The sequence below is a fragment of the Neoroseomonas eburnea genome, assembly GCF_018129005.1.
Lineage (GTDB): Bacteria > Pseudomonadota > Alphaproteobacteria > Acetobacterales > Acetobacteraceae > Neoroseomonas > Neoroseomonas eburnea.
In genome coordinates, this window is sequence record NZ_JAAEDL010000020.1 from 56425 (window position 1) to 105579 (window position 49155).

General features: G+C 72.1%; 50 protein-coding genes (1 of these 50 only partly in view). 26 read left to right on the forward strand and 24 right to left on the reverse strand.

Annotated elements, in window-relative coordinates:
* Together GXW74_RS18820 and GXW74_RS18825 are read left to right on the forward strand one after the other, a co-directional pair.
* Positions 1–684, forward strand: the 3' portion of a protein-coding gene (locus GXW74_RS18820) for a Bug family tripartite tricarboxylate transporter substrate binding protein (protein ID WP_211848085.1). 294 nt of this gene lie to the left of the window's left edge; the window shows 684 of its 978 coding nt (coding positions 295–978); its start codon lies off the left edge, out of view; it ends in the stop codon at positions 682–684.
* Between the two features lie 75 nt (positions 685–759).
* Positions 760–1728: a Bug family tripartite tricarboxylate transporter substrate binding protein gene (locus GXW74_RS18825; protein WP_211848086.1), complete on the forward strand. Its 969-nt coding sequence runs from the start codon at positions 760–762 to the stop codon at positions 1726–1728.
* A 132-nt stretch (positions 1729–1860) separates the two neighbouring features.
* Here the strand turns inward: GXW74_RS18825 and GXW74_RS18830 are convergent, their stop codons facing one another.
* From GXW74_RS18830 to GXW74_RS18860, 7 genes are read right to left on the reverse strand one after another with little or no spacing between them, the layout of a single operon-like run.
* A complete protein-coding gene (locus tag GXW74_RS18830) occupies positions 1861–2682 on the reverse strand; it encodes a shikimate dehydrogenase family protein (protein WP_211848087.1) in 822 nt (273 codons plus the stop codon).
* A complete protein-coding gene (locus GXW74_RS18835; RefSeq protein WP_211848088.1) occupies positions 2682–4814 on the reverse strand; it encodes an alpha-ketoacid dehydrogenase subunit alpha/beta in 2133 nt (710 codons plus the stop codon). The genes GXW74_RS18830 and GXW74_RS18835 overlap by 1 nt, the downstream gene beginning before the upstream one ends.
* Before the next feature lies 1 nt (position 4815).
* A complete protein-coding gene (locus tag GXW74_RS18840; protein WP_211848089.1) occupies positions 4816–5571 on the reverse strand; it encodes an SDR family NAD(P)-dependent oxidoreductase in 756 nt (251 codons plus the stop codon).
* Positions 5564–6268: an ABC transporter ATP-binding protein gene (locus tag GXW74_RS18845; protein WP_211848090.1), complete on the reverse strand. Its 705-nt coding sequence runs from the start codon at positions 6266–6268 to the stop codon at positions 5564–5566. Before GXW74_RS18845 ends, GXW74_RS18840 begins: the two co-directional genes overlap by 8 nt.
* Positions 6255–8060 carry a branched-chain amino acid ABC transporter ATP-binding protein/permease gene (locus GXW74_RS18850; protein ID WP_211848091.1) on the reverse strand — a complete coding sequence of 602 codons (1806 nt, stop codon included), beginning with the start codon at positions 8058–8060 and terminating at the stop codon, positions 6255–6257. Before GXW74_RS18850 ends, GXW74_RS18845 begins: the two co-directional genes overlap by 14 nt.
* The gene (locus GXW74_RS18855; RefSeq protein WP_211848092.1) at positions 8060–8932 is read right to left on the reverse strand and encodes a branched-chain amino acid ABC transporter permease; all 873 of its coding nucleotides are present in this window, start codon (positions 8930–8932) and stop codon (positions 8060–8062) included. The genes GXW74_RS18850 and GXW74_RS18855 overlap by 1 nt, the downstream gene beginning before the upstream one ends.
* 34 nt (positions 8933–8966) lie before the next feature.
* Positions 8967–10193, reverse strand: coding sequence for an ABC transporter substrate-binding protein (locus GXW74_RS18860; protein WP_211848093.1), 1227 nt, complete (start codon positions 10191–10193; stop codon positions 8967–8969).
* Positions 10194–10327: 134 nt separating this feature from the next.
* Between GXW74_RS18860 and GXW74_RS18865 the strand changes: the two genes are divergently transcribed.
* The 7 genes from GXW74_RS18865 to GXW74_RS18895 all read left to right on the forward strand — a co-directional run bounded on the left by GXW74_RS18865 (position 10328) and on the right by GXW74_RS18895 (position 16235).
* Complete coding sequence (locus GXW74_RS18865) at positions 10328–11335, forward strand: NAD(P)H-quinone oxidoreductase (protein WP_211848094.1); 1008 nt, start codon at positions 10328–10330, stop codon at positions 11333–11335.
* A 2-nt stretch (positions 11336–11337) separates the two neighbouring features.
* Positions 11338–12081 (forward strand): SDR family oxidoreductase, encoded by a 744-nt coding sequence (locus GXW74_RS18870; protein WP_211848095.1) that lies wholly within the window; start codon positions 11338–11340, stop codon positions 12079–12081.
* 76 nt (positions 12082–12157) lie between these two features.
* Entirely contained in the window at positions 12158–12898 is a 741-nt protein-coding gene (locus tag GXW74_RS18875) for an SDR family NAD(P)-dependent oxidoreductase (RefSeq protein ID WP_211848096.1), read from the forward strand.
* A gap of 60 nt (positions 12899–12958) precedes the next feature.
* Positions 12959–13144: a hypothetical protein gene (locus tag GXW74_RS18880; RefSeq protein WP_211848097.1), complete on the forward strand. Its 186-nt coding sequence runs from the start codon at positions 12959–12961 to the stop codon at positions 13142–13144.
* Between the two features lie 19 nt (positions 13145–13163).
* Positions 13164–14504, forward strand: a complete 1341-nt coding sequence (locus tag GXW74_RS18885) for an NAD(P)H-dependent oxidoreductase (protein WP_211848098.1) — start codon at positions 13164–13166, stop codon at positions 14502–14504.
* Between the two features lie 106 nt (positions 14505–14610).
* Positions 14611–15468 carry a DMT family transporter gene (locus tag GXW74_RS18890; protein ID WP_211848099.1) on the forward strand — a complete coding sequence of 286 codons (858 nt, stop codon included), beginning with the start codon at positions 14611–14613 and terminating at the stop codon, positions 15466–15468.
* Positions 15465–16235, forward strand: coding sequence for an alpha/beta fold hydrolase (locus GXW74_RS18895; protein WP_211848100.1), 771 nt, complete (start codon positions 15465–15467; stop codon positions 16233–16235). Before GXW74_RS18890 ends, GXW74_RS18895 begins: the two co-directional genes overlap by 4 nt.
* 334 nt (positions 16236–16569) lie before the next feature.
* Here the strand turns inward: GXW74_RS18895 and GXW74_RS18900 are convergent, their stop codons facing one another.
* The 9 genes from GXW74_RS18900 to GXW74_RS18940 all read right to left on the reverse strand — a co-directional run bounded on the left by GXW74_RS18900 (position 16570) and on the right by GXW74_RS18940 (position 25877).
* On the reverse strand, positions 16570–17436 hold the full coding sequence (locus GXW74_RS18900; protein WP_211848101.1) for a metallophosphoesterase: 867 nt from the start codon (positions 17434–17436) through the stop codon (positions 16570–16572).
* A gap of 68 nt (positions 17437–17504) precedes the next feature.
* Positions 17505–18152, reverse strand: coding sequence for a DNA-3-methyladenine glycosylase family protein (locus tag GXW74_RS18905; protein ID WP_338148274.1), 648 nt, complete (start codon positions 18150–18152; stop codon positions 17505–17507).
* On the reverse strand, positions 18149–19426 hold the full coding sequence (locus GXW74_RS18910; RefSeq protein ID WP_211848102.1) for a TRAP transporter large permease: 1278 nt from the start codon (positions 19424–19426) through the stop codon (positions 18149–18151). Before GXW74_RS18910 ends, GXW74_RS18905 begins: the two co-directional genes overlap by 4 nt.
* Positions 19423–20019, reverse strand: a complete 597-nt coding sequence (locus tag GXW74_RS18915) for a TRAP transporter small permease (protein WP_246523653.1) — start codon at positions 20017–20019, stop codon at positions 19423–19425. The genes GXW74_RS18910 and GXW74_RS18915 overlap by 4 nt, the downstream gene beginning before the upstream one ends.
* Positions 20020–20295: 276 nt before the next feature.
* Positions 20296–21270: a TRAP transporter substrate-binding protein DctP gene (gene dctP / locus GXW74_RS18920; protein ID WP_211848103.1), complete on the reverse strand. Its 975-nt coding sequence runs from the start codon at positions 21268–21270 to the stop codon at positions 20296–20298.
* Positions 21271–21347: 77 nt separating this feature from the next.
* Complete coding sequence (locus GXW74_RS18925; RefSeq protein WP_211848104.1) at positions 21348–22001, reverse strand: YjbE family putative metal transport protein; 654 nt, start codon at positions 21999–22001, stop codon at positions 21348–21350.
* A gap of 118 nt (positions 22002–22119) precedes the next feature.
* Positions 22120–23097 carry a Bug family tripartite tricarboxylate transporter substrate binding protein gene (locus GXW74_RS18930; RefSeq protein ID WP_211848105.1) on the reverse strand — a complete coding sequence of 326 codons (978 nt, stop codon included), beginning with the start codon at positions 23095–23097 and terminating at the stop codon, positions 22120–22122.
* Positions 23098–23174: 77 nt separating this feature from the next.
* Entirely contained in the window at positions 23175–24584 is a 1410-nt protein-coding gene (locus GXW74_RS18935) for an L-lactate permease (RefSeq protein WP_211848106.1), read from the reverse strand.
* 309 nt (positions 24585–24893) lie between these two features.
* Positions 24894–25877: an MBL fold metallo-hydrolase gene (locus tag GXW74_RS18940; protein ID WP_211848107.1), complete on the reverse strand. Its 984-nt coding sequence runs from the start codon at positions 25875–25877 to the stop codon at positions 24894–24896.
* Between GXW74_RS18940 and GXW74_RS18945 the strand changes: the two genes are divergently transcribed.
* Entirely contained in the window at positions 25876–26298 is a 423-nt protein-coding gene (locus GXW74_RS18945) for a gamma-glutamylcyclotransferase family protein (protein WP_211848108.1), read from the forward strand. The two genes, GXW74_RS18940 and GXW74_RS18945, sit on opposite strands and share 2 nt — an antisense overlap.
* On the opposite strand, the gene GXW74_RS18950 is transcribed toward GXW74_RS18945, so the two are convergent.
* The gene (locus GXW74_RS18950) at positions 26286–27161 is read right to left on the reverse strand and encodes a DMT family transporter (RefSeq protein WP_246523654.1); all 876 of its coding nucleotides are present in this window, start codon (positions 27159–27161) and stop codon (positions 26286–26288) included. The two genes, GXW74_RS18945 and GXW74_RS18950, sit on opposite strands and share 13 nt — an antisense overlap.
* Positions 27162–27238: 77 nt before the next feature.
* Here GXW74_RS18950 and GXW74_RS18955 point away from each other — a divergent pair, with 77 nt between their 5' ends.
* Together GXW74_RS18955 and GXW74_RS18960 are read left to right on the forward strand one after the other, a co-directional pair.
* The gene (locus GXW74_RS18955) at positions 27239–28303 is read left to right on the forward strand and encodes a ketopantoate reductase family protein (RefSeq protein WP_211848109.1); all 1065 of its coding nucleotides are present in this window, start codon (positions 27239–27241) and stop codon (positions 28301–28303) included.
* Positions 28300–29061: an SDR family NAD(P)-dependent oxidoreductase gene (locus GXW74_RS18960; protein ID WP_211848110.1), complete on the forward strand. Its 762-nt coding sequence runs from the start codon at positions 28300–28302 to the stop codon at positions 29059–29061. Before GXW74_RS18955 ends, GXW74_RS18960 begins: the two co-directional genes overlap by 4 nt.
* A 154-nt stretch (positions 29062–29215) precedes the next feature.
* Here the strand turns inward: GXW74_RS18960 and GXW74_RS18965 are convergent, their stop codons facing one another.
* A complete protein-coding gene (locus GXW74_RS18965) occupies positions 29216–29521 on the reverse strand; it encodes a hypothetical protein (protein ID WP_211848111.1) in 306 nt (101 codons plus the stop codon).
* Between the two features lie 383 nt (positions 29522–29904).
* Positions 29905–31053, reverse strand: a complete 1149-nt coding sequence (locus GXW74_RS18970; RefSeq protein ID WP_211848112.1) for a M20/M25/M40 family metallo-hydrolase — start codon at positions 31051–31053, stop codon at positions 29905–29907.
* 200 nt (positions 31054–31253) lie between these two features.
* Here GXW74_RS18970 and GXW74_RS18975 point away from each other — a divergent pair, with 200 nt between their 5' ends.
* From GXW74_RS18975 to GXW74_RS18990, 4 genes are all read left to right on the forward strand, one after another.
* A complete protein-coding gene (locus tag GXW74_RS18975; RefSeq protein WP_211848113.1) occupies positions 31254–32081 on the forward strand; it encodes a TauD/TfdA family dioxygenase in 828 nt (275 codons plus the stop codon).
* Complete coding sequence (locus tag GXW74_RS18980; RefSeq protein WP_211848114.1) at positions 32081–32812, forward strand: aspartate/glutamate racemase family protein; 732 nt, start codon at positions 32081–32083, stop codon at positions 32810–32812. The genes GXW74_RS18975 and GXW74_RS18980 overlap by 1 nt, the downstream gene beginning before the upstream one ends.
* A gap of 48 nt (positions 32813–32860) precedes the next feature.
* The gene (locus tag GXW74_RS18985) at positions 32861–34315 is read left to right on the forward strand and encodes a M81 family metallopeptidase (protein WP_211848115.1); all 1455 of its coding nucleotides are present in this window, start codon (positions 32861–32863) and stop codon (positions 34313–34315) included.
* Between the two features lie 85 nt (positions 34316–34400).
* The gene (locus GXW74_RS18990; protein ID WP_211848116.1) at positions 34401–35375 is read left to right on the forward strand and encodes a Bug family tripartite tricarboxylate transporter substrate binding protein; all 975 of its coding nucleotides are present in this window, start codon (positions 34401–34403) and stop codon (positions 35373–35375) included.
* Between the two features lie 52 nt (positions 35376–35427).
* Here GXW74_RS18990 and GXW74_RS18995 read toward each other — a convergent pair whose 3' ends face one another.
* The gene (locus GXW74_RS18995; protein ID WP_211848117.1) at positions 35428–36087 is read right to left on the reverse strand and encodes a TetR/AcrR family transcriptional regulator; all 660 of its coding nucleotides are present in this window, start codon (positions 36085–36087) and stop codon (positions 35428–35430) included.
* A 119-nt stretch (positions 36088–36206) separates the two neighbouring features.
* Here GXW74_RS18995 and GXW74_RS19000 point away from each other — a divergent pair, with 119 nt between their 5' ends.
* Positions 36207–36527: a hypothetical protein gene (locus GXW74_RS19000; protein ID WP_211848118.1), complete on the forward strand. Its 321-nt coding sequence runs from the start codon at positions 36207–36209 to the stop codon at positions 36525–36527.
* A 247-nt stretch (positions 36528–36774) separates the two neighbouring features.
* Here GXW74_RS19000 and GXW74_RS19005 read toward each other — a convergent pair whose 3' ends face one another.
* On the reverse strand, positions 36775–37764 hold the full coding sequence (locus GXW74_RS19005) for a tripartite tricarboxylate transporter substrate binding protein (RefSeq protein ID WP_211848119.1): 990 nt from the start codon (positions 37762–37764) through the stop codon (positions 36775–36777).
* Positions 37765–38156: 392 nt separating this feature from the next.
* Between GXW74_RS19005 and GXW74_RS19010 the strand changes: the two genes are divergently transcribed.
* Complete coding sequence (locus GXW74_RS19010) at positions 38157–38411, forward strand: hypothetical protein (protein WP_211848120.1); 255 nt, start codon at positions 38157–38159, stop codon at positions 38409–38411.
* A gap of 281 nt (positions 38412–38692) precedes the next feature.
* A complete protein-coding gene (locus tag GXW74_RS19015) occupies positions 38693–39040 on the forward strand; it encodes a hypothetical protein (protein ID WP_211848121.1) in 348 nt (115 codons plus the stop codon).
* A gap of 15 nt (positions 39041–39055) precedes the next feature.
* Here the strand turns inward: GXW74_RS19015 and GXW74_RS19020 are convergent, their stop codons facing one another.
* From GXW74_RS19020 to GXW74_RS19030, 3 genes are all read right to left on the reverse strand, one after another.
* Positions 39056–40048 carry a Bug family tripartite tricarboxylate transporter substrate binding protein gene (locus GXW74_RS19020; RefSeq protein ID WP_211848122.1) on the reverse strand — a complete coding sequence of 331 codons (993 nt, stop codon included), beginning with the start codon at positions 40046–40048 and terminating at the stop codon, positions 39056–39058.
* 76 nt (positions 40049–40124) lie between these two features.
* Positions 40125–40439, reverse strand: coding sequence for a CBU_0592 family membrane protein (locus GXW74_RS19025; protein WP_211848123.1), 315 nt, complete (start codon positions 40437–40439; stop codon positions 40125–40127).
* 160 nt (positions 40440–40599) lie between these two features.
* On the reverse strand, positions 40600–41589 hold the full coding sequence (locus GXW74_RS19030; RefSeq protein WP_211848124.1) for a Bug family tripartite tricarboxylate transporter substrate binding protein: 990 nt from the start codon (positions 41587–41589) through the stop codon (positions 40600–40602).
* Positions 41590–41747: 158 nt separating this feature from the next.
* Between GXW74_RS19030 and GXW74_RS19035 the strand changes: the two genes are divergently transcribed.
* The 7 genes from GXW74_RS19035 to GXW74_RS19065 form a co-directional block, all read left to right on the forward strand.
* The gene (locus GXW74_RS19035; RefSeq protein WP_211848125.1) at positions 41748–43514 is read left to right on the forward strand and encodes a glucan ABC transporter ATP-binding protein/ permease; all 1767 of its coding nucleotides are present in this window, start codon (positions 41748–41750) and stop codon (positions 43512–43514) included.
* Positions 43515–43700: 186 nt separating this feature from the next.
* Positions 43701–44132 (forward strand): CBS domain-containing protein, encoded by a 432-nt coding sequence (locus tag GXW74_RS19040; protein WP_211848126.1) that lies wholly within the window; start codon positions 43701–43703, stop codon positions 44130–44132.
* 210 nt (positions 44133–44342) lie between these two features.
* On the forward strand, positions 44343–45095 hold the full coding sequence (locus tag GXW74_RS19045) for an SDR family NAD(P)-dependent oxidoreductase (protein WP_211848127.1): 753 nt from the start codon (positions 44343–44345) through the stop codon (positions 45093–45095).
* A 56-nt stretch (positions 45096–45151) separates the two neighbouring features.
* On the forward strand, positions 45152–45670 hold the full coding sequence (locus tag GXW74_RS19050) for a DUF1003 domain-containing protein (RefSeq protein ID WP_211848128.1): 519 nt from the start codon (positions 45152–45154) through the stop codon (positions 45668–45670).
* Positions 45667–45837 carry a hypothetical protein gene (locus tag GXW74_RS19055; RefSeq protein WP_211848129.1) on the forward strand — a complete coding sequence of 57 codons (171 nt, stop codon included), beginning with the start codon at positions 45667–45669 and terminating at the stop codon, positions 45835–45837. The genes GXW74_RS19050 and GXW74_RS19055 overlap by 4 nt, the downstream gene beginning before the upstream one ends.
* A gap of 57 nt (positions 45838–45894) precedes the next feature.
* Entirely contained in the window at positions 45895–47463 is a 1569-nt protein-coding gene (locus GXW74_RS19060) for a Na+/H+ antiporter (protein WP_211848130.1), read from the forward strand.
* 40 nt (positions 47464–47503) lie between these two features.
* Positions 47504–49155, forward strand: a 1652-nt coding sequence (locus GXW74_RS19065; RefSeq protein WP_211848131.1) for a DUF4011 domain-containing protein, incomplete at its 3' end; no start/stop codon positions are given.

Below are 49155 nucleotides of genomic sequence, written 5' to 3' on the forward strand. Positions count from 1 at the left end.
TATCTTCCGGGGCTGTTCGAGAACCTGCCCTTCGACCCGATGGCGGATTTCACGCCCGCCGCCTTCATCGGCCAGATCCCGATGATCCTGCTGGTGAACAAGGATTTCCCCGCGCGGACCCTGCCGGACCTGATCAGACTGCTGCGCGACAACCCGGGCAAGTATGACTACGCCTCCTCGGGCAATGGCGGCGCGGTGCATCTCGGCACCGAGCTGTTCCTGCACATGGCGGGCGGGCTGCGGGTGAACCACATCTCCTTCCGCGGTTCCTCGGCCGCGATGCCGGAGGTGCTGGCCGGGCGCATCCCGATGATCTTCGACGTCGCCGCCGGCGCGCTGCCCTACATCCAGCGCGGCGAGCTGCGTCCGCTCGCCATCAGCACCCGCACGCGCATGCCCTATGCGCCCGACATCCCGACCTTCATCGAGGGCGGCGTGCCGGAGTTCGAATGCTACACCTGGCACATGGCGATGGTGCCCGCGGGCACGCCCATGCCGGTGGTGCGGGCGATCAACGCCGGCTTCAACCGGGCCCTGGCGATCCCGGCGGTGCAGGCACGGCTGGCGCAGATGACGATGAACGTCACCACCGACAGCACCCCGGAGAGCGCGGCGCGCTTCCTGGCCAGCGAGACGGCAAAATGGACGCCCGTCATCCGCGGGGCGGGCATCCGGCCGAGCTGAACGGCCGCTCCCGGATGGAGCGGTTGACGCATGCCGAGGCTTGGTCCATGCGTCCGAACGTTCGGGAGAATGCACATGAACCGTCGTCACCTGCTGGGCCTCGGCGCTGCCGCGGCCCTCGCCCCCGTTGCCGCGCGCGCCCAGGGCTGGCCGAGCCAGCCGGTGCGCCTGGTGGTTCCCTTCGCGGCCGGCGGCCCGACCGACATTCCCGCCCGGCTCTTCGCTGACGAGCTGTCCAAGACCCTGCCCCAGCGCGTCATCGTCGAGAACCGCACCGGCGCCGGCGTCGTGGTCGGCACCGATGCCGTCGCCAAGGCGCCGAAGGACGGCCAGACCTTTCTCTACACCACGGTCGCCCATTCGGTGCTGCGCGCGCTCTTCCCGCGCCTGCCCTTCGATCCGGTGGCCGATTTCACCCCCGTCTCGCTGATCGGCGTGATCCCGATGGTGATCACGGTGAACAAGGACTTCCCGGCGCGCACCCTGCAGGAGCTGGTCGCCAAGCTGCGCGCCGAGCCCGGCAGGCACGACTACGCGAGCAGCGGCAATGGCGGCGCCCTGCACCTCGCGACCGAACTTCTGCTGCGCCGCGCCGGCGTCCGCGCCAACCACGTGCCCTATCGCGGCACGGCGGCCGCCATGCCGGACGTGCTGAACGGCACCATCCCCATCATCGTGGACGTCGCCACCACCACGCTGCCCTTCGTGCAGCGCGGCGAGACCCGCGCCCTGGCGGTGATGGACAGCCAGCGCCTGCCGCAGCTTCCCGACGTGCCGACCACGGCAGAGGCCGGCTTCCCCGGCCTCGAGGCCTATACCTGGCACATGGTTCTGGCGCCGTCCGGCACGCCCGCGCCGGTGGTGGATGCCGCCGCCCAGGCCTTCGGCAAGGTCGCCGCGGATGCCGGGGTGCAGCGCCGCCTGGCGGACCTGGCGATGCGGATCGAGCCCGACACCTCCCCCGCCCGCGCCGCCGCCTGGATGGAGGCGGAGCGGACCAAGTGGGAGAGCATCATCCGCGAGGCAGGCATCCGCACGGATTGAGCGTTCGCTCGATCCCTCATACCAGCGGCCGCTATTCGCGACCGCTGGCATCGGCCGTTTCGTGCCCTCAGGCGCCGGGCGCAAACCTCCGGTCTGCTTCGCTTCGCCGGACCACCGGCGGGCCGCATCGCGTCAGCGATCGCAAGGAACAGCGATCGCGCCCATGAAGCGCGCGAGCAGCGCGATCTGGGCGGTAAGCATCGGCTTGCCGCCATGGGTCGCGCAACCGCGCTTTGCGGCCTCGGCGAGGAACGGCGTCACTTCCGGCGCCATGATGACCTCCGCCGCCAGCATGGGCGGCGCGAGACGCGCCACCTCCAGCGGCAGCGCATCGCCCTCGTGCATGCCGAGCGATGTCGCATTCGCCACGATGTCGTGGCCTGACGGATCGGCGCCGCCGGCGCGCGTGTCGCAGGCGGGATAGGCGGCGCGGACCCGCGCGGCGAGTTCCTCGGCCTTCGCCGCCGTGCGGTTGTGGATGGTCAGCCGTCGCGCGCCATGCCGCGCAAGGGCGAAGGCGAGGCCCGCCGCCGCGCCGCCCGCGCCGGCCATGAACACCGCGCGGCCGGTGACCTCGTGCCCCGCGCCGCGCAGTCCGGCGACGAAGCCTTCCCCGTCGAACTGCCCGCCGGTCAGTCTTCCGTCCTCCTCACGGCGGATGACGTTCACCGCGCCGACCTGGCGCGCGTCTGCCGTCAGCTCGTCGCAGAGGGACGCGATCGCCTCCTTGTGCGGCACGGTCACGACGATGCCGCGCAGGTTCCGCAACCGCCGCAACCCGGCGACGACGGTCGCGAGGTCCTCCGGCAGCACCTGCAGCGGCACCAGCACGCCGTCATAGCCGAGTGCGTCGTAATGCGCGTTCATCGCCTGCGGCGCGCGCACATGCGCGACCGGATGGGCGAGGATGACGGTGATCGCGGTCTGCCCCGAGATCGATGCGCGCGTCTGCATCAGCGCCTCCCGCGTTCGCGCTCCATGGCCAGCAGTGCGGCCTCCACATCTACCTGCGTCGCACGCGCGGCGTGTTCGAGCACCTTGCTGATGGTCGGGCTCGCCTCGCCGCCCGTGACGCGCGCGACCGGCGCATCGAGCCAGTCGAACAGCCTGCGCTGCGCCGCGTCGGCGAACCAGCCGCCCCAGGACGGGCCCTGCGCGCCTTCCTCCACCACGATCAGCGCGCCGGTGCGCCTCACGCTCGCTTCCACCGCCGCCCAGTCGAGGCTGGCACGGTCCAGCGTGCGCAGGTCGATCACCTCCGCATCCACGCCGGTCGCTTCCGCCGCGGCGACGGATTGCGACACCATGTTGAGGTAGGTCGCAACGGTCACCGCCTTGCCGCGCCGCACCGTCTTCGCCGAACCGATCGGGATGGCGTAGTCCCAATCCTCCTCCGGCGCGTCGCCCTCGCTCTGGTAGAGTGCCACGTGTTCCAGCACGAGCACCGGGTCGTCGCAGGCCAGCGCCGCATTCATCAGGCCGACATAGTCGTAGGGCGTGGCGGGTGCCACGATCCGCCATCCCGGTGCGGTCGCGAAGATGCCGGCCGGGTCCATCGAATGCTGGCTGCCGTAGCCGGTGCCGATCGCGACCTTGGTGCGCAGCACCAGCGGCGCCTTCGCCGTGCCGCCGAACATGTGGCGCGCCTTGGCCGCCTGGTTGAACACCTGGTCCGCTGCGACCCAGAGGAAATCCGGGTACATGAACTCGACCACCGGCCGGAACCGCCCATCCATCGCCATGCCGCCGGCGAGGCCCATGAAGGCGGCCTCTGCGATCGGCGTGCCGAGGATGCGGCCCGGGAAGGCCTCCGCCAGCCCGCGCGTCGCGCCGTTGGTGCCGCCGCGCAGGCGGTGGATGTCCTCGCCCATGACGATGATGCGCGGGTCCGCCGCCATGCGCCGGTGCATCACCTCCGACACGCAGTCGATGAATTTCCGCTGGACCACGCGGCCGCGGAACGCCGTGCGCGTGCCGGCGAGCTCCGACAGGTCGCCGCGGATATGCATGTCCTTGCTCGCCGGGTCGGGCCACAGGGCGGGGCGGATGCGGCGGGCATTGCCGGCGGGCTCGGTGAACTCGGCGACGATCTCGGCCATCGCCGCTTCGATCTCCGCCCGCATCTGCGTGGTCTTTGCCTGAGGCAGGCGCTTCTCCAGCAGCGGGATCGGGTCGCGCGCGCGCCAGGCCGCTTCCTCCTCCTTCGTGCGATAGCCGAAGGCGGAACCGGGCAGCGGCCCGTTCTGGTGGAAGAAGCGGTAGCATTCCGCCTCGATCAGCGCCGGGCCGCGGCCTTCGCGGCAGAGCGCCACCGCCTGCTCCATCGCCAGCTTCACCGCCAGCGGGTCCATCCCGTCCACCTGCCAGGAGGGGATGCCGAAGCCCATGCCGCGTGCCACGAGCCGCGGTTCGCGGGTGCTTTCCGCAACCGTCGTCGACACCGCGTAGAGGTTGTTCTCGAGGAAGAACACCATCGGCAGCGACCAGGCCGCGGCGAGGTTCATCGTCTCCAGCGCCGCACCGATATTGGTCGCGCCGTCGCCGAGGAATGTCACCGCGACGTTGTCGGTGCCCGCGAACTTCATCGCTGCCGCCGCACCGGCCGCGAGCGGCACGCCGCCGCCGACGATCGCATTGGTGCCGAGGCACCCGGCCTCGGCCCAGCGCAGATGCATCGACCCGCCGCGCCCGCCCGACCAGCCGGGGGAAAGCCCCATGATCTCCGCCAGCGCCTGGCGCAGCACGCCGCGCGCCTCGGGCGTCACCGCATCGGTCGCGCCGACATGGCGCAGCGCCTTGGCGAGGAACTGGTGATGGCCGCGATGGCTGCCATTGATCTGGTCACCCGGCTTCAGCGCGAAGATCGCCCCCGTCGCGCCGCCCTCCTGGCCGATGGAGGAATGCGCCGGTCCGTGCACCAGCGCCTCCGACGCCAGCCGCAGCACCGCTTCCTCGAAGGAGCGGATGGCCTGCATGGACCACCACATGCTGCGTGCCGCGTCGGGCGTCAGCGCCTCCCAGTCGGCGGGCGTCGTCGCGAGCCGGAGGCAGGGCGCGGCGGGGTTGAGCGGGGTCGTCACCGGCATGTCACGGCGCTCCGTTCGCGGTCCATCCGGCGTCCACCGGCAGAATGGCGCCGGTGATCGCCCCGGCGGCGGGGGAGGCGAGGAAGCAGGCCATCGCCGCCACCTCCTCCGGCCGCACGAGCCGGCGCAGCGGCGCGCGCGCCGTCAGCGAGGCGGGATCGAGCCGGCCGCGCGCGACGAGGTCGCTGACCAGGGTCGTCTCCGTATAGCCGGGCGCCAGCGCATTCACCCGCACGCCGCGCGGCCCCCATTCGCAGGCGAGCGCGCGCGCGAGGTTCGCGACCGCCGCCTTGGTCGCGCAATAGGCCGCGCGCTCCGCCCCGCCGATGGTGCCGTAGAGGCTCGATGTGAACAGGATCAGCCCGGCCCCGTCGCGCACCATCCGCCGGCCGGCGGCCTGGGCCGTCAGGAAGGCGCCGGTCAGGTTCACATCGATCGTGCGCCGCCAGTCCGCGACGTCCAGATCCAGCGTCGGCGTGTTCATCGAGAAGCCGGCATTGGCGAGCGCGACGTCCACCCCGCCCCAGGCCGCATCCATCGCCGCGAAGGCGGCTTCGACCTCGCCGGCATCCGCGACGTTGCCGGCGATGCAGAGCCATTCCTTCGGCGGATCCGGCACCGCATCCCGGTCCAGGATGCACACCCGCGCGCCACGCGCGGCGAAGCCATCCGCGACCGTGCGCCCGATCCCCCGCGCGCCGCCGGTCACGAGCACCCGCGTGCCCGGCGGCGGCAGCGGGGAGGCCGGCTCAGACACCGAGATAGGCCCGCTTCACATGCGGGTCCTTGAGCAGGGCGGGTCCGGTGTCGCTCATCACCACCTGGCCGTTCTCCAGCACATAGCCGCGCGTCGCGATCTGCAGCGTGTGGACGATGTTCTGCTCGACGATCAGCACCGTCGTCCCGCTCGCGACCACGCGGTCCACGATCTCGAAGACCTGCTTGACGATCAGCGGCGCGAGGCCGAGCGACGGTTCGTCGAACATCAGCAGCCGCGGGTTGGCCATCATGCCGCGGGCGATGGCGACCATCTGCTGCTCGCCGCCCGACAGCGATCCGGCCATCTGCGACAGCCTCTCCCGCACGCGCGGGAACAGCGCCAGCACCTCCTCCATCCGCTCGTCGATGCGTGCGCGCGCCGCCGGCTTGTAGGCGCCGAGCATCAGGTTCTCGCGCACCGTCATGAAGGGGAAGAGCTGCCGCCCTTCCGGCACCATGGTGATGCCGAGGTCGACGATCGCCGGCGGGCTCAGCCCCGCCGTGTCCCTGCCGTCCACGGTGATGCGCCCGCCGGTCGGCCTGAGCAGCCCGCAGATGGCGCGCAGCGTCGTCGTCTTGCCCGCACCGTTGCCGCCGACGATGGTGACGACCTCGCCGGCATTCACTTCCAGCGAGACATCCTGCAGCACCGTCACCGGCCCGTAGCCGGCGCGGAGGCCCTCAAGCCGCAGCATGGGCGTACTCCTCGCCGAGATAGGCCTCGATCACCGCCGGGTTGCGCGCGATCTCGGAGGGTGGGCCCTCCGCGATCAGCTTCCCGGAATTGATCACCACGATGTGGTCCGACAGCGCCATCACCGCCGCCATGACGTGCTCGATGGCGATGACCGAGACGCCGGAATCGCGCACCCGCTTGATGAGTTCCACCGCCTGCTGCACGTCGGCCGGGTTGAGGCCGGCCATCACCTCGTCCAGCAGCAGCACGCGCGGCTTCATCGCGAGCGCGCGCGCCACCTCCAGGCGCTTGGCGCCGCCGACGGTCAGGCTGCGCGCCTCCGCGTCCAGCAGCCCGGTCAGCCCGACGGTTGCCGCCACTTCCTCGGCGATGCGCCGCGCTTCCACCGCGCTGCGCGTGCCGTGGAAGGCGCCGAGCATGATGTTCTCCCGCACGCTCAGCCCGGTGAAGGGCTGCACGATCTGGAAGGTACGCGCCACGCCCGCCGCCGCGAAGCCATGCGGCGAACCGGGCGAGACCCAGGATCCGTCGGGCAGCCGGACCTTCACGCCGCCGGCGCTCGGCGCCAGGAAGCCCGAGAGCAGGTTGAACAGCGTCGTCTTGCCCGCGCCGTTCGGCCCGATGACGCCGAGCACCTCGCCCTCGCGCAGCGTGACGGAGACGTCGTTGGTCGCCACGAGCCCGCCGAACCTCTTCGTCAGATTGCGTGCTTCGAGCAGCGGCTCGCCGACCGGCGGCCGTTCCTCCCCAGGTGCCGCGGCTTCGGGGGCTTCGATGCGCGCTGCGGTGTCCGCCTCCGCCGCACCGCCGAGCCGCCGCTTCAGCCAGGGCCCGATCGAGCCCACCAGCCCTTTCGGCATGGTCAGCACCACCGCCACCAGCACGAGGCCATAGACCAGGCCGTGCAGCCCGTTCGCCGCGGCGCCCAGCCAGCCGCGCGCGGCCTCGGCGATCGGCACCACCAGCAGCGTACCCCAGATCGGGCCCGTGACGGTGCCGAGGCCGCCGATCAGCGCGAACATCGCCACCTGGATCGCCGTCGGCAGGGAGAACATCGTCTCCGGGTCGATGAAGTTCAGGTAGATGCCGTGAAAGGTGCCGACCAGCGAGGTCAGGCCGGCGGAGATCGCGAAGGCCGCCAGCTTCACCGCGGTCGCGTTGACGCCGACGGCGCGCGCCGCGTCCTCCCTCTCCCGCACCGCCACCAGGTAGAAGCCGAGGCGCGAATTGCGCACGGCCCAGGATGCCGCGAGGCAGACCACCAGCAGGCCGAAGGCGATGATCAGGTAGTTCTCCTTGTCGCGGAACAGCATCCAGGCCCAGCCGATGCGCATCTCGGTGCCGACGAACATCGGCACCGGCAGCCCCGCGGAGCCGCCGGTGAAATCCTTGAAGTGGATCGCCAGCAGCCGGATCACCTCCAGGAAGGCGATGGTGGAGAGCGTGAAGAACGGCCCGCGCAGCCGGAGGCATGGCCAGGCGATGGCGACCGCGATGGCGACCGAGACCGCCGCCCCCGCGATGCCGCCGAGCCACGGGATCAGCCCGAAATGCTGGTTCAGCATCGCGCCGGCATAGCCGCCGATGCCGTAGAAGATCGTCTGGCCGAGCGAGAGCTGTCCCGCGAAGCCGCCGAGGATGTTCCACGCGCAGGCCATCGCCGCGAAGACGAAGATGGTGACGAAGATGTGCTGCCAGAAGCCCGAGCCTTCCGGGTCGATCGCCGGGATCAGCCAGAAGGGCAGGGCGAAAAGCGCGGCGAGGCCGCCGAAGGAAAGCGCCAGCCGCATCACTCGTTCCCCCGCACGCCGAAGAGCCCCGCGGGGCGGACGATCAGGATGCCCAGGAAGATGACGAAGTAGACGACCTCCTTGAGGTCCGGCGCGACGTAGTAGCCGGCCAGGCTCTCCACCAGCCCGATGATCAGCGCGCCGACCACCGCCCCTTCCAGGCTGCCCATGCCGCCGAGCACCACCACCACGAAGGCGGTCAGCACGAAGAAGGAGCCCACGGTCGGGAAGGCCGGATAGAGCGGCGCCAGCACCGCGGCCGCGAGCCCGACGCAGCCCGCGCCGATGCCGAAGGTGATGGCGTAGATGCGGTTGACGTCGATGCCCATCAGCGGCGCGGCGTAGCGGTTCTGCGCCACGGCGCGGATGGCGCGGCCGAGATGCGTCCGGTTCAGGAAGGCGATCAGCGCGCCGGTCGCGACGAAGGACACGGCGAAGGCCACGAGGTTGCCGCGCGACACGCTCGCCAGCCCGAACAGGTCCGTGGCCTGCCGCGCCCACGGCAGGTCCACGCTGCGCAGGTCGGCGGAGAAGATCATCAGCGCCGCGTTCGCCAGCGCCGTGCCGACGCCGACGGTGGCGAAGATCTGGATGTGCGGGTCGGCGTTCATCAGCGGCTGGATGATCGCCCGCTGCATCAGCGCGCCGAGGAAGAAGAACGCCACCGCCAGCGGCAGCGCCGCGACGTAGGGGTGCAGGCCGAATTGCGTCGCCATGATCCAGGTGGCGTAGAGCCCGACCATCAGCAGCTCCCCATGCGCGAAGTTCACCACGCGCACGATGCCGAAGATGAGGGTCAACCCGATGCTGATCAGCGCGAAGACGCCGCCGAGCAGCACACCATTGGCGATGAGCTGGAGGAGGATGTCCATGATGCGAAAAAGGGCGGCCGGAGCCGCCCCCTTCTCAGCCTGCCGCGCCCATCTGCGGGCGGAGCTGCGTCACCGCGGCCTGCGCCGGGTAGACGGTGACCTGCCGCCCGCCCTGCCACTGCAGCAGGAAGGGCCGCACGCGCGTGTTCTGGCCCTTCTCGTCGAAGCGCACGCCCCAGCCGGTCGGCGTCGTGCCTTCCGCCACGTCCGTCGCCAGCACCGCGGTGCGGATGCGGTCCTTGTCGGTGGACCCGGCCCGCTGGACGGCGTCCAGATAGACCCGCCCGCCGAAGTAGTTGGCGAGCGAATGCCCCGAGCGCGGGTCGGAGCCGTAGCGCCGCTTGTACAGCTCGACGAAGGCGGAGACGCCCGGCGCGTACTGCTCGTTCACCGCGAACTGGGTGAAGTCCACGTTCATCACGCCCTCGAAGGCGGGGCCGACGGCGCGCGCCGTGTCGGTCAGCGAATAGCCGGCGCCCGAACCGATCACCATGCGCGGCTTCCAGTTCGCCTCCTGCATGCCGCGGAAGAACAGCACGATGTCGTTCTGGTAGCCGGTGTGCAGCACGATGTCGGCGTTCACGCCGCGCAGCCGCTGGATGACGGAGGAGAGGTCCACTGACCGCGCCGAGTAGGCGAGCTTCTCCACCTGGGTCAGTCCGCGCTGGCGGATCTGCTGTTCCTGGAAGCCGCTCACCGTCTGCCCGTAGAGCGCATCCTCGTGCAGGATGGCGATCTTCAGGCTTTTGGGATCGACGCCATAGGCCGGCGCCAGCGCATCCGCCACCGCGCCGACCGTCGCCACGCCGAAATCGGACGACCGCGGGCAGGTGCGGAAGACGTAGCGGAAGCCGCGCTCGGTGATCGGGTCGGAGATCGCGCCCATCTCGAAATAGGGCACTCCCTGCAGCTCGGTCACCTGCGTCGCTGCGAAGCTCAGCGGGGAGGCATAGGTGCCGAACACCGCGGCCACGCGCTCCACGCTCATCAGGCGGCGGACCTCGCCGATCGCCTGGTTCTGGTCCACCGCGTCGCCCTTCGCCAGGCGGATCTGGCGGCCGAGCACGCCGCCGGCGCCGTTGCGCTCCTCCACCGCCACTTCCAGGCCGCGGAAGCTCTCGTCGCCGAGCAGCGCCAGGCCGCCGGAGAAGGGATAGAGCGCGCCGAACTTGATCTCGCCTCCCTGGGCGGAGGCGATTCGGGGGGCGGCAGCAGCGGCGGCGAACCCCGCCAGCAGCGGGCGGCGACGGGTGGTGACCATGACCTTCCTCCGGTATCTCGAATTGAAACGGATGTTCTCCGCCCGCGCGCGCCCTGGCAAGCCCGCCGCGCCCGCCTTGACGCGCGGGGGGCTGGCGGAGAATGGTCGCTCGTCACGCAAGGGGAAACGCAGCCATGGCCGGCCTGCCGCAGGAGATGACCTATATCGCGCACGGCGCGGGCGGCGGACCGGAGGTGCTGGTGCCCGCGCGCGGCCCGCTGCCGGCGCCGCAGCCGGATGAGGTGCTGATCCGCGTCATGGTCGCCGGCGTGAACCGGCCGGACGTGCAGCAGCGCAGCGGTTCCTACCCGCCGCCGCCGGGTGCGAGCCCGATCATCGGCCTCGAATGCGCGGGGGAGGTCGTCGCCACCGGCGCCGCCGTCACCCGCTACAGGTCCGGCGACAAGGTCTGCGCCCTGACCAATGGCGGCGCCTACGCCGAATACTGCACCGCACCAGAGGCGCAGACGCTGCCCTGGCCCGCGGGCTACGACGCGACGCGCGCCGCCGCCCTGCCCGAGACCTATTTCACCGTCTGGGCCAATCTCTTCGGCCATGGCCGCATGCAGGCGGGCGAGACGGTGCTGATCCATGGCGGCACCTCCGGCATCGGCGTCACCGCCATCCAGCTCGCCAAGGCCTTCGGCGCGCGCGTCTTCGCCACCGCCGGCAGCGACGCGAAATGCGAGGCCAGCCGGCGGTTCGGCGCCGATGCCGCGATCAACTACAGGACCCAGGACTTCGCCGAGGAAGTGCGCCGCCTGACCGACAAGGCGGGCGTCGACGTCATCCTCGACATGGTCGGCGCGGCCTATTTCCAGCGCAACCTGCGCAGCCTCGCCTGGGACGGGCGGCTGGTGCTGATCGCCTTCCTCGGCGGCCACCAGGCGGATGCGGTGGATCTGCGCCCGATCATGCTCAGGCGCCTGACCGTCACCGGCAGCACCATGCGCCCGCGCACCACGGCGCAGAAGGGTGAGCTTGCCGCCGCCCTCGAAGCCAAGGTCTGGCCGCTGCTCGCGCAGGGCAAATGCGGGCCGGAGATCTACCGCAGCTTCCCGCTCGCCGAGGCCGCCGCGGCGCATCGCCTGATGGAGAGCAGCGAGCATATCGGCAAGATCATGCTGACGGTGGCGGCCTGACCATGGCCACCGCGACGCATCAGGGCCGCGTCGCCATCGTCACCGGCGCCGGGCGCGGCATCGGCGCCGCGATCGCGGCCGGGCTCGCCGCCCGTGGCGCGAAGGTCGCGGCGCTGGAGGCCGACCCCGGGCTGGCCGCCGCCGCCCCCGGCTTCACGCTCGCCTGCGACGTCGCCGACCGCGCTTCGGTGGATGCCGCCTGCGCGCGGGTGGAAGCGGAACTCGGCCCGGTCGACATCCTGGTCAACAACGCCGGCATCAGCCCCAAGCACGACGGCCGTGCCGCGCCGGTGCAGGAGATGGACCCGGCCGAATGGGACCGCGTGCTGGCGGTGAACCTGACCGGCGCCTGGAACCTGATCCGTCGCCTCACGCCGGGGATGGTGGCGCGGCGGCGGGGATGGATCGTCAACCAGTCCTCGATCGCCGGGAAGGCCTATACCCCGATCGTCGCCTGCCACTACGCCGCGACCAAGGCGGCGCTGATCGGCCTGACGCGGCACCTGGCGGGCGAGCTCGGCCCGCACGGCATCACGGTGAACGCCATTGCGCCCGGTCGCATCGCGACGCCGATGGTCGCGGTCGCCGGCGGCGCGACCAACGCGCAGGTGGTGGCGGAGACGCCGCTGCGCCGCCTCGGCACGCCGGAGGAAGTGGCGCGCGCCGTCTGTTTCCTCACCGGACCGGATGCGGAATTCGTCACCGGCCAGACCCTCGACGTCGCCGGCGGATGGATGATGACATGATGATGCGCGTCCCGGTCCGCGCGGCGGGCCTTCGGCTCGCGGTCAGCGGGGCGCGCGCACGGCAAGGGGGATGAAGATGTTCGAGCTGACAGGCAAGGTCGCGCTGCTGACCGGCGCGAATGGCGGCATCCCGCGCGCCACTGCGGCGCTCTTCCGCCGGCTCGGCGCGCATCTGGTGCTGACCGACCTCGACCCCGCGGCGCTCGAGGATTTCGCGACATCCCTGCCGGCCGCCGAGGGCCGCATCCTCACCGCCCGGGTGGACGTCACCAACCGCGAGGAGGTCGACGAGGCCGTCGCCCTCGCCGGCCGCGAGTTCGGCGGCATCGACACCCTCATCACCGGCGCCGGGCTCTATGTCGAGCAGGAAGTGCCCGCCATGTCCGACGAGGACTGGCGCCGCACCATCGGCGTCAACCTCGACGGCGTCTTCTACGCCTGCCGCGCGGCGATGCCGGTGATCCGCCATGGCGGCTCGGTGGTGAACATCGCCTCCATGGCCGGTCATCGCGGCTCGGTCCGGCACGCCCACTACGCGGCGTGCAAGGCTGCCGTGCTGGCCTTCACGCGCTCCCTGGTGCACGAGCTCAGCCCGCGCGGCATCCGCGCCAACTGCGTCTCCCCGGGCATCATCGCGACGCCGATGACCGAGGCCATCATGGCGCACAACGGCGCTGCGCTGATCGCGGCGACGCCGATGAAGCGCTTCGGCACGCCGGAGGAGGTCGCCTCGGTCATCGCCTTCCTCGCCTCCGACGCCGCCGCCTTCGTCACCGGCGAGACCATCCACATCAATGGCGGGCTCTACATGGACTGACGCGGCTTGGCCGGGACGGGCGCGACAGCCTGCCTCGGCCCGCCGGACGGAAAGGCTCCGATGTTCCTCGCGCTGCTCCTCGCCGCCCTGCTGTTCGCCATCCTCGTCGCGCGCCTGCCGCGCGGCGGCGGGCGGGCCTTCGCCGCCGGCGGCGCGGTGCTGGCGCTCACCGGCGCGGCACTGATCCTGCTCCGCCGCGGCCGCCTGCCGGGCCACGGCCCGCGCCGCTGGCATTCCCCTTCATGACCGAACGGACCGACCTGCCGTGAACCTGCATCGCCTGCTGCTGAAGCGCGCCGACCAGGGCCGCCCCATCCGCATCGCCCAGATCGGCGCCGGCAAGTTCGGCTCCATGTTCCTGCACCAGGCGCGCACCACGCCGGGCATGCACGTCCTCGGCATCGCCGACCTTTCCATCCCACGCGCGCGGGCCGCGCTGGCGCGCATCCACTGGCCGGACGGGTCCTACGACGCCGCCTCGCTGGACCAGGCGATGCGCAGCGGCGCCACCCACCTGACGCAGGACGCCATGGCGCTGATCGCCGACCCGCGTGTCGAGGTGGTGGTGGAATGCACCGGCGACCCCGCCGCCGGCCTGCGCCACGCCCGCGCCGCCATCGCCCACGGCAAGCACGTGGTGATGGTGAACGTGGAGGCCGACGTGCTCGCAGGTCCCCTGCTGGCGCAGGAGGCCGCGCGCGCCGGCGTGGTCTACTCCATGGCCTATGGCGACCAGCCGGCGCTGGTCTGCGAGATGGTCGACACGCTGCGCACCGGCGGCTTCAAGGTGGTCGCCGCCGGCAAGGGGACGAAGTACCTGCCGCATTACCATGCCAGCACGCCGGCCACCGTCTGGGGCTTCTACGGCCTGACCGAGGAACAGGCGAAGGCGGGGGGGATGAACCCGCAGATGTTCAACTCCTTCCTCGACGGCACCAAATCGGCCATCGAGATGGCGGCGATCGCCAATGCCACCGGGCTCGAGCCGCCGATGGACGGGCTGCTCTTCCCGCCCGCCGGCACCGCCGAACTCCCCTCCGTGCTGCGGCCGCACAACGAGGGCGGCATCCTGCCGCGCAAGGGCATGGTGGAGGTCGTCTCCTCGGTCCGCCGCGACGGCACCGAGATTGCCGACAACCTCCGCTGGGGCGTCTTCGTTGTGTTCGAGGGCGAGACCGAATACGCGCGCCGCTGCTTCACCGAGTACGGCGTCGCCACCGACCCCTCCGGCCGCTACGCTGCGCTGTGGCGGCCCTACCACTTCATCGGGCTCGAACTCGGCGTCTCCATCGCCTCGGCGGCGCTGCGCCGGGAACCGACCGGCGGATCGGAAGCCTGGCGCGGCGATGTGGTCGCGGTGGCCAAGCGTCCGCTCAGGGCGGGCGAGGTGCTGGACGGCGAAGGCGGCGCCTGCGCCTGGGGCAAGTGCATCCCGGCCGCGCGGTCGCGCGCGATGGGGGCGCTGCCGATCGGCCTCGCCCACGGCATTCGCCTGACGCGCGACGTGCCGGAGGGCGCCATCCTCACCATCGAGGACGCCCCCCCGGACCCGGCGCTGGATGCGGTCAGGATCCGTACGGAAATGGTCACGAGCTGCGGCGGCTGACGAAGCGGTTACGCCTTTCCAGGAAGTGGAATTTCCGCTCAAATTTGCGGAGGAGCCGGGTCGAGACACGGTTCACGCCAACGACCGGGACCTCGCCGCCGCCGCCATGCGATCAGCCTTCCATCTCCTGGTCGTCGCCATCCTTCTGTTCGGCGGCGCCTGGCCCGTGACCAAGGCGGCGCTCGCGCATGCGACGCCGATGTGGTTCGCGGTCGGGCGGGCGGGACTCGCGGCGCTGGTTTCCGCGCTGCTGCTCGCCCTGCTCGGGCGGCTCCGGCTGCCGCGGCGGGCGGACATGCCGGCGGTGCTCGCCCTCGGCCTGCTGCAGCTCGGCGCCTTCTTCGTCCTCGCCCATGCGGCGGTGGCGCTGGTGCAGGCCGGGCGCACCGCCATCATCTCCGCCGTCGTCACCTATTGGCTGATCCCGCTCTCGGTGCTGGTGCTGGGGGAGAAGGTGCCGCCGCATCGCTGGGTCGCGGCGGGGCTCGGCCTCGCCGGCGTCGCCGCGCTCGCCGGCCCCTGGGCGGTGGACTGGACCGATCGCACCGAGGTGGTCGGCCATCTGATGCTGGTGCTTGCCGCGCTGTTCTGGACGCTGGCCATCGTCGCCACGCGCAAATGGCCGCCGCGCACGCCGGTCTTCGAACTGCTGCCCTGGTGCTTCGGCCTGGCGACGCTGCTGATCCTGCCCTTCGCGATCGCGCTGGAGCCGCAGGGCGGCATCGCCGGCCCGTCCTGGCCCTACATGCTCTACATCGGGCTGATCGTGGCGCCGATCGGCACCTGGTGCGTCATCGAGGTCGGCCGCCGGCTGCCCGGCGCCGTCGCCTCCGTCGCCTTCCTGCTGGTGCCGGCCTTCGGCGTGCTGGTCAGCACGCTCTGGCTCGGCGAGCCGATCGGCTGGGACATGGCGACCGGCGGTGCGCTGATCGTCGCCTCCGTGGCGCTGGCCTCGCGCGAATGATCCTCGCGAGCACCGAAGCGGGGGAGGGCCCGCCGCTGCTGCTGCTGCACGGCCTGTTCGGCAGCGGGCAGAACTGGGGGGCGATCCGCCGCGCGCTGGCGCCGCGCTTCCGGGTGCTGACGCCGGACCTGCGCAACCACGGCGCCTCCGCCCGCGCGGCCGCCATGACCTATGCCGCCATGGCCGACGACATCGCCGAGACGCTGGACGCCGCCGGCATCGTCCGCGCCGCGGTGCTCGGCCATTCCATGGGCGGCAAGGCGGCGATGGCCTTCGCGCTGGCGCATCCCGGCCGGGTCGAGCGCCTGGTCGTCGCCGACATTTCGCCGGTGCGCTACCCGCCGGCCCTGCGTGGCTATGTCGAGGCCATGCAGGCAGTGCCGCTGCGTGCCGGGCTGACGCGCAAGGACGCCGACGCGGCGCTCACCGCCGCCGTGCCCGAGGCCGGCATCCGCGCCTTCCTGCTGCAGAACCTGCGTTTCGAGGCAGACGCGCCGGATTGGCGGCTGGGCCTCGCGGAGATCGCGGCGGCCATGCCGGAGATCGAGGACTTCAGCGCCCCCCCGGGCGCGCGCTTCGACGGGCCGGTGCTGGTGATGGGCGGGGAGAGGTCGGGCTACATCCGGCCCGAGCACCACGCGCTGTTCCGTACCCTGTTTCCGCGCGCGCGCTTCGTCACCGTGCCCGGGGCCGGGCATTGGGTGCATGCGGAGAATCCGGCGGGATTCCTGGCATTGCTGGAGCCCTTCCTGGCCGAAGGCGGCTGATGCCGCCAAGCCTTCCCGGTAATCCGGCGATCGGCAAGGCGAACGGTATCGGCGCGCAGGGTTGGTGTGGCGGCGGCGCGCGAAACCATGACTCTCATACCGGGCTGGCCGACATGAGGGGGGCGCCGCCCCCCTCAACCCCCCGCCGAGGGCCGAAAGGCCCTCGGAACCCATGACCGGGGTCATACCAGCGGCCGCTATTCGCGACCGCTGGTATCTGCCTTGTCGTGCCCTCAGGCGCCGGGCGCAAACCTCCGGTTTGCTTGGCTTCGCCGGACTGCCGGCGGGCCGCATTCGCGGCCTCGGCACGAGTCATAGACTCGTGCCGCTGGTATCAGCCGATCTCCACCAGGGTGATCTCCGGAGGGACGCCGAAGCGCACCGGCAGCCGCGTGATGCCGAGCCCGCCCGAGACCACCAGGTCGCGGCCGTCCTCGCGGACATGGCCCCAGGCATAGCGGTTGCCGTAGCGCGACGGGATGCGCGGCGACCAGCCGAGCACCCGCACCTGCCCGCCATGCGTGTGGCCGCTGAAGGTGACGGCGACACGCCGGGGCACGGTCGGGAAGACATCCGGCTCGTGCGCCATCAGCAGCAGCGGCGCATCGCCGTGCACCTGATCGAGCAGCCGCGGCAGGTCGTGCGCGCCGCGGTTCCAGCCGAAGGCCCAGGAGGAATCGAGCCCGCCCACCAGTACGGGGCCCGCCCGCAGCACGGAATTGCACAGCATCGGGATGCCGGCCGCCTCGAAGGCGCGGCCCATGATGGTGCTGCCGCCACCGCGGTGCAGCGCGGCCGCGTCCTCCCACCAGTCATGGTTGCCGTTCACCGCATAGACGCCGTGCCGGGCACGCAGCCGGGCCAGCAGCCGGGCGACCTCGGCCTGCTGCAGGGTGCGCGTGACGAAGGGCGAGGAAGCGCCGAAATCGCCCACCAGCAGCACGATGTCGGGACGCAGCGCGTTGGTCGCCTCGACGATGTGCTCGATGCGCGCCTCATCCATCATCGGCGCACCGGCATGCAGGTCCGTCAGCTGGGCGACGCGCAGCGACAGCCCCTGCGGCCAGCCTTGCGGGGAGATCGCATGGCGCTGGACGTGCAGCCGCAGGAAGGGCTCCACGCCGAAGCCATAGGCGCCGGTGGCGACGCCGGCTGCCGCCAGGCCGCCGGCGCCGAGGAGAAGTCCACGCCGTCCGATCATGGCGGCCATACTGCACCCGATCATGGCGCCTTGGCGGCAGAAGCTGCGCGCCGCCGGGGCGGGGCCGGTCAGATCGCCTTGGGCTGCCGGAAACGCCCTTCCTTGTGCAGGTCCGCCGCGCGCCAGAGGTACCAGGCGGCCGTGGTGCGGAACGGCGCCCAGGCCTCGCCGATCTCGGCCAGCGCGCGGGGCTTCGGCTGCTCGTCCAGCCCGGCGGCGACGCGATATCCTTCCCGCACGCCGAAATCGTCCACCGGCAGCACATCCGGCCGGCCGAGGGTGAAGATCAGCAGCATTTCCACTGTCCACCGCCCGACGCCGCGCAGCGGCACCAGGCGTTCGATCAGCGCGTCGTCGGGCAGCCGCCGCGCCGCCTGCCGGGTCGGCACCACGCCGGCCGCCGCCTTTTCCGCGATGTCGCGGATCGCCAGCACCTTGTTCGCCGACAGCCCGCAGGCGCGCATCGCTTCCGGCGTCAGGGCGAGGACCGTCTCCGGCGCCGGGAAGCCGGGCCCCTCGCAGCACGCCAGGAAGCGGCCGAGGATCGCCTCCGCCGCCCGCCCGTGCACCTGCTGGTGGGCGATGGCGCGCACCAGCGCCTCATAGGGCTGGCGCCGGGCCGGCTTCATCGTGAAGGGCCCGACCTGGCGGATCACCGCCTTCAGCGCGGGGTCGCGCCGGAGGTGCTTCAGCGCTTCCGGCGTGCCGAGGCTCACCGGAACACCATCTGCGGCAGGATCAGCGTGATGGCCGGGATGTAGGTGATGACCATCAGGCAGGCGAAGACCACCGCGATGAACACCACGAGGTAGCGCATCATCTTGTCCACGCCGCAGCCCGCCACCTGCGCCGCCGCGAAGAGGTTCACGCCGAAGGGCGGCGTGATCATGCCGAGCGCCAGGTTCACCACCATCACCGTGCCGAAATGCACTCCGTCGATGCCGAGCTTCTGTGCCGCGTCGGCGAGGATCGGCGCCAGCACGATGATCGAGGCGGAGGTCTCCACGAACATCCCCACCACGAAGAGGAACAGGTTCACCACCAGCAGGTACATGCCCGGCGTGTCGAAGGAGGTCGCGAGCCACTCCGCCGCGACATCGGGCACCCCCTGCCTGTTCAGCAGCCAGGAGAACAGCGCCGCGCAGGCGATGATGAACATGATGACGGCGCTGCTGATCACCGATTTGCGGAAGATCGGAAGCAGGTCGCGCAGCGCGATCTCCCGGTGCAGGAACATCCCCACGACCAGCGCGTAGACCACGGCGACGACCGAGGCCTCGGTCGGCGTGGTGATGCCGCCATAGATGCCGCCGAGGACCACCACCGGCATGACCAGCGCGAAGCCGGCCTGCTTCGTCGCGGCCAGGAAGGGCAGGCGGCCTTCGCCGTCCTGCTTGCCCCAGCCCGTGATGCGGCACCAGATCAACACCGTCGCGATCAGCGCGCCGCCGATCACGAAGCCCGGCCCGAAGCCGGCGATGAACAGCTCCGGGATCGAGGTCTGCGTGGTGACGCCGTAGAGGATCATCGGGATCGACGGCGGGATGATGACGCCGAGTTCCGCCGCCGTCGCCTGCAGCGCCGCCGCGAAGCCGATCGGGTAGCCGCCGCGCGCCAGCGCCGGGATCATGATGGTGCCGATGGCGAAGGTGGTGGCGACCGAGGACCCGCTGATCGCCGCGAAGATCATGCAGGTGACGACGCAGGTCGCCGCCAGCCCGCCCTGCACGCCGCCGACGATGGAGCGTGCGAATTCCACCAGCCGGCGGGAGATGCCGCCGACATCCATCAGGTTGCCTGCCAGGATGAAGAACGGGATCGCCGCCAGCGGGAACTTGTCCAGCGCGACGAAGAGCTGCTGCGCCGCGACGATCAGCGGGAAGGAGGTGAAGCCCGCGATGCCGACCACCGCGGCGATGCCGATGGCGACGGCGACCGGGATGCTGGCGGCGAAGAGCACCAGCATCACGGTCAGCATGGCACCGCTCATACCGCGGCCTCCAGTTCCTCGGAACGCCGGTCGAGGAAATGCGCCACCGCGCCGACCATCGCGAAGACCGCCCCGAAGGGGATGGCCGCATAGCCCCAGGACATCGAGACCTCGAGCCCTGCCATCTCCTGGAACTGCACGCGCCTCGCCATCTCCCACCCGAACCAGAACATGATGCCGAGCATGGACAGGCTCGCCGCCAGCGCCGCCGCCTCGATCCCCCGCCGCAGCGCCCCGGAGGAATAGCGGTGCGCCACGTCGATCGAGACCAGCGCGCCGGCGCGCAGCGCCACCGCGAGGCCAAGGAAGGCCATCCAGATCAGCGCCGTGCGCACCAGCGCCTCGGACCAGATGGAGGGGGTCTCGGTGGCGAAGCGGGCCACCACCTGCCAGAGGCCGGCGAAGACGGCGACCGCCATCGCGAGGCTCGCCAGCAGGGCGGCGATGCCCGTGCTGACGCCGTCGATCGTCAGGATCGCCCGCCGCAGGCCGGCGCGCGCGCCGTCCCCCGACCCGGCCCAGAGCGCCGCCGCCACGGTCAGCAGCGTCGCCGCCACCGTCACCTGCAGCGGCAGCAGGTTCATCGCGTTCATCGCTCTCCCCCTTCCACGAAGCGGGGCGCGGTCCCCCCTGGACCGCGCCCCGGTCAACCCGGCTGCGGTCGCCCCGGTCTCATACCAGCGGCACGAGTTCCTGACTCGTGCCGAGGCCGCGACGGGCACCCAGCCACGTTGTCCTGCAACGTGGCTGGGGATCCGGAATGCGGCCCGCCGGTGGTCCGGCGAAGCCAGGCAAACCGGAGGCTTGCGCCCAGCGCCTGAGGGCACGAAACGGCCGATGCCAGCGGTCGCGAACAGCGGCCTTTGGTATCAGTTCGGGCGCCAGTCGCGGATCCGGCGCAGCAGGGCGCCGTCGAGGTCGCGCTCATACTGCGCGAAGGCCGCGGCGAGCGCTGTCTGGAAGGCCGCGGTGTCGACCTGCGTGACCACCTGCATGCCGCGCCGGCGCAGTTCCTCGACGCCGGAATTCTCGTCCGCCGTCACCTTGTCGCGGTTCGCCTGCTGGGCGGCACGCGCGGCTTCCAGGAAGGCGGCGCGGTCGGCGGCCGACAGGCGCTGCATCATCGCCGGGTTGCAGATCAGCAGCCCCGGCGAATAGACGTGGCCGGTCAGCGTCAGGTAGCGCTGCACCTGGTTCAGGTTGTTGGAGACGATCACCGGGATCGGGTTCTCCTGCCCGTCCACCGTGCCCTGCTGCAGGGCCGGCACCAGTTCGCTGAACGCCATCGGCGTCGGCAGGGCGCCGAGCGTGGTGAAAGCGCGCATGTGCACCTGGTTCTCCATGGTGCGCACCTTGAGGCCGCGGACGTCGGCGGGGCCGTTCACCTCGCGCCGGGAGTTGGTCAGGTGGCGGAAGCCGTTCTCCATCCAGATCACGCCGACCAGGCCGCGCGGCTGGAACTGCGCGAGAAGCTGCTGGCCGATCTCGGAATCGAGAACGCCGCGGGCGTGCGGGTAGTCGCGGAACAGGAAGGGCACGTCCACCACGCGCACGGCGGGGACGAAGTTGCCGACCGGCCCGGTGGAACCGATGTAGCACTCGACCGTGCCGATCTGGACGCTTTCGATGATCTCGCGCTCGTTGTCGTTGCGCTGGATGTTCACGCGGTAGCGACCGCCGGTCGCGCGCTCGAAGCTTTCCTTCAGCGCGGCGGCGCCGGCCCCGTAGTGGCTCGCGCTCGGCAGCGGGTGCTGGATGGTGATGGTGGTCTGCGCCAGGGCAGGCGCGGCCGCCAGGGGCAGGGCGGCCAGCGCGGCCAGGGCCGCGCGACGGGTCAGGCTCATGGTGTTCCCTCCGGGGGGCAGGCGGCTTCCGGTGCCGCCCGCATGCCGCGCCGGTATAGGTAAGCCCGCCGTTCCCTTCAATGCGCCAGGCCGTCGGGGGCTTCCCCGTGCGGCGCCGGGATCGGCAGGCCGAGGTGAAGCGCCGCGTTGGCGTTCAGCGTGCCGTCCCACATCAGCTCGATGCCGATCCAGGCGATCAGCGCCACGCCGACATAGGCGATGACCTTGAAACGGTCGAGCAGCCGGGCGAGGACGCCGCCGAGCAGCCCCATCAGCACGATCGAGACGCTGAGGCCGATCACCAGCATCACCACGTCGTTGCGCGCCACCGCGGCGACGGCGAGCACGTTGTCGAGGCTCATCGACACGTCGGCCAGCACGATCTGCCACAGCGCCTGGGCGAGGGTCTTCTCCTGGGCCTCGCCTTCCTCCTCCGCCGCCTCCTCGCCATGGTGCAGGAGCTCCCTGAGGAAGGTCCAGGCGATGTAGAGCAGCGCCGCGCCGCCGACGAAGGCGATCCACCACAGGCCGAGCAGGTAGGTCGCGAAGATCGAGAACACCACGCGCAGCACCGCCGCGGCCACGATGCCGAACAGCACCGCGCGGCTGCGCAGCTTGGGCGACAGCCCCGCCGCCGCCATGCCGATCACCACCGCGTTGTCGCCCGACAGCACGATGTTCAGCCACAGGATCTCGAGGAAGCGCGGCGCCGCCGCGACCAGACCGTCCATGTTCCACTCCCGGATCCGCCCCGGAAGCGGCGCGGCCACGTCGCGCGGACCCTAGTCCGCGCGGCCGTGGCCGCAAGTTTCAAGCGTGCAATGCGCCGTTCATCTGTTGCGGCTTGCGTCAATCCGCCCGGATGCCGCTGTCGCGCGCGACGCCGCCCCAGCGTTCAGCGTCCTCGGCCAGCCAGGCCTGCAGGCTTGCGGTCGGAACGTTCATCGGCTCGGTGAAGTTCGCGGTCAGCCGTTCCCGCATCGCACCGTCCATCGCGCGCTCGAAGGCCTGCTGCAGCCGCGCGAGGATCGGCGCCGGCACGCGCGACTGCGTGAGTACGCCGTTCCAGACCGACAGGTGATAGCCGCGCACCCCCTGTTCATCGAGCGTCGGCACGTCCGGCAACAGGGAGAAGCGCCGGCGCATGGTGACCGCCAGCGCCTTCACCGCCCCGCCCCGCACATGCGGCGTGGAGGTCGCCGAGGCGTCGAACAGCAGATCGAGGTCCCCCGCGAGCATGGCCGCGACCGCCGGGGAGGAACCGCGATAGGGCACGTGCACCACCTCGATCCCCGCCATGCGTACCAGCATCGCCTGGGAGAGATGGGAGGAGGAACCGTTGCCGACCGAGCCGAACAGGATCTTGCCCGGCTCCGCCTTGGCGCGCGCGATCGCCTCGGCCGCATTCGCCGGATTCCAGCGGCGCGGGTTGCAGATCAGCAGGTTGGGCATATCGGCCATGACGCCGACGCCCACCAGGTCCCGCCGCGGATCGAAGGCCGGGTCAGGGTAGAGCACCGGGTTGACGCCCTGGGTCGCCGAAGTGCCGAGGAACAGGGTGTGGCCGTCCGGTTCGGCGGCCGCGGCCGCCTTGGCGCCGATGTTGCCGCCGGCGCCGGCCCGGTTCTCGACCACGATGGGCTGGCCGAGCTGGCGCGACATCGCCTCCGCCGCCAGCCGTCCCATGATGTCGGTCACGCCCCCCGGCGGATAGGGCACGATGATGCGCAGCGGCTTGTTCGGGAAGGCGGCCTGCGCGCGGACGGCGGGCGCGGCGAGCAACGCGGCGGCGGCGCCGAGCGCCCCGCGGCGGGTGATCCTGGACATGACGTTCCTCTCCGGTTGGTCTTGCTTGTGGCACCAGCCTGTGCGCCCGCGCGCAGCGGCGCAAGACCCCGGCGGCGTCAGCGCAGCAGCGCCACCGTCGCCCAGCCGATGACGATCACCGCGGCCATGGACGGCAACAGCCGCCGCCACACCTGCGCCGGCCGCGTGCCGTCCGCGAGCAGCCCGCAGACCAGCGCCATGACGCCGAAGGACATGCCCGCCCCCGCCGCGCCGGCGAAATTGTGCACCGAGGGCGCCAGCAGCGGCGGCAGTCCGGCGGCCAGGCCCAGCGCCTGCTGCACCGTGATGAGCGCCGCGTTCGACCCGACATTGCTGCCCGTGACCATCCCGCCGGCGAGCCCCAGCACCGGCACCGCATAGGGCGCGGCGGTGCCGAGCACGCCGGCCGCCGCCTGCGCCAGCGCTGCCGTCGCGCCGCTGCCCGCCAGCATGCGCGCCAGCAGCACGTAGAACAGCATGGCGAGCGCTGGCCGCGCCGCCCGCCGCAGTGCCGCCGCGGCGCGCGCCGCGGGCCGATCGCGCCGCGTGAGCAGCCCCGCCGCGACCGCCAGCAGCACCACCGCGACATGCGTCAGCGGGAAGCCCGGCAGCGCCGGATAGGGCCGGAAGGCGGGCGGATCGGGCACCGCGCGGGCGGCGAGCAGCGCCGCCGTCAGCAGGACGTAGGGCGCCATGGCGCTCCCCGCCCTCCGCCAGGCTGCCGCGTCGCGCGGCGGGGCGGCCAGCCACAGCACCAGCAGCAGCGGCACGCCGGCAGCGAGGATGCCGAGGATCTCGAAGGGCAGCAGCCGATGCCCGAGCACCAGGATCGCCGCCATCGCCGCCAGCAGGCCAAGCTGCGCGAGGCGTTCGCGCCCCGGCACCGGCACCCCCGCCGCGGCGGAAAGCCGCCAGATGACCGGCCCGAGCGCGATCAGCCAGGCCGCCACCGGCAGGGCGGTCAACGCCGCGATTTCCTGCGCCGGCGCCCCGACCAGCGCGGCGCCGAGCGCGGTGCCTGGCCCGAGCCCGCCCCACGGGATCAGCACCAGCGAGAGCAGCGCCAGCGCCGCCGCCGGCGCGCCGCCGATCCCCATGCCGCGCAGCGCGGCGAGCGCAAAGACCGCGCCGACGGCAAAGCCGGTCACGGTTTCCATGAAGACGCCCATCAGCAGCGTCGCGGTGAAGATGGCGCGTGGTGTGGCGGGGACGGCGGCGCCGTCCTCCCCGCGGTCTTCGACGGCGGCGTGGAAGAGCAGCCCGCCCACCACCACCCCGATCGGCTGGGCGGCGAGGAAGGCGCCGCGCAACGCTTCCTCCAGCACGAAGCCGGGCAGCGCCGTGCCGGCCGGCAGCGACACCCAGGCGGCCGGCAGCGAGGCCGCCAGCGCGGCGAGCACCGCCGGCAAAGGCCCCGCCCGGCCCGAGAGCAACAGCCCCACCAGCAGCAGCAGCGGGGCGGATTGCAGCAGCAGCGTCACCGCCATGCAGCCCCGTCATCAAGGCGGCCCGAGGCCGCGCCTCGGGCCGGGAGCGCGCAGCGCGACCGCGCAGGACCGCCCGTCATCGCCGGCGCGACGGGCCCGCGCGAAGGCAAGCGGCCCGGATGGGCCGCGCCCGCCGTCTGATACCGGCGGCACGAGTTCTTGACTCGTGCCGAGGCCGCGAATGCGGCCCGCCGGCAGTCCGGCGAAGCCAAGCAAACCGGAGGTTTGCGCCCGGCGCCCGAGGGCACGAAACGGCCGATGCCAGCGGTCGCGAATAGCGGCCGTCGGTATGAGGGCGCACGAAAGCTCTCAAGCCTCGAGCAGGAAGGTCTTGCCGACCGCGCCGGGCACGACGACGGCCTCGCCATAGGCGCGTTCCAGCGCGTTCAGCGCGCGCCAGCCGGTGCAGTGGGAGGGGAACAGCCAGCGCAGCCCGAAGCCGCCGAGGTCGGCGACGGTCTGCGGGATGACGCGCTCATTCGTGCCCGACAGGTGGAAGCCGCCCATCGCCGCCAGCAGCGGGATATCGGGCATCAGGCGCCGTGCCTCGTGCAGCACGTTGACGATGCCGCAATGCGAACAGGCGGAGAAGACGATCAGCCCCTTGCCGCGCAGATGCACGGCGATGAAGCGCTCGTCCGCGAGCCATTCATCCGCCTGCCAGGGCGCGTCGTCCGAGACGCGGCACACCTGGCCCGGCAGGCCGACCTCGTATTCCGTCACACGCGGGATCTCGCCGCTGACCAGCACATGGCCGGCGACCACCGCGGGCTGGGTCGTGACCACCGGCGCGGCGCCCATCGCCGCCCAGTCGGCGGGCTGCGGCACGCGGTCCATCGGCAGCACGCCGCCATCGGGCTGGCGGCTGCCGCGCTCGCGGAACATCCCCGGATGCAGGTAGAGCGGCACGGCCTGGCCGCCATTGGCCGCGCGCACCATCCCGATCGCCTTGGGCAGGCCGCCGGCATGATCCCAGTGGCCATGCGAGAGCACCACCGCCTCGATGGCGCCGAAATCGACGCCGAGCCGCGGCCCGTTGCGTTCCACCGCGTAGTCCACCGGCCCACCGTCGAACAGCATGGTGCGGCGCTCGCCGTCGGCCTCCACGGCGATGACCAGCGATAGCCCGTGATTGGCGCAGCAGATCGCCGCCCCCGAGCTGCGCTTCATGCCCACCCGCTGCAGCCGCACCCATTCCCGCGTCACGAAGGACGGCGTCGAGGAGAGGGTGTCCGTGACGTTGTCCACCAGGACGGTTATCTCGATCCGATCGACCGGCCGAGGTGCCTGCATGCCCGACTTCCTTCCCGAACCCTATGCAGCCTATGGCAGCAACCTGTGGCACGACCAGATGCGCCGGCGCTGCCCGGACGCCGAGGTGGTCGGCAGCCTGGTGCTGCCCGGCTGGCGGCTGGTGCTGCGCAAATACGCGCTGATTGCGCGCGATGCCGACGCCGGCTGCCCGGTCGGGCTGTGGCGCATCGCGCGGCAGGACCTCGAATCGCTCGACCGCCCCGAGGGCCCGCGCACCTACACCCGCACGCGCATCGACCTGCCAGGTGGCGGCATGGCCTGGACCTACGAGGAGATCCGCATCCGCCCAGGCCCGCCGGCGCCCGAGTATGTGCAGCGCCTGCGCCGCGGCTACCGCGACTTCGCCTTCGATACCGCACCGCTGGAGGCGGCCATCGCCGAGTCCGGCTATCGCGACTGACGCTTCCGCGCTTCCGCCACCGTGATCACGAGCGCGCCGGAGAGGATCACCGCCGCCCCGGCCCAGGTCCAGCCATCCGGCACCTCGGCGAAGATCGCCCAGCCGAAGGCGGCGACGACGACCAGCCGGAGATACTGGAACGGCGCGATGGCCGAAGCCTCCCCATAGCGGTAGGCCGAGGTCAGCAGCCAGATGATCCCCGGCGTGAACAGCGCGAAGCCGGTCAGGAACGCCGCGTCGAACAGCCCGAGCGGCACCCGGGCCGCCACCGCGAAGGGCGCGACGCCCGCCGTCGTCACCAGCCCGACCCAGGCCATGATGGTGGTGTTGCCTTCCGTCTGCGCCAGCACGCGGGAGGACAGCGTGATCCCGCACCAGGTCGCCGCCGAGCCGAGCGCCAGCGCGACCCCGAGCATCGAGACCGTGGTCCCCGGCCGCAGCATCACCGCGACGCCGATGAAGCCCGCGACGGTGCCCGCCCAGCGCCAGCGGTCGACCTTCTCCCCCAGCACCGGGCCGGCGAGCAGCGTGGTGAACATCACGTTGGTGAAGGACAGCACCGTCGCGGTGGCGAGGTCGAGCGGCCCGAAGGAGGCGTAGTAGAGGCCCCAGGTCAGCAGGCTCGAACAGCCGCGCAGCACGTGCAGCCCCGGCCGCCGCGTCCGGAACACCGCGAGTCCCGAAGCCGCGACCAGCGGCGCCACCCACAGCAATTGCCCGATGGAGCGCGCGAAGACCTGCACCTCCACCGGGATGCCGCGCTGGTTCATGAAGCGGATGGCGAGCGCCTCGGCGGCGAAGAGCACGGCGGCCAGCGCCATCAGCGCCCCGCCGCGGAGATTCCCCGAAAGCCCCTGGAGCATTGACGGCCGCTGCCTCCGGCGTAGCGTCCGGGAGAGTGCGGCGCGCCGCGTGCGTCGTCCAGGCGGGAAGGGACAGGATGGCGAAGGAAGCGGAACGGGCGGCGGTGCGCGAGGCGGTGGACCGCGGCCCCATCCTCGTCTGGGGCGCGGGGGCGATCGGCGGCACCATCGGCGCGGCGCTGGTGCGCGCGCGCCACGCCGTGGTCTTCGTGGACATCGAGAAGGACCACGTCGCCGCCATTGCCGACCCGGCGCGCGGACTGGCCATCGAGGGCCCGGTCGATCCGCACCGCATCGTCGCCCCCGCCTTCACGCCGGAGACGGTGCAGGGTGTCTTCCGGCGCATCTTCCTCTGCGTGAAGGCGCACCACACCGAAGCGGCCTGCCGCGCGCTGTTGCCGCATCTCGCGCCGGACGGCTACGTGCTGTCGCTGCAGAACGGGCTCTGCGAAACCATCATCGCACCGATCGTCGGCGCCGAGCGCACGGTCGGCTGCTTCGTCAACTTCTCCGCCGACTGGCACGGGCCGGGGCGGATCATGTATGGCGGCCGCGGTGCGCTGGTGCTCGGCGAGCTCGACGGCGCCACCACGCCGCGGCTGACCGCGCTGCACGCGCTGCTGCGCGAGGCCTTCGAGCCCGACGCCATCACCACCGGCAACATCTGGGGCTATCTCTGGGGCAAGCTCGGCTACGGGGCGATGCTCTTCGCCCAGGCGCTGGGGGAGAAGGGCATCGCCGATTGCCTCGCGCGCCCGGAATTGCTGCCGCTGTGGCGCGCGCTCGGCGGCGAGGCGATCGCCGTCGCGCGTGCGGAAGGCGTCGCGCCGCTCGGCTTCAACGGCTTCGACCCGGCGGCCTTCTCGCCCGGTGCGACCGAGGCGCAGGCGGCGGCAAGCGTGGCGGCGATGGTCGCCTTCAACCGCCCCAACGCCAAGACGCATTCCGGCGTCTGGCGCGACCTCTGGGTGCGCGAGCGCCGCACCGAGGTCGACGTGCAGATCGCCCCGATCGCGGAGATCGGCGCGAAGCACGGCCTGGCCTGCCCCGCGGTGCGCCGGCTGGTCGCCATGACCCATGACTGCGAAGCCGGCACGCGCCCGATGTCGGACGCCAACCTCACGGAGCTGATGTCGCCATGAAGGAATACGACTTCGCCGGCGTGACCGTCGCCGTCACCGGCGCAGGCCACGGCTTCGGCCGCGCCATCGCGCAGAGCTTCGCCGCCCTCGGTGCGCAGGTCTACGCCTGCGACCTCTCGGCCGCCGAGCTGGAGGAGACCGCCGACCATCCCGGCGCGATCCACACCACGGCCTTCGACCTGACGGCGCCCGGCGCCGCCAAGGCCTGGATCGCCGACGTCGAGAAGCATGCGGAAAGCCCCGTCGGCGTGCTCGTCTCCAATGCCGGCGGCGTGCGCGGCCAGGTCATGCGCCCGGTCGAGGAGGTGCCGGAGAGCGACTGGCACGACATCATCGCGATCAACCTGCACGCGCATTTCTCGCTGGCGCAGGCGGTGGCGCCGGGGATGAAGGGCGCGGGTCACGGCCGCATCGTCACCATCAGCAGCGGCGCCGGGCTGCAGCCGAGCCGCACCGGCATCCAGGCCTATACCAGCGCCAAGCACGGGCTGATCGGACTGACGCGGCAGCTCGCGCACGAGCTCGGCCCGCACGGCATCACCGTGAACAGCGTCGCGCCGGGGCTGATCCTGTCCAACCCGTCCTCCATCAGGCAGTGGGAGGCCTACGGACCGGAAGGGCAGGCTCGGGTGATGTCCTCCATCGCGCTGCGCCGGCTGGGGGAGGCACAGGACATCGCCAATGCCGTGATGTTCCTGGCCTCGCCGATGGCGAACTACATCAACGGGCAGGTGCTGAGCGTGGATGGCGGGAAGTGAGGTGCCGGCACCCGCACCTTGAACCACTGAACCTTGCCGATGACCGGATCGGCAAGGCTCCGGGGGTATGGCGCGCGGGGCTGATGGGGCGGTCGCGCCGGCTGCGTCCGCCCGGCGGAGGCGGCCCCGATCGCGCCGCGACGGGCCCGCCACGTCATCGCCAGCCGCAGACCCGGCGCGGCACGCTGCGATACATGCGCCGGCCCCATTGGTCGTGGCCGACATGGACGCGACGATACTCGTTCCAGCACACCTGTCGCGGCGGCGGGCCTCCATGTTGCGGTGGCCGCCCGTAGTATTGCGGGGAGGGGCCGTAGTAGAACCGCTCCGGCTGGTATTGCACCAGCGCGGGGCCCGTCCCGACGCCGGGCGCAAGGGGCGTCGCCGAAGCCTTGACCGGCGCCGCGATGGCTCCGGCGATCAAGGCGGCCAACAAGATCACGTCCCGGCTTCGTGCCATTGCGGCCTTCTCCTTTCGTGATGGGCCGCGGCAGGACCACGGCTCCGGAAGGCTCGGGCAGCAAGCGGGCGATGGCAAGGCACGAGTGCCCCGCCATCGCCATCAGCTCTGAAGCATTGCAGCCTCGGGCGCCGGCCGCGGCCGGGGGCGGGCGGTCGGCCCTGGCGTCCTGATTCCGGAGTCCTGGCGACTTCGGAAGCAGGGCCCCAGCCATGGTCTTCAGTGGGCTGCTTGTCCGCTTCGCTCGCTGGAGATCCAGCGAACTTCGCGGGCAGGACACCGGAGCGGTTTCCGTTCGCCTCGGCTCGAGGCAACCGCTCCAGCCACTTGTTCCGGCACGCACCTTCACCCGATCAGGTGATGCCGCCCGATCGGGATCTGCCCTAGGCGAGCGTCGTGATCAGCCCCGCCAGCAGCTTCGCCCGCGGCACCAGGCTGTCGACCAGCACGTGCTCCTCGAGCGTGTGCGCGAGCGCGCCCTGCACGCCGAGCCCATCGAGCGTCGTCACCCCCATCGCGCCAGTGAAGTTGCCGTCCGACCCGCCGCCCGCGCTCTGCGGATTGATGTCGAAGCCGATGGCATTGGCGATCTTGCGCGCCTGGTCGTACAGCGCCATGCCCTTGGCATCCGGCTCCCACACCGGCCGCGTCACGCCGCGCGTCACCTCCAGCGTCACGTCGTTCGCGCTCGACCGCAGCGCCAGCATCTTCGCGACACCGGCGTCCAGATCCTCCTGCCGCTTGGCCATGGACAGCGCCTCGGCCTCGCAGGTGGTGGACACGCAATTCACCCATTGCCCGCCGTGGATGACGCCGACCGAGAAGGTGCAGTCCTCGGTCGTCATCTCCTCGATGGCGACGATCTGCTTCGCCATCTCGCGGATCGCGCTGCGCCCTTCAGCGAGCCGCGCGCCCGCATGCGAAGGCCGGCCCGTGGTCTTGAGGTTGAAACGCGCGATGGCGTAGCGCCCCGTCACCACGCCGCCATCCGGCCGCGCCGGCTCCGGCACCAGCACGAAGCGGTTGCGCGCCGCCTCGGCCTCGATGATGTCGCGCGTCGATGGGCTGCCGATCTCCTCGTCGGAGGTCAGCAGGAAGGTCACGGGCAGATGCGTCGCCATCCCCGCGGCGAGGATCTGGCGCATCGCCTCCACCGCCAGCACCGTGCCGCCCTTCATGTCCTGGATGCCGGGTCCGTAGCACTTGTTGCCTTCGCGGCGGATCGGCAGCTTCTCCAGCGTGCCGACGGGATGCACGGTGTCGAGATGCGCCAGCACCAGGATGCCCGGCGCGGCATCCCCGGCCGGATGCGGAAACCGCGCGCGCACGCAGTCGCCGAGTCCCATCCGCCCCGGGATGCGGTCGATGCGGGCGCCGAGCAGCGCCAGGTCGCGCGCCGCCATGTCCATCATGCGGTTCACCGCCGCCGCGTCGAAGGTCGGGCTCTCGCAGGCGGCCCAGCGCGTCAGCCGCGCGAGGATCTCCTCGGCGTCGAAGGGCAGGGCGGTCGCGGGGAAGGCGGTGGCGGTCATCTGGTCGCTCCGGCATGCATGGGCGCGCAGGTTTCACCCGTCCCACGCGGCCGGCAAGGGGACCCCCGCTTTCGCGCTTCCGTCCGGCACATGCTACCCTGGCTTGCATGACGCCCCCCATACGTCCCCGCCCGCGTATCGCCCCCCAAACCGGACCCGCCGTCTGGGCCGCCGCCGAGCTCACCGCCGCGGACTGGATGGTGCCCGTCGGCACCGAGGAGGCGGCCGAACTCGAAGCCGCGCTCACCGCGGCCGAGGCCGCCGCGCCGGTGCCGCCGCTCACGCGCCTCGCGCCCATCCTCACCGGCGTCACGGCCCGGCTCGACACCGGGCGCGGCTTCTGCCTGCTGCGCGGGCTGCCCTTCGACCGCCACGGCGCAGCGGCGGCGGAGGCGGCGCTGCTCGCCCTCGGCCAGCATCTCGGCAAGCCGCTGGACGGCAATGGCTCGCCCGTGGCGCGCCTGACCGGCCCGCTGCCGGTCGAGGATGGCCACGGTTCCCGCCCGCCGAACTTTCACATCGAGGCCTGCGACGCCATCGCCCTGCTCTGCCTCGCCAATGCGCCGGATTCGCCGCCGCATATCCTCGTCTCCGCCGGCGCCGTGCACAACGAGGTGATGCGCCGCGACCGCGCCGCGCTGGCCGAGCTCTACAGGCCCGCGGCGCTGCTCGAGGACGGCGAGCTCGTCGAGCGCGCCGTCTTCACCATGACCGAGGGCGCCTTCGCCGCGCGCTATACCCGCGCGGCGGTGGAAGCCGCCGCCGCCGCCCCGCTGCCCGGCGCGCCGCCGCCGAGCGCCGGCCTGCGCCCGGCCTTCGACCTGCTCGACACCGTCTGCGCCGAGCCCGCGCTGCTGCTGAAGATCGAACCCCGCCCCGGCGACCTGCTGCTGTTCAACCCTCACCTGGTGTGGAAGCGCCGCACCCTCGTCGACTCGCCCGCGGATGCCCCGGAGGCGCCGCAGGAATTCCGCCGCCTGCGCATCACCATGGCGCATTCCCGCCGCACGGTTGCGGAACCGGGCTGATGCGCCTGCTGGTCGCCAACGCCAACACCACGGCGGCGATCACCGAGGCCTGCGCCGAGGCCGCCCGCGCCGCCGCCGCGCCGGGTACCGAGATCATCGCCGCCACGCCGCGCTTCGGCCCGGCGGTGATCTCCTCGCGCGCCGAGAACGCCATCGCCGGCCATGCGCTGCTGGAGCTGCTGGCGGAACACGCCGGCCGCGTCGATGCCTGCCTGCTCGCGGTCAGCCACGACACGGCGCTGGAGGCGGCGCGGCAGATGATGCCCTGCCCGGTGGTCGGCATGACCGAGGCCGCCTGCCTCGTCGGCTGCATGGCCGGCAGCCGCTTCGGCCTGGTGACCTTCGGCGGCGTGGACACCTATCGCGAGCTCGTCGCGCGCCACGGCCTGGCCTCGCGGCTCGCCGGGCTCGCCGGCGTGGCCGCGACGCCGCCGGAGGCGGTGGCGGACCCCGAGGGAGTCGGTGCCAAGGTGCTCGCCGCGGTCGCCGGTCTCGCCGCGCAGGGCGCCGATTCCGTCGTGCTCGCCGGGGCGGCGCTGGCCGGCTTCGACCGCCGCCTGCAGGCGCGCTCGCCGGTCGCGCTGCTCGACGGCATGGCCTGCGGCGTCAGGATGGCGGAACTGCTGGTGGCGCTGGACCTGCCGAAGCCGCGCGGCGGATCCTATGCCGCCTGCTCGGGGCGCGACAGCCTCGGCCTTTCGCCCGCCTTGGCGGCGCTGCTCAGGGGCTGACCCGCTGCGGTTTGGCGGCCGCGGACGACCCGCGCTAGCTTCCCTCGCATGCCGCACATCGCCGTCGCCCGCCTGTGGTTCGAAGGGAATTCCTTCACCCCCGTCCCCACGCCGAAGAGCGCCTTCGAATCCCGCGAATGGGCGCGCGGGCCCGAGGCGCTCGCGCGCTACGCCGGCACCGCGACGGAGCTCGGCGCGCTCGGCGCCTTCCTCGCCGCTCGGCCGGATTGGCGCGCCACCATGCTGCCCTGCATCGGCGCCCAGCCCGGCGGCCCGATGGCCGACGACGCCATGGCCGCCTGGCGGGAGGAGGTCGAGGCCGCGCTGAAGGCGCAGCGCTTCGACGGCATCTACCTCTCCCTGCACGGCGCCTGCGTGACGGAGAGCGACCCTGAGGCCGACGCCACCACCATCTCCCGCATCCGCAGCATCGTCGGGCGGGAGGTGCCGATCACCGCGAGCTTCGACTTCCACGCCAACATGGCGCCGGAGATCGCGGAATGGCTCGACGGCGGCTCGGCCTACCGCACCTATCCGCACATCGACATGGATGCGGCGGCGATGCGCGCGCTGCTGCAGCTCGAACGTGCGCTGTCCGGCGCGCCGCGCGCGCAGGGGCACATCGCCAAGCGCCCGATGGTGCTGCACAGCTTCCACATGCGCCACGAGGCCGGCCCGATGGCCGAGGTCTGGGCCGAGGCCGCGGCTGCGGAACACGCGCCCATCCTCGATGCCAGCATCTTCGGCGGCTTCGCCTGGGGCGACAGCCCGCATGCCGGCCCCTCCGCCATGGTCTGGGCGGAGGATGCCGGCGCCGCGCGGGACCTCGCGGAACGGCTCGCCGATGCGATCGCCGCGCGCCGCGCGCGCTTCGCCGTGACGCTGCCGGACCCGGCGACGGCGCTGCGGCAGGCGCTCGCGGCGCCGCCCGGGCTGGTCGCGCTGCTCGACCCGGCGGACAACCCGCTCTCCGGCGGCATCGCCGACACGCCGGAGATGCTGCGCACGCTGGTCGCCGCCCATCTCGACGTGCCTGCGGTCTTCGCCTTCCTGCACGATCCCGCCTCGGTCGCCGCGGCGCGTGAGGCCGGTGTCGGTGCGCGGCTGACGCGCCATCTCGGCGGCACCGTCACGGAGATGTTCGGCAGGCCCGTCATCGCCGAGGTCGAGGTCGAGCGCCTGACCGACGGCCGCTTCGTCAACGAGGGCCCGATGGAGCGCGGCGCGCCGGTCGATGTCGGGCCGACCTGCGTGCTGCGCCTGGGCGAGCTCCGCATCATCTGCACCGATCGCAAGGAAGCCGCGGTGGACCCTGCCTTCTTCACGCTGCACGGCATCGACCTCGCATCGACGCGGCTGCTCGCGAACAAGGCGAAGAACCACTTCCGCGCGGCCTTCAAGGAACGCTGCGTCGCGATCGTGGAATGCGATGCGCCGGGTCCTGCGGCGCTCGACCTCGGCGCGCTGCCCTTCCGCCATGTCCCGAGCGAATGGCGGAATTGACGGGAGGGAAACCGTAGCACGGGCAAGCTTGCGCCGAAGCAGCGCACGCGGTAGCGCGCCGGCAACCACGCTCAAGGAAGCCCGCATGACAATCGTCACCCGTCGCGCCGCGCTCGGCGCCCTGCCGCTGCTGGCCGCCCCTGTCGCGCTGCGCGCCCAACCCGCCTGGCCGAGCCGCCCGATCCGTCTCGTCGTGCCCTTCCAGGCCGGCGGCGCCACCGACGTGACGGCGCGCGTGCTGGCCGAACGTCTCGGCGCCATGCTCGGCCAGCCGATGATCGTGGACAACCGCGCCGGCGCCGGCGGCAACATCGGCGCCGACCTCGTCGCCAAGTCCGACCCGGACGGGCACACCATCCTGATGGCGACGATCGGCACCGCGACGATCAACCAGTTCCTCTACAGCCGCATGCCGTTCAAGCAGGAGGACCTCGCCTCCATCGCGCTCGTCAGCATGGTGGGCAACGGCATCATCGTGAACCCGGAGGTGCGGGCGACCACGCTCGCCGAACTGATCGCGCTCGCGAAGCGCGATCCGGGCGGCATGAACTACGGCACGCCGGGCAACGGCACCTCGGGGCATCTCTCGGGCGAATACCTCAAGACGCGCGCCGGCATCGACCTGCAGCACGTGCCCTTCCGCGGCACCGGCGGCCTGGTGCCGGAACTGCTGGCCGGGCGCGTGCAGGTGGCCGTCGACAACCTGCCGGCCTACCTGCCGCACGTCACGGCCGGGCGCCTGCGTCTCCTCGCGGTCACGTCGCGGGAGCGGTGGTTCTCCGTGCCGCAGACGCCGACCGTCGCGGAAAGCGGCATCGAAGGCTTCGAGGCCGTGGCGTGGTTCGGCATGCAGGCGCCGGCGCGCACGCCGCGTCCGATCATCGAGCGCCTGTCCGCCGCGGTGGTCGAAGCGATCGCCGAGCCGGCCATGCAGGCAAAGCTGCGCGAGGTCGGCAGCCAGCCGCGCCCGATGGGGCCCGCCGATTTCGACCGCTTCATTGCGGCCGAGAACGAGAAGTGGCGCGAGGTCGTGCGGGTGTCGGGGGCGCGGCTGGACTGAAGGCAGGACAAGGGTCGAGGGGCTCCGCCCCTCGAACACCCCGGCAGGAAACTCAGTTTCCTGCACCTTCGGGCAATCGGCGCGGCGTCGCGGGGATCGGCCGCAGCATTCCCATCACCAGGCGCACCAGCGCCTCCTCGAAGGCCTCCGTGCCCAGCAGCGGGCTGCGCTCGAAGGCGGCCGAGCGCACCGCACCCGCCACGGCACGCAGCAGCACATAGCGCCCCGCCTCGCCGAGAGGCTCGAAATGTCCCGCGCAGCGGGCCTCGATCGCCTCCAGCATCGGTTCGGCCAGGCTCGCATTGTCCTTCGCGTCCTTCGGCAGGCGCCGGAGCGTCGCCAGGATGATCGCCCGCCGCACGCCGTGGCGTCCGCGGAAGGCGCCGAGGAAGGTGCGGATCGCCTGGCGCACGGCAGGTTCCGGGTCGGCCGGATCGAGCGTGGCGAGTTCCGTCTCCAGCCGCGCCAGGACGCGGCGCTGCTCGCGCTCCGCCATCGCCGCCAGGATGGCGTCGCGGTTGGGGAAGTACTGGTAGAGCGTGCCGATCGAGAAGCCGGCATGCGCGGCGATGCGGTTGGTCGTGAGCGCCGCCTCGCCCTCCCTGTGCAGGATCTGAGCACTCGCCTCCAGGATCGTCTCCACGGTCGCCTGCGAGCGTCCCTGGACCGGCGATTTCCGCATGAAATTCAACAGGCTGACCTGTTTCGCCATGTAACCCTCCGACGGCCGGGAAGCGAGTGGAGAAACCTGAGCACCATTCAGATATTGGCGGCACCGGCGACGCCCCGCAAAGCCGCGACGGCCGCGCCGCCAAGCCAAGGAGATTCCCGATGCGCCTCCCTTCCGGCCTTGCCGCCCTTGCGGTCGTCACGCTCGCCTTCTCGCCGGCCGCCGAGGCGCGCGACATCACCCGCTCCGGGACCGTGACCGGCCCGCGCGGCCAGACCGGCAGCTACAGCGGCACCTACAGCCGCACGCCGGGGCAGGGGGCGACGCGCAGCCGCACCGTGACCGGCCCGCAGGGCCAGAGCGTGACGCGCAGCGGCAGCGTCACCAACAACGGCGACGGCTCCGCCAGCGGTACGCGCACCACCACCGGCCCCGCCGGCAACACGGTCACGCGTTCCGGCAGCGTCAGCGTCAACCCGTGACGCGGCGGGCGGCCACCATGCGGGCCGCCCGAAGCCGTGGCCGCCGGCCGCTTGTCCAGCGCCGCGCCGGTTGCCCGAAGGTGCAGGAAACTGAGTTTCCTGCCGGGGTGCTCGAGGGGCGGAGCCCCTCGAACCCTCGAGCGGTTGCCTTCCGCGCGCGCTCGCGGCGACCGCCGCGCGGCACGGTCCGGCGAGCACCTTCCCCCGATCGGGCGAAACCGCCCGGTCGGGAAACGCGCCGCCGGCCTCAGTCGAGCCTGACGCCCGAGGCCCGCACCACCTCCGCCCATTTCGCGATCTCGGCGCTGATGAAGGCCTCGAAGGTCGCCGGCGTGGTGCCGCCATCCGGCGTAAGATTGGGCGGGTCGGCACCGAGTTCCGCCAGCTTCGAGCGCACCATCGGCTCCTTGCTGATGGCGTCGATCTCCGCGCCGAGCCGCTCGATCGCCGCGCGCGGCGTGCGCGCCGGCGCCTGCATGCCGAACCAGGCGGTCGCCTCGAAGCCCGGCACCACCGTCTCGGCGAGCGTCGGCACCTCGGGCAGCACCGAGGAGCGCACATGCCCGGTCACCGCCAGCGCGCGCAGCCGTCCGTCGCGGATGTGCCCGATGCAGGAAGGGATGTTGTCCACCGAGGCCTCGAGCCGCCCGGCCACCGCCTCGATCAGCATCGGCCCGGCGCCGCGGAAGGGCACGTGCGTCATGCGCGTGCCTGTGCGCAGCAGGAACATCTCCATGGACATGTGCGGGGACCCGCCGCTGCCCGCGCTGCCGTAGTTGAGCCCGCCGGGCTGCGCCTTCGCCGCCGCCACCAGCTCCTGGATGGTGCGGATGGGCTGGGACGGATGCACCATGATCACGTTGGGCACGCGCAGATACAGCCCGACCGCGGCGAGGTCCTCCGGCCGGTAGGGCATGCGCGCGCCGAACAGCGCGTAGTTGATCGCCGCGGGGGAGACCGCGGTGCTGAGCACCGTGTAGCCGTCGGGCGCCGCGCGCGCGACCGCCTCGCCGCCGATGTTGCCGGTGGCGCCGCCGCGATTCTCCACCGGCACCGGCTGGCCGAGGCGCGCCTGCAGGCGTTCGGCGTAGATGCGCGCGGCGATGTCGGTGGTGCCGCCCGGCGGGAAGTTCACGATCATGCGGATCGGACGCGACGGGTAGGGCGCGTCCTGCGCCAGGGCGGGCAGGGGAAGGGCGGCGAGGCTGCCCATCAAGGTGCGGCGGGTGGGAAACATGCGGCGTCCTCCTGTTCCGGGGCGTTGGCCGCCCCTGCGCGATGCTGCCGCCGAAACCGGGCGGCGCGCCTTGGTCACAGCTTATGCCCTGATGCCGGTGATCTGTCGCGACCGGGATTGCCGAGGGGCACCGAGGCGATGTCTCGGTGACCGCATGGCAGGATCGCCGAACATGCCCAAAGCAATACAAGTCGCCTTGCTTTCCGGGACGTCCAAAAATTCATCCGTTCGTTTTTGGCTGACACTCATTCCGGTCTCACGCTAACGTCCATGCACGCGGGGCGCGAGGTGGCCGGGACGCATTTCCTGCCTCTTCCATCATTCGCGGCCGTGCATTTCAGCGAGGCATTGCACCCTCGGGAATGCCGCGCAGGGGAAAGATGGGGGAACCGATGGTTGCACTTGCGTGGACAGCGTCCGCACCGGTTGACACCGCCGAGGCGATCGACCGCACCGCCGGCAGCGATGCCCGCATCCGCGAGGCCGCCGCCGCCGAGGTGCCGGCTGCGCTGCCGGGCGAGGCGGTCGCGCGCGACGCGGCGCGGGAAGGAGGCCCGGCCACGGGCATCGTCGTAGCTGTCCTGCTGGCGGTGCCCCTCTGGGGCCTCGTCATCGGCCTCGGGGTGGCCATTCTCGCCGCTCCCTGAAGCAGATCCGGCCCGGCCGGGCCCTCGGCCATAGGGGCGAGGATGCCCGCAGGCACAGGGCGTCGGAGCGGATTTCGCGCGCACCGGTGAAGGGACGTCGCTTCCGCTGCTTGGCCGTGGGGTTCGATGGCGCACCCGGCATGCAGGGATCCGGCCTGGTCAGGTTGGCCGCGCGCAGATCGATGCCCGGGCGCCGCGCCCATGCCCGGCACCGTGAATCTCTTCCTGGCCGCAACGCAGCGCCCTGGCATGCTGGACCCCGACCGGGAAAGGAATGGCTGATGGCTTGGGTGGCGGCGATCGGGGTCGGGCTGCTGGGTGCGCTGTCCCTGGTGTCGAGCGTCGTCGCCGCCATCGTCACCCTGCATTCACGCAGGGCTTTCGAGGCCGCGCTCGTCGATGGCTCCGATGACGGGTTGCGCGCGCGGGGGATGGTCCTGGTCGAGCGTGTCAGGAACCCGCTGCTGCGGTGGATCATCAACCGCCGCACCGGCGCGATGGCCGGCAAGGTGCTGGCAGGCGTCGTGCGCGACCGGTTCTCCACGCTGCTCCGCGGAAGCGTCGTCGGCGCCGTGATGGGCGTGGCGGCCATCATCCTCGCCTTCTTCATCCCCGGGCTCATGCAATGACGCAGGGCTTTTCGCCTATTCGACCCGCACATTCGCCCGCTGCACGACATCAGCCCATCTGGCGATCTCGGCACGCAGGAAGGTCGCGAAGCCCTCGGGGCTGCTGCCGCCATCGGGCGTGAGGCCCGGCGGATCGGCGCCCAGCGCCGCCATCCGCTGGCGGAAGGCGGGGTCGAGCGCGATGGCGTTCAGCTCGCCGGCAAGCCGCTGCACGATCCCCGCCGGCGTCGCCGCCGGCGCCAGCACACCGAACCAGGCCGTCGCCTCGAAGCCCGGCAGGCCCTGTTCGGCCACGGTCGGCACGTCGGGCAGGGAGGCATTGCGTTGAGCGCTCGTCACCCCGATGGCGCGGATCTTCCCGTCGCGGATGAAGGGCAGGGCGGAGGGGATGTTGTCCATCCCGACCTCGATCCGCTCCGCCACCATCTCCGTCAGCATCGGCCCGGAGCCGCGGAAGGGGACGTGGGTGATGTCGATGCCGGTGGCGAGGCGGAGCTGCTCCACCACGACATGCGGCGAGGTCGCGATGCCCGCCGTGCCGTAGTTGATCCGCCCGGGCCGGGCGCGCGCCTCCCGCACCAGGTCGGCGAGGCTGCGGATCGTCGTGTTGTTCGCAGCCATCAGCACGTTGGGCACGCGCGTCATCAGCCCGACGGCGGCCAGATCCTCCGGCCTGTAGGGCATGCGCTCGCGGAAGACGGCGAAGTTGATCGCGCCGGTGCCGATCGTCGTCAGCAGCAGGGTGTGCCCGTCGGGCTCGCTGCGCGCGACGAATTCCGCGCCGACATTGCCCGAGGCGCCCGGCCGGTTGTCCACCACCACCTGGTGGTTGAGCCGGCGGCCCAGCATCTCCGCCGTCAGCCGGCCCACGAGGTCGGTGGTGCCGGCCGGCGTGAAGGGGATGACGATGCGGATGGGGCGCGAGGGAAAGCCCTGCGCGGCAGCGAGGCGCGGCGCGGCGAGCGCGGCGGGCAATGCGGCAAGCACGCCGCGGCGGGCGATCCTCATGGTGTTTCCCTCCCTTGGGCCTTCGGGCTGCCCGAGACGCTCCGGTTGCCGGCCATGACAGCCCAGTGGGGAGGGCTTAGCAAGGAGCGCCGGGACTTCCCGGGCGGCCGGCTTCGGCAGCGCCGGCGGCGCGCCGTTCGCCCAGCCATCGCCCGATGCCGAACAGGCTGATCGCCATCCAGAAGGTCTCGATCAGCATCGAGGCCAGGTTGAAGCTGCGCCACAGCGAGACGGTGATCAGCGCCGAGCCGATCAGGTTGGCGAGCGGAAAGCCGAGCCCTTTCGCATCCACCCGCCGCAGCTGCGTGCCGAGATAGGCGAGCACGACGGTCAGCGTCCCCGCGATCCCGACGGGATCGAAGAGCGTCACCCTGCCCAGGACCTCGGCCATGCGCCGCACCATCCCCTTCCCACAATCCGCGGCCCGATGCTCCGCATCGGGCCGGGAGCGCGAAGCGCGACCGCGCCCGGACCGTCAACGGCGCCGGGTGCGTCGGCGCAGGGCGCGCAAGCCAAGCGCGCGCATGCGCGCGCCGGCGCTTGAGGCACAACTAGTCTACGGTGATGTTCCCCCGCCGCACCACCTCGCCCCATTTGGCGATCTCCGCGGTGATGAAGGCCTGGAAGGTCTCCGGCGTGGACAGCCCGTTCGGCGTCAGGTCCGGCTTCATGCCGCCGAGATCGGCGAGCTTCTGCCACACCGCCTCGTCGGCGAGGCAGGCATTCACCTCCTGCGCCACGCGGTCGATCACCGGCCGCGGCGTGCGCGCGGGGGCGCAGACGCCGAACCAGGCGGTCGCCTCCACCGCCGGGAAGCCGGCCTCCGCCGTCGTCGGCACCTCGGGCAGCGCCGGCGTGCGGGTCTTCGTCGTCATCGCGAGCGGCCGCAGCCGCCCCTCCCGCAGATGGCCGATGACGGAGGGCAGGTTGTCCACCGCCACCTCGATGCGCCCGGCGATCACCTCCTGCAGCATCGGCCCGGCGCCGCGGAAGGGCACGTGGGTCAGGTCGATGCCCGCCGCCTGCTTCAGCAACTCCCCGGTCATGTGCAGGGAGGTGCCGACGCCGGAGGAGCCGATGTTGAGCCGCCCCGGCCGCGCCTTCACATAGTCCACCAGTTCCTGCAGCGTGCGCACCGGCAGCGCGTTGGTCACGAAGATCGCGTTCGGCACGCGGACCACCAGCGCGATGGCGGCAAGATCCTCCGGCTTGTGCGGCATGCGCGCGCCGTAGAGACCGTGGTTGATCGCGCCCGAGGACACGGTCTGCATCAGCAGCGTGTAGCCGTCCGGGTCGGCCTTCGCGACGACGTCGGCGCCGACGTTCCCGCCCGAGCCCCCCGGCCGGTTCTCGACCACCACGTTCTGGCCCAGCCGGCGGCTCAGCGGCTCGACCAGCACGCGCGCGGCGACGTCCGTGGTGCCGCCCGGCGGGAAGCCCACCACCAGGCGGATGGGCCGCGACGGCCAGGCCTGGGCGAAGGCCGGGCGGGCCAGCGGCGCAAGGGCAAGTCCGCCCAACAGGGCACGACGGTCGATCATTATCGTTCTCTCCTCCCGGCGGCCCGTGGTCCGGGCCTGATGCGGCGACGCAGGGACACTGACGCGCCCGGGCGCCGTGTTCAACCTCGCGCCCGCAGGCGGTCCCGATTAGGCTGCGGCCGGTCCCGGGGGTGGCGGGGGCAGGGGGTCGCGGTGCGATGGGGTTCCTCAGGCTGTATTGGCGCGTGCTGTGGATGCTCGGGTCCGACCGCCCGCTGGCGGCGGGGCTCGCTGTCGCGGCGCTGGCGCTGGCCGGGCTGCAGTTCCTCGAACCCGTGCTGTTCGGCCGCGTGGTGGACCTGCTCGCGCGTTCCGACCGGATGGAGGCCGGCACGCTGTGGGCCGAGGCGACGACGCTGCTCGCCATCTGGGCGGCGGTCGGCTTCGCCGGCATCGCCGCCAATGTCGCCGTCGGCCTCTTCGCCGACCGCATGGCGCACCGCAACCGGCTCAAGGTGATGCACGACTACTTCCAGCATGTGCTCGCCCTGCCGCTGTCCTTCCACGGGGACACGCAGTCGGGCCGGCTGATGAAGATCATGCTGGTCGGCACCGACAACCTGTTCGGGCTGTGGCTGGGCTTCTTCCGCGAGCACATCATCACCTTCGTCTCGCTCATCGTCCTGCTGCCGCTGACAATGGCGATGAACTGGCGGCTCGGCTGCCTGCTGATGGTCCTCGTCGTCATCTTCGCCGTCGTCTCCGCGCTGGTCATCCGCCGCACCCAGGACGCCCAGGCGCAGGTGGAGCAGTTCCACTCCCGCCTCGCCGGCAATGCGCAGGATGCGCTGTCCAACGTCGTCGTCGTGCAGTCCTTCACGCGCCTGAATTCGGAGGCGCGGATGTTCGGCGACATCATCCGCCAGGTGCTCGACCATCAGTTCCCGGTGCTGAACTGGTGGGCGATCGTCGCGGTGCTGACGCGGGCGGCATCGACCGTCTGCGTCATCGCCATCTTCGTCTTCGGCACGGTGCTGCATGTGCGCGGCCAGGCGACGGTGGGCGAGATCGTCTCCTTCATGGGCTTCGCGACGCTGTTGATCGGCCGCATGGAGGCGGCGGTCGGCTTCGTCTCCCACATGGTCTTCGTGCAGCCGCGCATCGCGGAGCTCTTCGCCGTGCTCGACGCGCGCTCCACCGTGCCGGAGGCGCCCAATGCCAGGGATCTCGGCCGCGCGATGGGGGAAGTGGCGTTCGAGGGCGTGGGCTTCGCCTATCCCGGCGGCCCGCCGATCCTGAAGGAGGTCTCCTTCAAGGCGCATCCCGGCCAGACCATCGCGCTGGTCGGCCAGACCGGCGCCGGCAAGTCCACCGCCATGGCGCTGCTGCAGCGCCTGTGGGACCCGGTCGAGGGCCGCATCACCCTCGACGGCCACGACCTGCGCGAGATCAGCCTGGAATCCCTCCGCCGCAACATCGGCGTGGTGTTCCAGGAATCCATGCTCTTCAGCCGCACCATCCGGGAGAACCTGCTGGTCGGCCGCCCCGAGGCGACCCAGGCGGAGATCGAGGAAGCCTGCCGCCAGGCCGAGGCGCACGACTTCATCCTCCGCCAGCCGCAGGGCTACGATACGGTGGTGGGGGAGCGTGGCTCCAATCTCTCGGGCGGCCAGCGCCAGCGCCTCGCCATCGCGCGCGCGCTGATCAAGAACCCCCCGGTGCTGATCCTGGACGAGGCGACCAGCGCGCTCGACGCCGCGACGGAAGCGCGCGTGCAGAAGGCGCTCGCCGCCCTGATGGCCGGCCGCACCACCTTCATCATCGCCCATCGCCTGTCCACCGTGCGGGAGGCCGACGAGATCCTGGTCTTCGACGGCGGCCGCATCGCCGAACGCGGACCGTTCCGGGACCTGGTGGCGATGGAGGGCCGCTTCGCGGAGCTGGTGCGCACCCAGCTCGCCGGCGGCGCCGCGCCGGCGCACTGAGCCGCCGCGCGCAATCGCGCGACTGCCGCGCTTCTTGCTTGCTTCGCGCCGCCCGGCCCTGGCAGGCTCGCGCATCGGTTGCGCGGACGGGGTCGCCGGACCCTCGCCTCGCCAGTTCCCCGGCGCACCCCCCGTGCTGCCTTCCGCCGCCCCCCGGCCGGCGGAGGAGAGGAGGAGGGAGCGCGCATGACCATCCAGGCCATCCTGCGGACGAAGGGCAGCGACGTGTTCTCGGTCGGCCCCGGAGAGGATGCCACCGCCATCGCCCAGGCCCTGGCCCAGCATCGCATCGGCGCGGCGCTGGTGCGGGACGCGGACGGCACCGTCCTCGGCATCGTCAGCGAACGTGACATCGTTCGCGCCATCGCGCGGGACGGGACCGGCGCGCTGGCGCATCACGCGCGCGACCTGATGACGACGGAGCTGATCACCGTGCGCCCGACGACCCATATCGCCGAAGCCTTCGGGCTGATGACCGAGCACCGCTGCCGGCACCTGCCGGTCATCGAGGATGGGCGCCTGCTCGGCATGGTCTCGATCGGCGACCTGGTGAAGGCGCGGATCGAGCAGGCTGAGCAGGAAGCCGAGTCGCTGCGGGCCTTCGTCACGGCCGCGTAGGGAAGGGCGCGACGGGGAGGGCGCTGCCTTCCCCGTGCCCCGGCGCCCGACGGCCGTCTCCAAAGACCTTGTGGCCTTTCGGTGGGGAGTGGCCCGAGGCGGGGCAAATCCCCTCTCGGGTCCCGATCCTTGCGACCATCGGGCGCCGCCCCATCGCCCTCCTGCCCTGGCCATGCGAACCTGCCGCCCGTCCCGCCAGGAGCGCGTCGCATGGATCTCCAGCTCACCGGCAAGGTCGCCCTCGTCACCGGCGCCTCGGCCGGCCTTGGCCGTGCCATCGCGAAGATGCTGGCGGCGGAGGGCTGCCGCCTCGCCATCCTCGCCCGCCGGCGCGCGCTGCTGGATCAGCTCGCCGCCGAACTCCCTGCCTCCGCCACCCCGCTGGTCATCGAGCAGGACATCACCGCGGCCGAGGCCGCTCCGCGCATCCGCGACGCCGTCCTGGGCCATTTCGGGCGCTGCGACATCCTGGTGAACAATGCCGGCGGCTCCCGCCCGCAGACCGACCTCGGCGCCGACGAGGTCTGGCAGGAGGCCATGCTGCTCAACTTCGAGGCCGGCCGCCGCGTCACCCACGCCCTCATTCCGGCGATGCAGGCCAACAGATGGGGGCGCATCGTCAGCCTGACCGGCACCGACGAACCCTTCTCCATCAACCCCGCGAATGCCCCCAACGGCGCCGTGCACATCTGGTCCAAGGCGCTGTCGCGCGTGCTCGGGCGGGACGGCATCACGGTCAATTGCGTGCCGCCGGGCCGCATCCGCTCCGAGCAGATCGACGCCCGCGTGCTGCCGACCGATGAGGCCCGCCGCGCCTGGGCGGAGAAGGAGGTCCCGGTCGGCTATATCGGCCAGCCGGAGGATCTTGCGGTCCTCGTGACCTTCCTTTGCTCCCCGCTTGCCCGCTACATCACCGGCCAGGTGATCCACGTGGACGGCGGCACGCTGCGATCCAGCCATTGAGCGGCAGCGGCGCCGGGCTCAGGCTCGCGCCACCGGACCGCCGCAGGGATTCCGCGATGAACCGAACCGCCACCGCCAGCCACACCCACGCGAACGGCCAAAGATCCCATCTGCGGCGCACCATCGCGCTCGCCCGCCGGCGCCGGCGCTCCCTCGGGCCGCGCACGCCGCTGCCCCTCGGGGCGGTGCTGGCCGATGCGGTGGCCGCGACCGTCGGCTCCTGGCGGTTCATCATGGTCCAATCGGGGCTGATCATCGCCTGGATGACCGGCAACGTCCTGTCCGGCGGCGGCGCCTGGGACCCCTATCCCTTCATCCTGCTGAACCTGCTGCTGTCCTTCCAGGCGGCCTATACGGCGCCCGTCATCATGATGAGCCAGAACCGCCAGTCCGAGGTCGACCGCGACCGCGCCCTGGCCGATTATCAGGTGAACATCCGCGCCGAGGCGGAGATCGCCCGGCTGCACGAGAAGATCGACCTGATGCGCGAGCAGCAGCTCCTGGAAGTCACGCAACTGCTGAAGGCCGCGCTGACGCGGATCGAGGCGCTGGAAGGGCGGGGAACCCCGGCATGATCAATCTTGCGGTCCGTATCCTGCTGGCGCTCGGCGGCAGCCTGGCGGCGCTGTTCGTGGCACGGGACTCGCCGAATTTCGGCGTCGTGCAGGGCATGCTCTCGACGGTGGTGCTGGTCTGCTTCGTGCTGCTTCTCGTCCTGTGGCGCTGGAGGAAGGACGAGTAGCCGCGCGGCGCGGCCGCCTTCCCACGACGTTCCGCCCCTGGCACACAGGCGGCCGCCATGCACATCGTCGAGACCCTGCTGATCCTGGTCGCCGCCTGCATCGGGTTCGCGCTGCTGGCGCGGCACGCGCGGCTGCCCTATGCCGTGGTGCTGGTGCTGGGCGGCATGGTGCTCGCCTTCATCCCCGGCGCCCCGAGGGTCGAACTCGACCCCGAGATCGCGCTCACCTTCTTCCTGCCGCCGCTGCTGCAGGCCAGCGCGCTGCGGACGGACTGGCGCGCCTTCACGGGCAACATCAGGCCGATCCTGTTCCTCGCCGTCGGCGCGGTGCTGTTCAGCGCGCTCTGCGTCGCCGCCGCCGCGATCCTGCTGATCCCGTGGCTGCCCTTCACGGCCGCGCTCGCCCTCGGCGCCATCGTGGCGCCGCCGGATGCGGTGGCCGCCGCGGCGGTTCTGGGGCGCCTGCGCCTGCCGAAGCGGATCGTCACCGTGCTGGAAGGCGAAAGCCTGATCAACGACGCCGCCGCGCTGGTGCTCTACCGCTTCGCGGTCGCGGCGACGCTCGCCGGCGCGATTTCCTGGTCCGAGGCCGGCGTCACCTTCGTCGCGCTCGCCATCGGCGGGGCGGCGATCGGCTGGGCGATCGGCCGCGGCGCCGTCTTCGCCATCCGCCGGCTGGACGACACGCTGCTCGAGACGGCGATGTCCTTCGTCGCCTGCTTCGCCTCCTACTTCGCGGCGGAATTCGCGCATGTCTCCGGCGTCATCGCCGTCGTCGCGACGGGCCTGGTCCTCGGCCGCGCGCAGCATGCGCTGACCGCCCGCACCCGCCGCGAATCGCGCGCCGTGTGGGAATTCATCGTCTTCGTGCTGAACAGCCTGGTGTTCATCCTGATCGGGCTGCAGCTCAACGAGATCATGGACCGCATGGAAGGCTACAGCGGATGGGACCTCGCCTGGTTCGCCGGCGTGCTCTCCGCGGTGCTGATCGCCTCGCGCTTCGCCTGGGTCTTCCCGGCCTCCATCACGCCGCGGCTGTTGCCGGCGCTTGCCCGCTACGGGCAGCCCGGCCCCTGGAGCCATTCGACCATCATCGCCTGGTGCGGCATGCGCGGCGTCGTCTCGCTCGCCGCGGCGCTGGCGCTGCCGGTCACCTTCCCCGAGCGCGACCTCATCGTCTTCCTCGCCTTCTGCGCCATCCTCGCGACGCTGGTGATGCAGGGCACCACGCTCGAATGGCTGATCAGGCGGCTCGGCGTGGAGGAGAAGCGCCGCCCGGGCATGAGCGTCGAGGAAGCCGCCGCCCGCACGCTGATCGCCCATGCCTCCCTGCGCGAGATGGAACGCCGTGCCGAGGACGTGCTCGCCGGCGCCATCGCCCAGGACCTGCTGCCCGAATACCGCGACCGCGTCCGCCTGCTGGACGGCATCAACCAGGGTGCGATCGCCGCCGAGCGCGCCTCCCGCCTCGAACATCGCCTCCATGCGCTGCGCGCCGGCCGCGCCCGTCTGCTGCGCCACCGGGAGGAGGACGGGCTGGAGGAGGAGCTGATGGTCCGCCTGACCGAGGAACTCGACCTCGAGGAGCTCCGGCTGCGTCGACTGCTCGGTGCCGAGCACGGCTGATGCGTGCCGGGACTCGTTTCCGCCGCGCTATAGGTGCCGCATGACCGACCTTCGCCAGGCGCTCGAAGATGCGCGCCGCGCCCTGCTCGACCTGTCCACCCGGAACCGGCTCCTCTCCCTGCCGAGGCCGGGGCGGTCGCGCGGCGTCGTCATCCTTGACGACGAGGATGCCGATTTCGTCGTCGGCGCGCTCGCTGCCGGCCGCGCCTTCGGCTTCGAGGCCGCGGGGGAGGACCCGCCCCCCGAACCGGCGCCGGCGGCGGAAGGCAAGCCCCGCCGCACCCGCAGGCGCACGACCAGGGCTGCCGCCAAGGCCGAGGGCGTCGCCAAGGCCGACGGCAAGGCGACGCGCGAGGAATGGCAGCGCGACGAGAACCTCCGCGTCCGGCTGCCGCCGCCGGACCTCGCCCGCCGCCTGCGCGACCTGATGACCGATGCGCGCACCGCGCGGGAGGAGACCGGCGTGCCGACGCTCTACCTCGCCCTCGGCGCGCTGATGTGGCGCGACCCGGCGACGCCGGAGACGGAACGCCGCGCGCCGCTCGCGCTGCTGCCGGTGGCGCTGGAGCGCGAGGGCGTCTCGCAGACCTTCCGCCTGCGCGCGAGCGCCAACGAGGTCGCCGAGAACCTGTCGCTCCGCGAGATGCTGAAGGTGAATTTCGGCACCACGCTGCCGGAGTTCGACGCCGAGACCTACAACCCCACCGCCTGGTCGGAAGCGGTCGCGGCGGCGGTGAAGGACCGCGCCGACTGGTCGGTCGATGCCGATGCGCTGGCGCTCGGCCTGTTCTCCTTCGCCAAGTTCCTGATGTGGCGCGACCTGGGGCCGGAGGAGAATCCCGGCCTCGCCGACCACCCGCTGGTGCGGGCGCTGGTCGGCGGCGAGGCGCTGTCCGCCCCGCCCACCTTTCCCGACGACGCCGATGTGGATGCCGAGATCCCGGTCGAGCGGCTCGACCATGTCATGGACATGGACGGATCGCAGGCGCTGGCGGCGGAATCCGTTCGCCGCGGCGGCCATGTGGTGATCCAGGGGCCGCCGGGCACCGGCAAGTCGCAGACCATCGCGACCATCCTGGCGCAGGCGGTGCTCGACGGCCGTTCCGTGCTGTTCGTGGCGGAAAAGCTGGCGGCGCTGGAGGTGGTGAAGCGCCGGCTGGAGCAGATCGGCCTCGGCGCCGCCTGCCTCGAACTGCATAGCGAGAAGCAGTCCAAGCGCGCCGTGCTGGACGAACTCCGCGCGACGCTGGCTTTGCCGCCGCCGCCGAAGCCGAACCGCCAGGCGGTGGTGGACCGGCTGGCGACGCTGCGCGGCCGGCTCAACCGCCATGCGGCGGCGATGCGCGGGCCCGCCGGCGCCTCCGGCATTCCGCTGCACCAGGTGATCGGCACGCTGGTCGGGCTGCGCCGCAGGGGCGCGGCGGCGCCGGACTTCACGCTGGATGTCGCCGCCTGGGACGGCGCCGCCATCGCCGCGAAGCGCGACGCGGTGCGCGACCTCGCCGCCCGCGCGGTGGAGGCGGACGGCGCCAACAACCCCTGGCGCGGCGTGACGGCGGATATCGGCCCGGCGGACGCGGACCGGCTGATCGCGCGGCTGCCCGGCTGGATCCGCGCCTTCGCGGCGGCCGGCGCGGCGCTCTCCGCGGCCGGCGGCGCCGCGCCCGGACCGGCCTCGGTCGCCGCGCGGCT

What these genes read in the sequence shown, in the direction of transcription:
- GXW74_RS18835 (WP_211848088.1), bottom strand. Translation starts at nt 4,814, where the DNA reads ATGCCGGTGACGACCCCGCTCAACCCCGCCGCGCCCTGCCTCCGGCTC.
- GXW74_RS18870 (WP_211848095.1), top strand. Translation starts at nt 11,338, where the DNA reads ATGGCCACCGCGACGCATCAGGGCCGCGTCGCCATCGTCACCGGCGCC.
- GXW74_RS18910 (WP_211848102.1), bottom strand. Translation starts at nt 19,426, where the DNA reads ATGAGCGGTGCCATGCTGACCGTGATGCTGGTGCTCTTCGCCGCCAGC.
- GXW74_RS19025 (WP_211848123.1), bottom strand. Translation starts at nt 40,439, where the DNA reads ATGGCCGAGGTCCTGGGCAGGGTGACGCTCTTCGATCCCGTCGGGATC.
- GXW74_RS18945 (WP_211848108.1), top strand. Translation starts at nt 25,876, where the DNA reads ATGCCCGACTTCCTTCCCGAACCCTATGCAGCCTATGGCAGCAACCTG.
- GXW74_RS19020 (WP_211848122.1), bottom strand. Translation starts at nt 40,048, where the DNA reads ATGAGGATCGCCCGCCGCGGCGTGCTTGCCGCATTGCCCGCCGCGCTC.
- GXW74_RS18915 (WP_246523653.1), bottom strand. Translation starts at nt 20,019, where the DNA reads ATGAACGCGATGAACCTGCTGCCGCTGCAGGTGACGGTGGCGGCGACG.
- dctP (WP_211848103.1), bottom strand. Translation starts at nt 21,270, where the DNA reads ATGAGCCTGACCCGTCGCGCGGCCCTGGCCGCGCTGGCCGCCCTGCCC.
- GXW74_RS19010 (WP_211848120.1), top strand. Translation starts at nt 38,157, where the DNA reads ATGGTTGCACTTGCGTGGACAGCGTCCGCACCGGTTGACACCGCCGAG.
- GXW74_RS18960 (WP_211848110.1), top strand. Translation starts at nt 28,300, where the DNA reads ATGAAGGAATACGACTTCGCCGGCGTGACCGTCGCCGTCACCGGCGCA.
- GXW74_RS18990 (WP_211848116.1), top strand. Translation starts at nt 34,401, where the DNA reads ATGACAATCGTCACCCGTCGCGCCGCGCTCGGCGCCCTGCCGCTGCTG.
- GXW74_RS19050 (WP_211848128.1), top strand. Translation starts at nt 45,152, where the DNA reads ATGAACCGAACCGCCACCGCCAGCCACACCCACGCGAACGGCCAAAGA.
- GXW74_RS19055 (WP_211848129.1), top strand. Translation starts at nt 45,667, where the DNA reads ATGATCAATCTTGCGGTCCGTATCCTGCTGGCGCTCGGCGGCAGCCTG.
- GXW74_RS19045 (WP_211848127.1), top strand. Translation starts at nt 44,343, where the DNA reads ATGGATCTCCAGCTCACCGGCAAGGTCGCCCTCGTCACCGGCGCCTCG.
- GXW74_RS19035 (WP_211848125.1), top strand. Translation starts at nt 41,748, where the DNA reads ATGGGGTTCCTCAGGCTGTATTGGCGCGTGCTGTGGATGCTCGGGTCC.
- GXW74_RS19000 (WP_211848118.1), top strand. Translation starts at nt 36,207, where the DNA reads ATGCGCCTCCCTTCCGGCCTTGCCGCCCTTGCGGTCGTCACGCTCGCC.
- GXW74_RS18895 (WP_211848100.1), top strand. Translation starts at nt 15,465, where the DNA reads ATGATCCTCGCGAGCACCGAAGCGGGGGAGGGCCCGCCGCTGCTGCTG.
- GXW74_RS18850 (WP_211848091.1), bottom strand. Translation starts at nt 8,060, where the DNA reads ATGCGGCTGGCGCTTTCCTTCGGCGGCCTCGCCGCGCTTTTCGCCCTG.
- GXW74_RS18855 (WP_211848092.1), bottom strand. Translation starts at nt 8,932, where the DNA reads ATGGACATCCTCCTCCAGCTCATCGCCAATGGTGTGCTGCTCGGCGGC.
- GXW74_RS18880 (WP_211848097.1), top strand. Translation starts at nt 12,959, where the DNA reads ATGTTCCTCGCGCTGCTCCTCGCCGCCCTGCTGTTCGCCATCCTCGTC.
- GXW74_RS18860 (WP_211848093.1), bottom strand. Translation starts at nt 10,193, where the DNA reads ATGGTCACCACCCGTCGCCGCCCGCTGCTGGCGGGGTTCGCCGCCGCT.
- GXW74_RS18965 (WP_211848111.1), bottom strand. Translation starts at nt 29,521, where the DNA reads ATGGCACGAAGCCGGGACGTGATCTTGTTGGCCGCCTTGATCGCCGGA.
- GXW74_RS18955 (WP_211848109.1), top strand. Translation starts at nt 27,239, where the DNA reads ATGGCGAAGGAAGCGGAACGGGCGGCGGTGCGCGAGGCGGTGGACCGC.
- GXW74_RS18875 (WP_211848096.1), top strand. Translation starts at nt 12,158, where the DNA reads ATGTTCGAGCTGACAGGCAAGGTCGCGCTGCTGACCGGCGCGAATGGC.
- GXW74_RS18930 (WP_211848105.1), bottom strand. Translation starts at nt 23,097, where the DNA reads ATGTCCAGGATCACCCGCCGCGGGGCGCTCGGCGCCGCCGCCGCGTTG.
- GXW74_RS18940 (WP_211848107.1), bottom strand. Translation starts at nt 25,877, where the DNA reads ATGCAGGCACCTCGGCCGGTCGATCGGATCGAGATAACCGTCCTGGTG.
- GXW74_RS18925 (WP_211848104.1), bottom strand. Translation starts at nt 22,001, where the DNA reads ATGGACGGTCTGGTCGCGGCGGCGCCGCGCTTCCTCGAGATCCTGTGG.
- GXW74_RS18970 (WP_211848112.1), bottom strand. Translation starts at nt 31,053, where the DNA reads ATGACCGCCACCGCCTTCCCCGCGACCGCCCTGCCCTTCGACGCCGAG.
- GXW74_RS18950 (WP_246523654.1), bottom strand. Translation starts at nt 27,161, where the DNA reads ATGCTCCAGGGGCTTTCGGGGAATCTCCGCGGCGGGGCGCTGATGGCG.
- GXW74_RS18985 (WP_211848115.1), top strand. Translation starts at nt 32,861, where the DNA reads ATGCCGCACATCGCCGTCGCCCGCCTGTGGTTCGAAGGGAATTCCTTC.
- GXW74_RS18825 (WP_211848086.1), top strand. Translation starts at nt 760, where the DNA reads ATGAACCGTCGTCACCTGCTGGGCCTCGGCGCTGCCGCGGCCCTCGCC.
- GXW74_RS19040 (WP_211848126.1), top strand. Translation starts at nt 43,701, where the DNA reads ATGACCATCCAGGCCATCCTGCGGACGAAGGGCAGCGACGTGTTCTCG.
- GXW74_RS18995 (WP_211848117.1), bottom strand. Translation starts at nt 36,087, where the DNA reads ATGGCGAAACAGGTCAGCCTGTTGAATTTCATGCGGAAATCGCCGGTC.
- GXW74_RS18830 (WP_211848087.1), bottom strand. Translation starts at nt 2,682, where the DNA reads ATGCAGACGCGCGCATCGATCTCGGGGCAGACCGCGATCACCGTCATC.
- GXW74_RS18890 (WP_211848099.1), top strand. Translation starts at nt 14,611, where the DNA reads ATGCGATCAGCCTTCCATCTCCTGGTCGTCGCCATCCTTCTGTTCGGC.
- GXW74_RS19015 (WP_211848121.1), top strand. Translation starts at nt 38,693, where the DNA reads ATGGCTTGGGTGGCGGCGATCGGGGTCGGGCTGCTGGGTGCGCTGTCC.
- GXW74_RS19030 (WP_211848124.1), bottom strand. Translation starts at nt 41,589, where the DNA reads ATGATCGACCGTCGTGCCCTGTTGGGCGGACTTGCCCTTGCGCCGCTG.
- GXW74_RS18935 (WP_211848106.1), bottom strand. Translation starts at nt 24,584, where the DNA reads ATGGCGGTGACGCTGCTGCTGCAATCCGCCCCGCTGCTGCTGCTGGTG.
- GXW74_RS19005 (WP_211848119.1), bottom strand. Translation starts at nt 37,764, where the DNA reads ATGTTTCCCACCCGCCGCACCTTGATGGGCAGCCTCGCCGCCCTTCCC.
- GXW74_RS19060 (WP_211848130.1), top strand. Translation starts at nt 45,895, where the DNA reads ATGCACATCGTCGAGACCCTGCTGATCCTGGTCGCCGCCTGCATCGGG.
- GXW74_RS18845 (WP_211848090.1), bottom strand. Translation starts at nt 6,268, where the DNA reads ATGCTGCGGCTTGAGGGCCTCCGCGCCGGCTACGGGCCGGTGACGGTG.
- GXW74_RS18900 (WP_211848101.1), bottom strand. Translation starts at nt 17,436, where the DNA reads ATGATCGGACGGCGTGGACTTCTCCTCGGCGCCGGCGGCCTGGCGGCA.
- GXW74_RS18865 (WP_211848094.1), top strand. Translation starts at nt 10,328, where the DNA reads ATGGCCGGCCTGCCGCAGGAGATGACCTATATCGCGCACGGCGCGGGC.
- GXW74_RS18980 (WP_211848114.1), top strand. Translation starts at nt 32,081, where the DNA reads ATGCGCCTGCTGGTCGCCAACGCCAACACCACGGCGGCGATCACCGAG.